At 74.7% G+C, this 57,671-nt stretch carries 28 protein-coding genes (1 of these 28 only partly in view); 7 read left to right on the top strand and 21 right to left on the bottom strand.

All coding sequences use genetic code 11. From position 1 onward, the window contains the following. From ABGB11_RS28590 to ABGB11_RS28505, 18 genes are all read right to left on the bottom strand, one after another. Nucleotides 1-1,118, bottom strand: partial view of a tryptophan halogenase family protein gene (locus ABGB11_RS28590; RefSeq protein WP_347637668.1) — the 5' portion only. Its footprint begins 475 nt before the window's first position; the window shows 1,118 of its 1,593 coding nt (coding positions 1-1,118); it begins with the start codon at nt 1,116-1,118; its stop codon lies off the left edge, out of view. Between the two features lie 10 nt (nt 1,119-1,128). Further along, complete coding sequence (locus ABGB11_RS28585; protein ID WP_347637666.1) at nt 1,129-1,467, bottom strand: acyl carrier protein; 339 nt, start codon at nt 1,465-1,467, stop codon at nt 1,129-1,131. A gap of 52 nt (nt 1,468-1,519) precedes the next feature. Further along, entirely contained in the window at nt 1,520-3,229 is a 1,710-nt protein-coding gene (locus ABGB11_RS28580) for an acyl-CoA dehydrogenase (protein ID WP_347637664.1), read from the bottom strand. Further along, complete coding sequence (locus ABGB11_RS28575; RefSeq protein WP_347637662.1) at nt 3,226-4,944, bottom strand: acyl-CoA dehydrogenase; 1,719 nt, start codon at nt 4,942-4,944, stop codon at nt 3,226-3,228. The genes ABGB11_RS28580 and ABGB11_RS28575 overlap by 4 nt, the downstream gene beginning before the upstream one ends. Beyond that, nucleotides 4,941-6,671 carry a fatty acyl-AMP ligase gene (locus ABGB11_RS28570; protein WP_347637660.1) on the bottom strand — a complete coding sequence of 577 codons (1,731 nt, stop codon included), beginning with the start codon at nt 6,669-6,671 and terminating at the stop codon, nt 4,941-4,943. The genes ABGB11_RS28575 and ABGB11_RS28570 overlap by 4 nt, the downstream gene beginning before the upstream one ends. Further along, nucleotides 6,668-7,327 carry an NAD(P)H-dependent oxidoreductase gene (locus ABGB11_RS28565; protein WP_347637658.1) on the bottom strand — a complete coding sequence of 220 codons (660 nt, stop codon included), beginning with the start codon at nt 7,325-7,327 and terminating at the stop codon, nt 6,668-6,670. Before ABGB11_RS28565 ends, ABGB11_RS28570 begins: the two co-directional genes overlap by 4 nt. Before the next feature lie 25 nt (nt 7,328-7,352). Further along, nucleotides 7,353-8,678 (bottom strand): cation:proton antiporter, encoded by a 1,326-nt coding sequence (locus ABGB11_RS28560; protein ID WP_347637656.1) that lies wholly within the window; start codon nt 8,676-8,678, stop codon nt 7,353-7,355. Nucleotides 8,679-8,720: 42 nt separating this feature from the next. Beyond that, nucleotides 8,721-14,663: an amino acid adenylation domain-containing protein gene (locus ABGB11_RS28555; RefSeq protein ID WP_347637654.1), complete on the bottom strand. Its 5,943-nt coding sequence runs from the start codon at nt 14,661-14,663 to the stop codon at nt 8,721-8,723. Further along, nucleotides 14,656-15,426, bottom strand: a complete 771-nt coding sequence (locus ABGB11_RS28550; protein ID WP_347637652.1) for an alpha/beta fold hydrolase — start codon at nt 15,424-15,426, stop codon at nt 14,656-14,658. Before ABGB11_RS28550 ends, ABGB11_RS28555 begins: the two co-directional genes overlap by 8 nt. A 2-nt stretch (nt 15,427-15,428) precedes the next feature. Continuing rightward, a complete protein-coding gene (locus ABGB11_RS28545; protein WP_347637650.1) occupies nt 15,429-16,385 on the bottom strand; it encodes a TauD/TfdA family dioxygenase in 957 nt (318 codons plus the stop codon). 60 nt (nt 16,386-16,445) lie between these two features. Then, nucleotides 16,446-17,387 carry a TauD/TfdA family dioxygenase gene (locus ABGB11_RS28540; protein ID WP_347637648.1) on the bottom strand — a complete coding sequence of 314 codons (942 nt, stop codon included), beginning with the start codon at nt 17,385-17,387 and terminating at the stop codon, nt 16,446-16,448. Nucleotides 17,388-17,438: 51 nt separating this feature from the next. After that, complete coding sequence (locus ABGB11_RS28535) at nt 17,439-18,785, bottom strand: MFS transporter (protein ID WP_347637646.1); 1,347 nt, start codon at nt 18,783-18,785, stop codon at nt 17,439-17,441. Between the two features lie 73 nt (nt 18,786-18,858). Beyond that, nucleotides 18,859-39,111 (bottom strand): amino acid adenylation domain-containing protein, encoded by a 20,253-nt coding sequence (locus ABGB11_RS28530; RefSeq protein ID WP_347637644.1) that lies wholly within the window; start codon nt 39,109-39,111, stop codon nt 18,859-18,861. After that, entirely contained in the window at nt 39,108-44,054 is a 4,947-nt protein-coding gene (locus ABGB11_RS28525; RefSeq protein WP_347637642.1) for an amino acid adenylation domain-containing protein, read from the bottom strand. Before ABGB11_RS28525 ends, ABGB11_RS28530 begins: the two co-directional genes overlap by 4 nt. Nucleotides 44,055-44,151: 97 nt before the next feature. Next, a complete protein-coding gene (locus ABGB11_RS28520) occupies nt 44,152-44,370 on the bottom strand; it encodes an MbtH family NRPS accessory protein (protein WP_347637641.1) in 219 nt (72 codons plus the stop codon). A gap of 51 nt (nt 44,371-44,421) precedes the next feature. After that, entirely contained in the window at nt 44,422-45,432 is a 1,011-nt protein-coding gene (gene sbnA / locus ABGB11_RS28515; protein WP_347637640.1) for a 2,3-diaminopropionate biosynthesis protein SbnA, read from the bottom strand. A 147-nt stretch (nt 45,433-45,579) separates the two neighbouring features. Next, nucleotides 45,580-47,388 (bottom strand): AMP-binding protein, encoded by a 1,809-nt coding sequence (locus ABGB11_RS28510; RefSeq protein ID WP_347637638.1) that lies wholly within the window; start codon nt 47,386-47,388, stop codon nt 45,580-45,582. Between the two features lie 203 nt (nt 47,389-47,591). Beyond that, entirely contained in the window at nt 47,592-48,584 is a 993-nt protein-coding gene (locus ABGB11_RS28505) for a LuxR C-terminal-related transcriptional regulator (protein ID WP_347637636.1), read from the bottom strand. Between the two features lie 257 nt (nt 48,585-48,841). On the opposite strand from ABGB11_RS28505, the gene ABGB11_RS28500 reads away from it, so the two are divergent. From ABGB11_RS28500 to ABGB11_RS28480, 5 genes are all read left to right on the top strand, one after another. Beyond that, nucleotides 48,842-50,659, top strand: a complete 1,818-nt coding sequence (locus ABGB11_RS28500) for a BTAD domain-containing putative transcriptional regulator (RefSeq protein WP_347637634.1) — start codon at nt 48,842-48,844, stop codon at nt 50,657-50,659. A gap of 78 nt (nt 50,660-50,737) precedes the next feature. Then, on the top strand, nt 50,738-51,568 hold the full coding sequence (locus tag ABGB11_RS28495; protein WP_347637632.1) for an NAD(P)-dependent oxidoreductase: 831 nt from the start codon (nt 50,738-50,740) through the stop codon (nt 51,566-51,568). A 292-nt stretch (nt 51,569-51,860) separates the two neighbouring features. Then, a complete protein-coding gene (locus ABGB11_RS28490; RefSeq protein WP_347637630.1) occupies nt 51,861-52,481 on the top strand; it encodes a hypothetical protein in 621 nt (206 codons plus the stop codon). Between the two features lie 21 nt (nt 52,482-52,502). Continuing rightward, nucleotides 52,503-53,045: a GMC oxidoreductase gene (locus tag ABGB11_RS28485; RefSeq protein ID WP_347637628.1), complete on the top strand. Its 543-nt coding sequence runs from the start codon at nt 52,503-52,505 to the stop codon at nt 53,043-53,045. 27 nt (nt 53,046-53,072) lie between these two features. Beyond that, nucleotides 53,073-53,642: a DUF4240 domain-containing protein gene (locus ABGB11_RS28480; protein ID WP_347637626.1), complete on the top strand. Its 570-nt coding sequence runs from the start codon at nt 53,073-53,075 to the stop codon at nt 53,640-53,642. On the opposite strand, the gene ABGB11_RS28475 is transcribed toward ABGB11_RS28480, so the two are convergent. Beyond that, nucleotides 53,623-54,243, bottom strand: a complete 621-nt coding sequence (locus ABGB11_RS28475; protein WP_347637624.1) for an alpha/beta hydrolase — start codon at nt 54,241-54,243, stop codon at nt 53,623-53,625. The two genes, ABGB11_RS28480 and ABGB11_RS28475, sit on opposite strands and share 20 nt — an antisense overlap. A gap of 13 nt (nt 54,244-54,256) precedes the next feature. Beyond that, a complete protein-coding gene (locus ABGB11_RS28470) occupies nt 54,257-54,709 on the bottom strand; it encodes a MarR family winged helix-turn-helix transcriptional regulator (protein WP_347637747.1) in 453 nt (150 codons plus the stop codon). Nucleotides 54,710-54,798: 89 nt separating this feature from the next. Between ABGB11_RS28470 and ABGB11_RS28465 the strand changes: the two genes are divergently transcribed. Continuing rightward, a complete protein-coding gene (locus ABGB11_RS28465) occupies nt 54,799-55,440 on the top strand; it encodes an NAD(P)H-dependent oxidoreductase (protein ID WP_347637622.1) in 642 nt (213 codons plus the stop codon). 77 nt (nt 55,441-55,517) lie between these two features. Further along, complete coding sequence (locus ABGB11_RS28460) at nt 55,518-56,666, top strand: OmpA family protein (RefSeq protein ID WP_347637620.1); 1,149 nt, start codon at nt 55,518-55,520, stop codon at nt 56,664-56,666. 24 nt (nt 56,667-56,690) lie between these two features. Here ABGB11_RS28460 and ABGB11_RS28455 read toward each other — a convergent pair whose 3' ends face one another. Beyond that, nucleotides 56,691-57,626: an NADP-dependent oxidoreductase gene (locus tag ABGB11_RS28455; protein ID WP_347637745.1), complete on the bottom strand. Its 936-nt coding sequence runs from the start codon at nt 57,624-57,626 to the stop codon at nt 56,691-56,693. Between the last annotated feature and the right edge of the window lie 45 nt (nt 57,627-57,671).

Genomic DNA, 57,671 nt, shown 5'->3' with positions numbered 1-57,671 from the left:
ACCAGCTGGTGGATCGCCGCGGTGATGAAGTAGATCCCCGTGGACTCCAGCGGCTCCAGGAAGAACGAGGACAGGCCGATGCCCACGCAGTTCTTGACCCAGGTGCGCTCGTTCCGGCCGACCCGGAAGCTCACCTGGTTCAGCGAGGCGGTGTCCGGGTCCAGTTTCCACATCTCGCAGAACTCGGCGGTCGCGTCCTCACGGGACTGGAACTTGCTGGAGAAGACGTAGCCGGTACCGAAGCGGCCCAGCATCGGGATCTTCCAGGTCCAGCCGCTGCTCATCGCGATGGCCGAGGTGTAGGGCTCCACGCCGTGCGCCTCGTCGTCGTGCGGAATCTGGGTCGCCACCGCGCTGTCGCACGGCAGGTGGTCGCCCATGTCGATGAACGGCTCGCCCATCGCCTTGTTCATCAGCAGGCTGCGGAAGCCCGAGCAGTCAATGAACAGCTGTCCCTCCAGCCGCTCGCCGCCCTCGGTGGTCAGCGCGGTGACGAAGCCGCGCTCGTCCTTCTCGACGCCGGCGAGCTTGTCCTGGACGTGGACCACGCCCTGCTTGCCGGTGGCGAACCGGCGCAGGAAGTCGGCCACCAGGTGGGCGTCGAAGTGCCAGGCGTACCGGGTCGCCGGACGGCCTTCCAGGTCGCGCGGGGCACGCTTGGCGTCCATGATCGCCGGTTCCCGGAAGCAGGCGTAGTCGAACGGCTCGTCGGTCCGGCCGTGGTGGCGCTCGTGGTACCAGTAGTGCGACAGCGGGATCCGGTCGTGGTCGGGCAGCAGCCCGAACGGGTGGTAGAAGTGGTCGCTGCCGTGCTCGTCCTCGCGGGAGACCGGGCTGGACTCGCCCGGCGTGCGCCAGTTGATGAACTTCACCGCCATCTTGAACGCGGCGTTGCACTCGGGCATCCACTCCTCCTCCGAAAGCCCGAGGTAGTCGAAGAAGGTCTTCTGCAGGTTCGGCACGGTGGCCTCGCCCACGCCGATCCTGGGAATGCCCGGGGCCTCCAGCACGGTGATCCGCGCGGTGCCCTGCAGGGCCTTGCCGAGGTAGGACGCGGTCATCCAGCCGGCCGTGCCGCCGCCGAGGATGACCACGCTGTCGATCTTGGTGTCGTGCATGAGGTGCCCCCTAGTGAGAGTGCGATCGCGGGTACGGCCCCGCCGCCCCGGCGTCCCGGGCGGCCCCGGCCAGATGCGCGGCGAGCGCCGCGACGCTGTCGTGGTCCCACACCAGCGTGGGATCGACCAGGAGCCCGAAGGTGTCCTCGATGTCGCCGCAGATGGAGAAGGCGTAGACCGAGTCCAGGCCGTAGGACGTCAGCGGGGCGTCGTCGTCGATCTCCGCCGGCTCCCGCTCCAGGTAGTAGGCGACCCGGCCCGCGAGCCAGGTCCGCAGCCGGTCGGCCGACGGCGCTCCCGGTGCGCCGGCGTCCCCGGGCGGGACGGTGTCGATGGTCGGTTCGGTCATGGGCCTTCCTCCGGTTGGGGTGGGGTGCGGAACGGGTGCTGACGCGGCCCGGCTAGCCGGGGACCCCGCGGCCGGTCAGGTCGAGCAGGCGCCGCTCGTCGTGACGGCGGCGGGCCAGGCGGAACATGGCCTCCTCCAACTCCCGCCGCTCGGGTTCGGTGAGGACGAAGGGACCGCCGAGCCGGCGGTCGAGCCGGTCGAGGGCGGCCGGCAGCCAGCGCTCGTCGATGTCGCCGAGCCCGTCGCCGCCGTGCCGCCAGACGCCGAGGCAGGCGGCGGCCGCGAGGACGATGGTGTAGCGGCCCGCCAGCGCGTACGCCTCAGGGCGGGCGTCGATGGTGAGGTCGCGCGGCCGCAGCGCGGCGCAGTCGCGGCGGAGCCGGTCCAGCTCGTCGCGGAAGCGGGCGGCGAAACGGCCGGGCAGGCCGCCCGCGCCGCTCTCGGCGATCTCCACCAGCGTGCCGGCGAGCCCGTCCGTGCGCGGCGCCCCCGGCACCAGCGCACCGAAGTCCAGCGGTTCGAGGTCACCGCCGACCCGGTACAGCGCGGCGGGCGCCGCCCCGCCCTCGAACCAGGCGCGACGCGCGAGCCGGGGCAGCTGCGGCAGGATCGTCACCTGGCAGGCGGCCCGGGACACGTGCGCGAACCCGGCGGGGGCGAGGTCGCGGGCCAGCTTCTGGAAGACGCCGTACGGGCCCTCGCGCAGGTACGACTGGGCGCCGAGCACCGTCCCCAGCCCGTCCATGGCGTCGATCAGCAGCCGCGAGACCAGGTACTTCACGGCCGGCGCCGACACCCCGGTCTCGCCGGGCAGCACGTGCAGCGCCCGGGTCACCACCGTGCCGAACGCGTCGGCGGCGAGCAGGTCGGCCTGGGCCCGCCCGATCACGGCCCGGACGTAGGGCAGGTCGGCGACGGCACCGCCGTAGAGCCGCCGGTCGAGCGCGCAGTCCAGGGCCGCGCGCAGTCCGGTGTCCGCGATCCCGACGCACATGGCGGGCAGCGCGCTGCGGGTGAGCTGGAACGAGCTGAGCGCGGTCTCGATCCCCCGGCCCGGCTCACCCAGCAGCGCGCCGGCGGAGACCGGGCAGGCGCGGAACTCGGCGCCGCCGAGCTGCACGCCGCGCATGCCGGAGCTCGGGAACCGCGGCAGATGGCGCAGGGCGCCGTCCGGCACCGCCGAGGCGGGCACCAGGAACTGCGAGTGGCTGCGGCTGCCGGGGTCCGGCCGGGTCCTGGCGAAGATCACCATGGCGTCCGCGCGGCGCAGGTTGGTGACCACCTCCTTGCGGCCGTCCAGCCGCCAGCCCGAGCCCGCGCGGACGGCGGCGAACTCGGCGCGGGAGAAGTCGTTGCCGTGCGCCAGCTCGTGGTAGACCGACGCGATCTTCCCGTTGGCCAGCAGCAGGTCGGCGGCCTCGCGCCGCTGCCGCCCGTCGCCCGCGCTCCAGACGTTGACCGACGCGATGAACGAGCTGGCGCCGTAGCCGAGCCCGAGGCAGGGGTCGCGGCGCCAGACGGTCCGCATCACCTCGACGAGCCGGTCGAGCCGCCGGAAACGGCCGCCGAGCGCCACGGGGACGAACTCGGCGTTCAGTCCGTAGCCGTCCAGGACCCGCTCGGACTCGGTGTGCATCTCCTCCCGCTCGTCGGCCTCCAGCAGCGCGCCGAAGCCGGTGGGACTGCCGGCCTCCCAGGGGTCGCCGAGCAGCTTGTCGAGCAGGTCCGCGTCCGTCGCGGGACCGGCGGTCGAAGGGGTCACGTCCGTTCTCCGTCCTGGTCGCCGCGGAAGGGCGACAGCGGCCGCCCCTCCGCGACCGCCCGGGCGAGCAGCCCGGCGATCCGTTCGTCGTCCGCCGGGTCGGAGCCCGCCCGGCGGCCCAGCCCGTCCAGCAGGGTCCGGAGGGCGACCCGCAGCCACAATGCGGCGTCCGCGGACCCGCCCGCGGCGCCACCGGCCCACAGATGCAGGCAGGACGCGGCGGCGAAGCACAGCTCGTAGGCGGCGGCGACCTCGAAGGCCTCGATGTCGGGGCGGGCGGACGGGCGGATCGCCGCCATGCGCCCGTGCACCGCGTCGACGGCGGCGAGCACGTCGCGCACCAGCGGCTCCGCGCCCTCCGCCGCCGCGCCGTCCAGCGCTCCGGCCTCCACCGCCGGGCGCAGCCCCTGGACGACGCTGCAGCCCGTCCGCGACACCAGCGACAGCCGCGCCCACTCCAGGTCCCCGGGCGGGGTACCAACGCGGGCCGTCGCGGCCAGGCCCGCGGCGTCGCGGGTCCCGGCCGCGTGACCGCGCACCAGCCGGGGGAACTGGTTGATCAGCGCGTTGCGGGCCACGACGGTGCTGCCGTCGAAGATGCCGACCACCCGGTGGTCGCGCTGGAGCTTCTGGAACGCGCCGGCGGCGTACTCGCGGGTGAGGAAGGCTCGCGAGCCGAGCAGCTCGGCCAGGTCGCCCAGCATCCGGTCGGTCAGCGTGGGCGCCAACGCCTTCACCGCGGCTGAGACCACGCTCATCTCCCCGGTGAGCCCGTGCACGGCCCGCGCGCCCACGATGCCGGCGGCCTCGACGGCGGCCAGCGTGCCCGCGGCGCGGGCGAGGACGGCGCGGACGTGCGGGCGCTCGATCAGGGGGCGGCCCTGGATGACCCGCTCGCCCGCGAAGCGGACCGCCAGCCGCAGGGCGTGCTCGGCCGCGCCGGCCGACAGCGACGCGCAGACGGTCCGGGTGAGCTGGAGCCCGAGCAGCGCCGTCTCGGCTCCGCCGCCCACCCGCCCCACGAGCGCGGACGCGGGGATGCGGGCGCCCTCGAAGGCGATGCCGCTGATGTCGGCGCCGCGGATCCCGTGCGTGCGCGCCTTGGGCAGCAGCCGGCAGGAGGCGGTGGGCAGCTCGGCCTTGTCCACGAGGAAGAAGCTGTGCCCGCGCGGCCCGCCCGCGTCGTCCGTGCGGGCCAGGACGCACAGGTGGCCGCCGGCCGTGGCGTTGTTGATCGGCCACTTGACGCCGTCGAGCCGGTACCCGCCGCCGGACTCCCGGGCCGACACCTCGCCCGCGAGCAGGTCGGCTCCGTGGCCGGGCTCGGTCAGCGCCCAGCTCACCCGCGCCCCGTCCCTGATCCGGGCGCCGAGCCGCCGCGCCTGCGCGGGGTCGCCGGCGATCCAGACCGGGATCGCGCCGAGGTAGGTCTTGCCGTGCGCCACCGCGACCGTCAGGTCGCGGGCGGCCACGGTGCGCAGCAGGTGGAACAGCACCTCGTGGTCGTCGAGGCGCCCGCCGGCCTCGGCCGGGACGTAGTAGGCGGGCAGGCCGAACGCGTCGAGCAGCGCGCAGGCGTCGGCGGGCAGCTCTTCGGCCCGGTCCAGCTCCGCCGACCGTTCCGCGGAGAACACGTCGGGCCGGGCGTCGAGGAGGGTCTCCAGCCCGGCGGCGGGACCGGTCCCCGCCCGGGCCGCCGCGGTCGCGCCGGTCATGACGCGCCGCCGGCGCGGAGGAGGGGGCGTTCCGGCAGCCGCCGCACGGCCGGTTCCAGCTCGGCGTGCAGCACCGCCACGTCGCCGTTCAGGAACCGCGCCCGCATCTCACCCCGCCGGATCTTGCCGCTGGTGGTCCGGCGCACCGCGCCGCGGCGGACGAGCACGACGTTCCCCGCGGGGATGCCCAGCGTGGCGGCCAGCCGACGGGACACCGCCCGTGCTATCCCTGGCAGGTCGGCGGCCGCGGTCCGCGGGGCCACCTCGTGCAGCAGCACCACCCGCTCGTCCGGGGCCCGCACCGCGAACGCCGCGCCGACCAGCCCGGACAGGGCCGGGTGGGCGTCCCGGGCGATCTGCTCCAGGTCCTGCGGGAACAGGTTGCGGCCGTGCACGATGAGGATCTCGCGGAGCCGGCCGGTGATGAAGAGCTCCCCGTCCAGCAGGAAGCCGAGATCGCCGGTGCGCAGCCACCGGCCGCCCTCGCCGTCGATCTCGGCCGCGAAGACGCCGGCGCTCTCCGTCGGGCGCCGCCAGTACCCGCGCCCGACGCTGGCGCCGCTCAGCCAGATCTCGCCGACCTCGCCGCCGGGCAGCGCGTGCCGCGTCTCCGGGTCGACGACGCGCACGTCCAGTCCGGCGACCGTCCCGCAGCCGACGACCTCCCGCCCGTCCACGGTGCGCACGACCGGCTCCGCGGTCCGCAGCGACACGAACACCGTCGCCTCGGCGAGGCCGTACCCGGGGCTCATCGCCTCGGGCCGGAAACCGGCCCGGGCGAAGCGCTCGGTGAACGCCCGCATGGCGGGCGCGTGGATCGGCTCCGAGCCGTTCCACATGTAGCGCAGCCGGGACAGGTCCAGCTCCGCCAGGTGCTCGTCGGTGACCAGGCGGGCGCAGCGTTCGAAGGCGAAGCTGGGCGCGGCGGTGGCGGTGACGCCGTGCCGGTCGATCATGCGGAGCCACTCGACGGGGCGCTTGAGGAAGCCCATCGGCGACATCAGCACGCACGTGCCGCCGATCGCCAGGGCGTTGCTCAGCAGCACGAACAGGCCCATGTCGTGGTGCAGCGGGATCCAGCCGCCGAGCCGGTCGGCGGCCCCGAGGCCGCCCGCGACCCGCAGGGCCTCGATGTTGGCGAGGATGTTGCCGTGCGTCAGAATGACGCCCTTGGGATCGCCCGTGGACCCGGAGGTGTACTGCAGGACCGCCAGATCGTCGCGGGCCGGCCCGGTTCCGGGCTCGGCCCCCTCCCCTTCGGCCCCGTTTCCTTCCATAAGGTCCGCGACGGTGACGCCGGCGAGGCCGTCCGCACCGCTCTCGCCGATCCACGCGCGCGTGGCGTCGGCGTCCCGCTCGTCGGTCAGGATCAGCGACGCGCCGCAGTCGCGCGCGACGCCCGCCACGCGCTCGCGCGACTCCCGCCGGCCGTCCAGCGCGGGGACCGGCACCGCGACCATCCCGGCCATGAGGCAGCCGAGATAGCACTCGACGAACTCCGCGCCGGTGGGCAGGGCGAGCATCACCCGCGCGCCCGGGGCGAGCCGGGCGCGCAGCCCCCGCGCGCAGGACAGGGCCCGCGTCCGCAGATCGCGGTAGGTCAGCACGACGTCCGGACCCTGGCCCGGTTCGCGGACGAACACGAAGGCGGGTTTGCCGGGCGTCGCCGCGGCGCGTTCGCCGAACGCCTCCGCGACGTTGCGGCGGTCGGGCAGTCGCGTGGTCATCGTCGGCTCTCCCTGGTGTCGGTGCCGGCCGGAGTCACCCGGCGGGGCGCGCTCTCGGGTCCGAGCGCGTCACGGGCCTGCGCCCGCCGGCGCGCCTCGGCGTTGCGCCGCGCTATCGCGAGGACCTGGCCGAGCATGAGGTCGAGGCGGTCGCGGGTCTCCGGCCGGGCGGGCTCGCCGTCCGGCCGCAGCGCCGCGGTCGCGCTGGTGAGCGTCACGCCGAGCGGCGTCGGCCAGCCGCGCAGCGCGTGCGCGACGGTGCGGAGCGTCGCGAGCGTCGAGGCGGCCCCCTGGTCGCCGAGCGCCAGGGCGACGCAGCCGACGGACCTGTCCTGCAGGAACGGCTGGCGCTCCTGCGACAGGTCGTTGACGTAGTCGAGCGCGTTCTTCAGCAGCCCCGAAACGGTGCCGTGGTACGCCGGGGAGATCAGCACGATCCCGTCGGCCCACGCCAGCTCGTACAGGTAGCGGGTCAGCTGGGCGTGCCGGCCGCTGAGCCCCGGCCGGTAGTGCGGGAACTCCAGGTCCTCGCCGGTGAAGACCGTCGTGGTGGCCCCGCGGCACCGCCGCGCGCACCAGGCCGCGATCCGGTCCGCCTTGGATCCCGCGTGCAGCGTCCCGCTGAGGAACACCAGATGGGGCGCCGTCGCCGCCATCGCCGTCTCCCTTCGCCTCATTCCCTCACCCGACCCGCTCTCCGGTCCCGGGTCCTAGCAGGTCGATCTCGCGGAGCCGCTCCTCCGCGGTGTGCTCGACGCGCCCCATCGCGAGGCGCAGGATCGGCGGCGCCATGAGCGAGGTGACGACCGCGACGAGGACCACGACCGTGAACATCTCGCCGCTCAGCACGCCGAGGCTGAGCCCGGCCGTGGCGACGACCACCTCGATGACGCCGCGGGCGTTCATGCCGGCGCCGAGCGCGAGCGCCTCCCACCGGCTGAGCCGCCCGAGCCGCGCGCCGAGGTAGGCCCCGGCGAACTTGCCGAGCACCGCGACCGCCAGCACCGCCGTCCCGGTGGCCAGCACCTGCGGCCGCGCCAGCGCGGTGAGGTCGACCCGCAGCCCGGCGGTGGCGAAGAACACCGGGGCCAGCACGCCCAGCACCACCGTCCGCAGCGGCGCGAGGGCGACGGGTCCGACCGCGCCGCAGGCGCCGATGACGATGCCCGCGACGAACGCCCCGAAGATCGCCTCCAGGCCCATCGCCTGGGTCGCCGCCGCCCCGCCGAGCATCAGCACCGTGGCCACCGCGGCGGTCCCGCCGGGCCCCGCGGAGGCGGCCCGGCTCATCACCCACCGCACGAGCGGCCGGCCGGGCAGCGCGGCGAAGGCCACGACCGCGACGAGGTAGAGCAGCGAGAGCCCGAGCCGGCCGCCGTCCAGGTGCGACACCGCGAGCGCGGAGACGATCGACAGCATCAGCCAGCCGGCGATGTCGTCCACGATCCCGGCGGCCAGGGTGAGCTGCCCGATGTTGCGGTGCAGCAGGTTCATGTCGGTCAGCGTCTTGGCGATGACCGGGATGGCGCTGACGCACATGGCGACGCCCAGGAACAGCGCGAAGACCGTCCGGTCGGCGTGCGCGGGCAGCAGCGCGGCCGGGACCAGGTATCCGGTGCCGATGCCGAGCGCCAGCGGGACGGCCAGACCGGTGACGCTGATCTGCGCGGCGGTGCGCCCGCGCCGCCGCACCATGCCGAGATCCAGGCGGCTGCCGGTGATGCCGACCAGGAGCAGCACGCCGATCTGGCCGAACGCGTCCAGCATGTGCATCTGGTCGGCGCTCCGCGGCAGCAGCCACCCGGACAGCTCCGGGGCGATGTGGCCGAGCAGCGACGGTCCGAGCAGCAGGCCGACCAGCAGTTCCCCGACGAGCGCCGGCATGCCGATCCGGGCCGCGCCGCGCCCCAGCAGCACCGCGAGTCCGAGCAGGAGGGAGACCTGCAGCAGGAAGACCAGGAGCTGGTGCGAGGGCACCGGCGGGGCGGGACTGGCGGCAAGAGGCATGGAGGTCTCCACGAAGGGGCCGATCGGAGGGGACGCGGGCACCTACTGTCCGTAACCACCCCACTCGACCAGGAGGCGCTGCCGCTCCTGCGGGGTGAGCACGTCGACCTCCCGGACCGGACGGTCCGGTTCGGCGGCGATGGCCTCCAGCAGGCGGGTCAGCCGCGCCATCAGCCGCTCGATCTCGGGCCGGCCGAACGCGTCGGGGCGGTAGCCCAGCCACAGCCGGAGCCGGGGACCGGGGATGGCGATGAGCCGCAGCGGGTAGTGGGTGCCCTCGTCGACCTCCAGGCCGGCGAGCCGCACCTCGCGCAGCGGCGTGTCGAGGGCCGCGACGTCGAGCGGGTAGTTGACGCACACCATCGTGCTGTCGAACCGCGCGCCCTCGCCCGCCCGCCGCTGGATCTCGGCGAGCCCGAGATGGTGGTGCGGGATGAGGTGAACCTGCTCGTCCTGCAGGCGGGCCAGGAAGCCGTGCACGGTCTCGCCGTCGCGCGGCGCGACACGGACCGGCACCAGGTTGGTGAACAGCCCGACCATCCGCTCGACGCCGGGCAGCTCCGGTGGACGGCCGGACACCGAGCCGCCGAACACCACGTCGGACCGGCCGGTCGCGTGCGAGAGGAGCAGCCCCCAGGCGCCCTGGAGGACGGTGTTGAGGGTGAGCCCGCTGCGGCGCGCCCAGGCGGTCAGCCGCTCGGTGGGCTCCTCTTCCAGGCCGTCCTGGATCTGCTCCTGCGGCGCGGAGGGGAGGTCCTCGACGGCGGGGGCGACGAGCGTCGGCCCGGCGACGCCCTCCAGCGCCCGCGCCCATGCGGCCCGCGCGCCGTCCAGGTCCCGGGCGGCGAGCCAGTCCTGGTAGCGCCCGTAAGGGGTGACGCGGGGCAGGCCGGCGTCGTCGCCGTCCTGCTCGTACAGCGTGAACAGCTCCTCCAGCAGCACCGGGGTGGACCAGCCGTCCCACAGGATGTGGTGGATGGTGAGCACGAGCCGGTGCCGCCCCGGCGCCAGTTTGAGCAGCAGGAAGCGCAGCAGCGGGGGACGCGCCATGTCGAAGCGGCGGGCCCGCTCCTCCCCGGCCAGCCGGAGCGCCTCGTCCGCCGCGGCGGCCTCGCCCAGCGCGGTGAGGTCGACGTCGGTCCAAGGCGGCGCCATCTCGCCGCACAGCACCTGGACGGGGCGCGGCAGGCCGTCATAGCGGAAGGCCGCGCGCAGATTGGCGTGCCGGGCCAGGACGGCCCCGGCCGCCCGCCGCAGGGCCGCCGCGTCGAGCGGGCCGTCGAGATCGAAGCGCAGCTGGGCGGTGTAGACGTCCACCTCGCGCTCGGTGATGAGGGCGTGCGACAGCAGCCCCTCCTGCATCGGTGCCAGCGGCAGGAGGTCCACCAGCCCGGGATGCGCGGCTTCGAGCTCCTCGATCCGGGCCTGGTCCAGGCCGGTCGCGGGCACGTCCGACGGCGTCCGCCCGCCGCCGCGGTGGACGGCGAGACTGCGCAGCGCCTCCTGCCACAGCGCGGCGAGGCCCGCCACGTCGTCCTCCTGGAGCAGGCCCGGGGCCCAGGTCACGGTGGCCTCCAGCTCGGGGCCTCCCGCGTCCGGCCGGTCGACGGCCATGACGTCGAACCCGAGGACGTGGGTGAGCGGCATTCGCGGATCGGCGCCGCCCGCCACCGCGACGGGGCTCCAGTCGCCGTCCTGCGCGAGGTCGAAGCGGCCGAGGTAGTTGAACGCGATCTGCGGCGCGCCGTACTTGGCGAGGCGGGGACCGGTCTCGGCGTTGAGATGGCGCAGCAGGCCGTAGCCCAGGCCGTGGTCGGGTGCGGCGCGCATCTGCTCCTTGACCCGCTTCAGCGCGGCTCCGGCCGCGGGGCCTCCCGCGACGGCCTCGTCCCAGCCGACGCCGGGATCGAGGTGCACCGGGCGGCTGCTGGTGAACCAGCCGACCGTGCGGGACAGGTCCGCGCCGGGCACCGCGCCCTCCTCCCGCCCGTGGCCCTCCACCTCCACCAGCAGGCCGGGCGCGGCGGCGCGGCCGCTGCGGTCGCGCCACTCGCGGACCGCCACCGCCAGTGCGACCAGCAGCACGTCCGCCGTCCCGGCCCGGTACGCCGCGGGGACCTCCGCCAGCAGCGGCGCGCTCACGTCGGCGGGCAGCCGCAGGCGGAGCCGTCCGGCGTCGCCGGCGCGGTCGGCGGCCGGGTCGAGCGGGCGGCCGGCTAGGGGCGGGTCGGGCCGGTCCAGGACCCGCGTCCAGAAGTCCAGCTCGGCCACCCGGCCGGGCTCCGCGGCGGCTTCGGCCAGCCCGCGCGCCCAGCGCCGCGGCGAGGTCGTGACCGGCTGCGGTTCGCCGCCGTCGAACACCGTGGCCAGGTCCGGCAGCAGGATGCGCCAGGAGACCCCGTCCACGGCCAGGTGGTGGACGAGCAGCAGGACCTGTCCGGGGCTCCGGGCACCCGCGTCGAACCACACGGCCTGGAGCACCGCGCCCTCGCGCGGTGCGAGGCGGTCCCGCGCGGCGAGCGACTCCGCGGCGATGACCGCGTCGGTCTCCTCACCGGTCAGCCCGGCGACGTCGACGCGGGTGAGGGGGACGTCGGTGTCCGGTCCGGACGGCGGCCGGATCACCAGTCCCCCGTCCGGGCCCAGTTCCATGCGGAGCGCGTCGTGGTGGTCGATCAGCGTCCGCAGCGCCGCCGCGAGCCTCTCGCGGCCGAGGCCCGCGGGCGCGCGGACCAGGACCGACTGGTGGAACCCGTCGATCTCGTCCGCCGTCTCCAGCAGCCACCGCGCGACCGGGGTGGGCGCGACGGGCCCGAGGCGCTCCTCCGGCGGCTCGGCCTCCGCGGCGGCGCCGGTGCGGGCCGCCGCCGCGAGGGCCGCGGCGGTCCGGTGCTCGAACACCTCCCGCGAGGAGATCCGCAGCCCGGCGGCATGGGCCCGCGACACCAGCTGCAGCGCCACGATGCTGTCCCCGCCGAGGTCGAAGAACGAGTCCTCGGCCCCGACCGCCTCCAGCCCGAGCACCTCGGCGAACAGTCCGCACAGCAGCCGCTCCGCGGGGGTGCGCGGCGCCCGGCTCGACGCCGGCGCGGCGAAGTCGGGTTTGGGCAGGGCCCGGCGGTCCACCTTGCCGTTGGGCGTGAGGGGCAGCTCGTCGAGGACGACGACGGCGGCGGGGACCATGAAGTCCGGCAACGCGCGGGCGGCGAACTCGCGCAGCTCCGCGGGCCGCACGTCCCGTCCCGGCTCGGGCACGGCGTAGGCGGCCAGCCGCTTGTCGCCCGGCCGGTCCTCGCGGGCCACGACCGCGGCGGCGCGGACGGCGGGGTGCCCGGTCAGCACCGCCTCGATCTCGCTCGGCTCGATCCGGAACCCGCGGACCTTGACCTGGTCGTCGGTGCGGCCCAGGTATTCCAGGCTCCCGTCGGGCCGCCAGCGCACCAGGTCCCCGGTCCGGTACATGCGCCCGCCCGGCGCTCCGAACGGGCACGGCAGGAAGCGGTCCGCGGTCAGCGCCGGCTTGCGCAGGTAGCCGCGGGCCAGACCGTCCCCGGTGATGTACAGCTCTCCCGGCACGCCCGGCGGCAGCAGCCGCAGGCCCGGGTCGAGGACGTACACCCGCGTGTTGGCGACCGGGCGGCCGATCGGGGGCCGCTCGCGGCCGGTGAGCGGGTCGCTCGCGGTCGCGGCGACCGTCGTCTCGGTCGGGCCGTACACGTTGATCATCCGGCGTCCGGCCGCCCAGCGCGCGACCACCTCCGGCTCGGCGACCTCGCCGCCGGTCGCCAGCGTCACCAGGCCGGGCAGGTCCGGTTCGGGCAGCGCCGCCAGCACCACCGGCGGCAGCGCCGCGTGCGTGATCCGCTGCTCGGCGAGCCGCCGCAGCAGCGCCTCGCCGAGCGCCGGCCGACCGGCCGGCGCGAGCACGAGGGTCGCGCCGGACAGCAGCGCGGGCCAGATGTCGGCGATCGAGGCGTCGAAGCTCGGCGAGACGAGCTGCAGCATCCGGGAGCCGGGGCCGAGCCCGAACCGCTCGATGTGGTCGGCGGCGATGTTCACCACTCCGGCGTGCGTGGCCACCACGCCCTTGGGCAGGCCCGTCGAGCCGGACGTGTAGATCACGTAGGCCGGGTGGGCGGTGCCGGGCTCCGCGGCGGCCCGGCCCGGTCCGGCCGGGACCCGGCCCGGCACGAACGAGCGCACCCGGGCGTGGGCGTCCAACTCGACACGCGCGGGACCCGGCACGGGCGGCGCCGCCGACCCCGCCCCCGTGATCACGCAGATCGGGGCGGAGTCCTCCAGCATGTGGCGGATCCGCTCCACCGGGTAGTCCGGGTCGACCGGCACGTATCCGCCGCCCGCCTTCAGCACGGCCAGCATCGCCACGACGAACTCCGGCGACCTGGGCAGCACCAGCGCCGCGAACCGCTCCGGCCCCACCCCGGCGGCCCGCAGCTCGGCCGCCAGCGCGGACGAGCGGGCGTCGAGCTCGGCGTAGGTCAGCGCCACGCCCTCGGCCTCCAGGGCGACCGCGTCGGGCGCCGCGGCGGCCCGCGCGGCGAACCCGCCGTCCAGGGTCGTCCCGTCGCGGCCGACGGAGCGGCCGGAGTCGTTCCAGCGGTGCAGCAGGGTGTCCCGCTCGGCGGGCGTCAGCAGGTCGATGCCGCCCAGCGGGCTCTCCGGGTCCGCCAGCGCCGCGGCGAGGAACCGGGGGAACCGGTCCCGGTGGTCGGCGGCGTCTTCCTCGCCGTAGAAGTCGGGATTGGCGTCGAACGCGAGCGCCGCGCCCGCGCCCTCGGCGCCCTCGTACACGCCCACCGTCAGGTCGATCGCGGGGCCCGACGACAGGTTGTGCGCGGTCGCCCGCGCCGTCCCGAAGGCCAGGTCGCGCGGGAACGACAGGATGTTGACCATCGCGCCGAGGAAGCCCCGGTCGTCCCCGGTGAGCCCGAGGTCGCGGCAGAGGTCCTCGTGCCGGTACCGCTGGTGGGCCAGCGCCGCGCCGAACTCCGCCGCGACGGCCGTCAGCAGCCCGGCCAGGCCCGCGTGCGGCGGGACCTCGATCCGCAGCGGGACGGTGTTGGCCAGCATCCCGGGCGTGCGGCGGGCGGCCGGCGACGTGCGCCCGGTCACCGGCAGGCCGAGGACGACCTCGCGGCGCCCCGTCATCCGTGCCAGGTAGGCCGCCACGGCGGCGACGAAGACCACGGGCCAGCCCGTCCGCGCGTCCCGGGCCACCGCGCGCAGCCGGGCGGTCGTCCCGGCGGGCAGCGACGCGGTGCGGCGCAGCCGCGGCCGGGCGGCGCGGCCGCCCGCCTCCACGGCGCCGCGGATCAGGCGGGTCGGCGCGGGCATGTCGGCGAAGCGCTCCGTCCAGTACGCGCGGTCGCGGACGAAGTCGTCGGAGGCGCGGTAGGCGGTCTCCTCCTCGACCAGGCCGCGCAGCGTCCCGAAGCCCGCCGGCGCCGGCTCCTCCCCGCGCCCGAGCGCCGAGTAGACCGCCGCGAGCCGCCGCGGCAGCAGCGAGTAGCCGAAGCCGTCCGCCACCACATGGTGGTAGCGGTGGTAGAAGCTGTAGCGGTCATCGGACCGCTTGAGCAGGGCGAACGCGCAGAGCGGCCCGGCGGCCAGGTCGAACGGCCGGTCCATGTCCGCCCGCATCCAGGCCTGCGCCGCCGCGTCCGGGTCGGCCTCCCCGGTGAGGTCGGCGTAGCGCAGGCCGGGGCCGCCCTCACCGTCCGGAGCCCCGAGGACCTGCCAGAGCCCGTCGCTCTCCTCGATCGAGCGGACCCGCAGGACGTCGGCCTCGGCGCGCAGCCGCCGCCACGCCGCCTCCATCAGCGCCCGGTCCACGGGCCCGTCGATCTCCAGGTACTCGCCCACCGCGTAGCGGCGGCCGGACGGGTCGCGCTGGTGCGCCAGCCATACGGCGGTCTGCGCGGCCGACAGCCGCAGCCGCTCACCGGGTCCGCGGGACTCAGCCATGGCGGGCCTCCACCCGGCCGGAGCCGTCCAGGTCGCCGTCCAGCCTGTCCAGCAGAAGTGCCACCAGTTCCCCCGGAACTTCCTCGTTGTAGAAATGGCCGCCCGGCAGGGACCGCGCCTCGAACCCGGCGACGGTGTGCGCCGCCCACCGCCGCGCGTCGGCGGCGGTGAAGGTCGCGTCGCGCTCGCCCGAGATGGCCGTGATCGGGCAGGTCAGCGGGGCGCCGGGGGTGTAGCGGTACGCGTCGGCCATCAGGAAGTCGCTGCGCAGCATCGGCAACGTGAGCCTCCACAGCTCCTCGTCCTCCAGCGGCGCGGCGCCCGAGCCGCCGAGCCGGCGGATGAACGCCCGGACCTCGTCGTCGTCGAACTCGAGCCCCGTGGGCTCGCAGGCGTCGGGCGCCTTGCGCGCGGAGGCGAACAGGTGCACCAGCGGCGACGGGTAGCGCGGCCGGACGCGGCGAGCCACCTCGAACGCCACGAGGGCGCCCATGCTGTGCCCGAAGAGCGCCGCGGGCCGGTCCAGGACCGCCATGACCTCCTCGGTGACCGCGTCGGCCATCGCGGTCAGGTCCCGGACGAGCGGCTCGCCGTAGCGGTCCTGCCTGCCGGGGTACTGCACGGCGACCACCTCGACGGCCGGCGGCAGCAGGCCGGGCCAGTCGCGGAAGGCCGAGGCCGCACCGCCCGCGTTGGGGAAGCAGATCAGCCGCAGCCGCGCCGCGGGCCGCGGGCGGAAGGCGCGGAGCCAGCCGGAGCCCACGGTCAGGCTCTCCCGGCCGGATCGTACGACTCGGCCATGGCGACGGCGATGCTGCGCGGTCCGGTGAACGGCTCGCGGCCGTGCGAGGTGAGCATGTTGTCGATGACCAGCACGTCGTCCCGCCGCCAGTCCTCGCGGACGAGGTTGTCCCGGTAGCAGGCGCGCAGGTGGTCCATGACGTCGTCGGGGATCCGGCCGCCGTCGCCGTAGTAGGTGTTGGTCGGCAGCCCCTCCTCGCCGAGGATCGCCAGCAGCCCCTCCTGCACGTCCTTGGGCAGCGTCGTGTAGTGGAAGAACGTGGCGTGGTTGAACCACACCGTCTCGCCGGTCTCGGGGTGGACGTGCGCGGTTTCGCGGACGGCCCTGGTGCGCAGGCCGTCTGAGCCGCGCCACTCGAACTCCAGGCCGCGGCTGCGGCAGTACGCCTCGACCTCGGCCCGGTCCTCGGTGTTGAACGTCTCGCGCCACGTCACGCCGAACCGCTCGTGGAAGTTGCGGACCAGCATCCAGCCGCGCCGGGCGAACTCCTCGCGCACCGCGGGGTCGATGGACGCGTGGACGCGGCGGGAGTCGGCCAGCGGGGTGGCGCCCTGCGTCTCCGGCGGCCGGTCGCAGTAGAAGTACAGGAACCTCGGCCAGGTGACCTGGTAGGAGCTCTCGTTGTGGAGGAAGATCTCCTCGTCCGGCGGGTAGTCGGTCGAGGTGTAGACGTGCCCCTTGATGCTCGACCGGGGCGAGGACCGCTCGGCGTACTTCAGCGGCGGCTCCCCCGACAGGGCGCGCACGACGGCCTCGAAACCCTCGACGCCGCCGATGGGGAAGCCTCGCAGCAGGATGGCGCCGTGCTCGGACAGCAGCGCGCGCAGCCGCGGCCGGTGGGCCGCGATGTAGTCGGTGGCGTCCGCGCCGCCCGGTTCGGCCGGCACGGTGTACGGGAGCACCCGCCCTTGGTCGGTCATCGGTGTCGAGGTCCTTTGCTCGTTGCGCGCCCGGCTCCGGGCGCGGTCAGTCCGACGCGGTCAGTCCGACATCGCGACGAGCACCCGGCGCGGCCCGGTGAAGGGGCGGCGGCCGTGCCCGACGAGCACGTTGTCGATCAGCAGGAGGTCGCCGGTCCGCCAGTCGACGTCCACCGCGGCCGCCAGGCCCCGGTCGCGCACCTGGACGACGTGCTCGGGCGGGATCGGGGAGCCGTCGGCGTAGGTCACCGACTGCGGCAGGTCCTCGGGCGGCATGATCTTGGCAAGCGCCGCGGCCGTCTCGTCGCCGAGTCCGGCGGCGTGCCACTGGTCGGCCTGGTTGAACCACACCTCGTCGCCGGTGACCGGGTGCTCGATCGTGGCGGGGCGCAGCTGGCTCACCCGCAGCCCGCCGTCCGGCCGCCACTCCCACTCGGCCCCCGACTCCTTCAGGTAGGCCTCGACGTCGGCGCGGTCCCCGGTCTCGAAGGTGTCCTGCCAGCTCTTGCCGAGCCCGAGGCCGTCGTGCAGGTTCTGGTTGTAGCGGACGCCCGCGGCGAAGGCGTCCCGGACCTCCGGGTCCAGCGCCTCCAGCCAGCGGGTCCCGTCGACGACGGGGGTGGCGCCGCCGGTCTCCGGCGCCCGCTCGCAGTAGAACGCCAGCCGGGCCGGCCACCGGTGCGCGTACGACATCTCGTTGTGCATCGAGATGGTGTACTTCGGCGGGTACTCGGTCGAGGTGTAGACGTTCTCGCCGACCTTCGTGCGCGGCGAGTTCCCGTGCACGTACGCCAGCCGGTTGGGGAGCAAGAGGTCCAGGATCGGGTCGAGCTCGCCCGGGCCGATGCCGAATCCGCGGAAGACCAGTGCCTTCTCGCGCGTGAGCAGGCCGCCCAGGTCGGCGAGCCCGCGCAGATGGCGGGCCAGTCCCTCCGGCGTCGCCTCGGCTCCGGCGCCCGCCGGGTCGATCTCCAGGGGCGCCCACTGCGGGCCGTTGCCCATCTGCCTCTCCCTCGCCGTCCGTGGTCGTGGTCTCCAGGGTGCGCCGGGCGCCTATATTTCTTCGCTATCCCGTCTACCGCCGAGGGTCCCGGCGCCGGGTACGTCATCGGGCTCCCGGTCGGCGCCGCCCGCCTCACCGGTGAGGCGGATCGCGTTGCCGCTGCGGATGGCCGGGCTCACGGCCGCTCCGAGCGTGATGAGGAGCATCACGACGCCGACCCCCGCGAGCGTCGGGGTGGAGCCGAAGCCGCTGAGCAGGAATCCCGCCCCCATGACCCCGAACGAGTTGGCGCCGGAGGTGACCAGGAGGATGACGCTGCTGATCCGGCCCTGCATCTCGTCCGGGGTGATCTGCACCTGGTACACCCCGGCGGTCACGTTCATCACCGCGCCGCAGAACGTCATCCCGGCGAACAGCCCGCCGAGCGCGAAGACGTCGGACGTCAGCGCGACCGCCGGCATCAGGACGGTCCAGGCCGCGAAGGACAGGATGATCACCGTCGCCAATGGAAGCCTCTTCACCCACCACGAGCCGGACAACGCGCCGAGGACCCCGCCGACGCCCGACACGACGCTGATGACGCCGACCGCGGCCGGCGAGCCGCCGCTGTCCTTGATGATGACCACCAGCGCCAGGCTCATCACCTGGAAGAGGATGTTGGTGGCGGCGACCAGGACGACGGCCGCGCGCAGGAACCGCTGCCGCAGCAGCCAGCCGATGCCCTCGCGGACCTCGGTCCGCAGGCTGCGCGGCTCGTCCCGCCGCTCGCTCTGGAAGTCGCGCCTGATCAGCAGCAGCGTGACCAGCGCCAGCACGTGGCCGGCCGCGGTGACGACGAACGGCGACCACCGGACCAGCGCGAACAGCGAGCTGCCCGCGGGCCCGCCGATCAGCCCGAAGGCCCGCCCGCGCGCCTCGTTCTGCGCCAGCGCGGCGGGCAGGTGCGCGGGATGCACGACGTTGCGCACGGCCGCGCGTTCGGCCAGCCGGTAGAAGATCGTCGCGCCGCCCTCGACGAACGCGGCGACCATCAGGTGCGGCAGCCAGACGTGCCCGAACAGCAGGGCGACGCCGACGCTGCCCATGGCCGCGAACCCGGCCGCGTCGCACCAGATCATCAGCCGCCGCCGGTCCCAGCGGTCCACCAGCACGCCCGCGGGCAGCTGCACCAGCAGCGTCGGCAGCAGCGCCGCGAAGCCCACCAGGCCGGCGCCGACCGTCGAGCCGCCCTGCCAGACCATGACCAGCGGGTAGGCCACGACGCTCAGCCGCCCGCCGAGCATGGACAGCCCCGCGCCGAACCACAGCATGAAGAAGTCGCGGTTGCGGCGCAGCGGAGCGGGCGGTTCGCCGCGCGGCTCGCCGGGCGCGGCGACCTCCTCCGCGACGCCGCTCACGCGATGTCCTGGCGATGGTGTCGGGCAGGACGTCGCATGGTGGACCTCTCCCAGGGCGTTTCGGCGGGACCGATCAGTAGTCGAGCGGGGCGGTGCCCGGGTCGGCGCGGGACATCAGCTCCCGTACCGCCTCCCGGCCGCCCGAGCCGTTGGTGAGCACGACCGCGCCGGTGCCCGCGCCGAGCCGCAGCACGGTGAGGCCGTGGTAGCCGACCGGTTCGCCGCCGTGCCCGAACTGCGGGTCGGCGCCGGTGGGATCCACGACGGTGCCGAGGCCGTAGAACGCGCCTTCGTGCTGGACCGTGAGCATCTCCCGGGCGGTCTCCGGCGACAGCGGCGCCAGCGGCCGGCCGAGATGGGAGCGGCGGATCTCCAGCGCGAGCCGGGCCAGGTCGGCCGCCGTCGTCCACAGCCCGGCGGCCGCCGCGTCCGGGCGGACCAGCCAGCCGCCGTCGACGGGCTCTCCGGCCGCGCCGTGTCCGCGGGCGGCCCGGCGTCCCGGCTCCTCGGGGAACGAGTGCTCGAAGCCGCTCCCGGTCATGCCGACCGGTTCCAGCACGAGCTCGCGCATCAGGTCCGGGAACGGCCGTCCGGTCACGTCGGTCATGACCTGCTGCAGCACCGAGTAGTGCACGTTGGCCTTGCGGAAGACCGCTCCCGGCTCCGCGTCCACCGTCACCGGCGGGTTGGCCGCGGGCGGCCGCCCGTTCAGCACGTCCAGGAGGGTGGGGACCGGCCCCCCGCGCGGGTACCCCTTGCCGGGGTTGGGCGCGAGCCCCGACAGGTGCGCGAGAAGATGCCGGACGGTGACGCGCGCGCCGCCGGGCAACCGCCAGCCGGTGAGGTAGGCCGCGACGTCCTCGTCGAGGTCCAGCACGCCCTGGTCGACCAGCCGCAGCGCGCCGAACGCCGTGACGTGCTTGCTCATCGAGCCGCCCTGGAAGCAGGCGTCCGCGGTGACGGGGTCGTTCCCGCCCGCCGCGAGGACGCCGCGCGTCTCCAGGGCGACCAGTTCGCCGTTCTGGAGGATCGCGGCGCTCAGACCCGGCACGTTGCCCGGCAGCGGCCCCCGCTCCACCGCGGCGGGTGCCGGTGCCGCCCGCCGGGACCCGTGCCGGGGCTCGGGCTCGGGCCTCGGCAGGGCGTCGATCGCGGCGGCCAGTTCGCGCAGGGTCTCGTGCTGGTAGAACATCAGCAGCGTCACCGGCAGCCCGGCCTGCACCGCCTCCAGCACGACCTGGATCAGCAGGATCGAGTGCCCGCCGAGGTCGAAGAACCCGTCGTCGCGGCCGACCCGCTCCACCTTGAGCGCGCCGGCCCAGATCTCCGCCAGGCGCCGCTCCGTCGCCGTCGCCGGCTCGACGTGCGGCCGGTCCGGCCGCGCCTCGGCCGGCGGCAGGGCCGCCCGGTCGAGCTTGCCGTTGGCGTTCAGCGGCAGGGCGTCCAGCGGCACGATGACCGCGGGGGCCATGGGGGCGGGGAGTTCGGCCGCGCAGTACGCGGCGAGGTCCGCTCCGCCGGCGGGGTCCGCGTCGCCGCCGGTGACCACGTAGGCCACCAGCCGGGCGTCGCCCGCCCCGGTCCGGTCGGCGACCACGGCGGCCTCCCGGACGGCGGGATGGGCGGTCAGCAGCGCGGCGACCGCGCCGGGCTCGACCCGGTGGCCGCGGATCTTGACCTGGTGGTCGAGCCGGCCGAGGAACTCGGCGGCGCCGTCCGGACGGAGCCGCACCAGGTCGCCGGTCCGGTAGAGCCGCGAGCCCGCCGGGCCGAACGGGTCGGGCACGAACCGTTCGGCGGTGAGCGCGGGCCGGTCCAGGTAGCCGCGCGCGACGCCCGCGCCGCCGACGAGCAACTCGCCCGCGACACCGATCGGGACCTCCCGCAGGTCTTCGTCGAGCACGTGCGTGCGGACGCCCGGCAGCGGCAGGCCGATCGGCACCACCTCGCCGTCCGCGGGCCCGGCCACCGGGTGGACGGTGGCGCCGACGGAGGTCTCGGTCGGCCCGTACTCGTTCACCAGCCGTCCCGGCCCGACCCGGTCGAGCCACTCCCCGGCGAGCCCGGCGGGCAGCGCCTCGCCCGCGACGACGATCACCTCGGCCAGCCCCGTCGCCTGCTCGGGCGTCAGCTGCCTGGAAAGGATCTCCAGGTGCCCGGGGGTCAGCTTCAGGAAGCCGAACGGAGCGTGCCGCAGGAGCTCCTCCCCCAGCCGCGTCAGCTCGAGGTCCGGCGGCAGCAGCCGCACCTCCCCGCCGGTGAGCAGCGGCGCCCACAGGTTCGGGACGACCAGGTCGAAGGCCACCGAGGAGAAGACCGCGGAGCCGCCCCGCCCGCGCCCGGCCAGCTCCGCCGCGGCCCAGCCGAGGTGATTGGCGAGCCCGCCGTGCGTCACCTGGACGCCCTTGGGCCGTCCGGTCGACCCCGAGGTGTAGATCACGTAGGCCGTCTCGTCCGGGTGCGGGCGGGAGGCCGCCGCCCGGGCGGGGGCGGCGTCGATCCGGTCGACGGCGAGGACCGCGCCCGCGAAGTCCGCGCCGATCGGCCCGGCGAGGGCGTCACTGCTCAGCAGTGCCACCGCGCCCGCGTCGGTGAGCGCCTCGCCCAGCCGTGCGGCGGGATGCGACGGGTCGAGCGGCAGGTAGGCGGCGCCCGCCCGCCAGACGCCGAGCAGGCCCGCGATCAGGTCCGTATCCCGGTCGAGCAGGACGCCCACCACGGTGCCCGGGCCCGCGCCGGCGGTCCGCAGCGCGGCCGCGAAGGCGTCGGCCCGTTCGATGAGGCCGGCGTAGGTGAGGGCGTCGCCGCCGCGGACGACGGCCCGCGCCCCAGGGGTGCGCGCCGCCTGCTCGGCGATCCGCTCGGGCACGCTGAGCGTGCCGTGGTCGGCCACCCGGCCCGTCGCGGCGCGGTGGAGGATCTCGTCCTCACCCTGGGGCAGGTGGATCCGCCGGGCGTCACCGTCCGGATCGGCGGCCATCGCCGCGAGCACGGCCCGGTACATCCCGGCGAGCCGCTCGGCGTTCTCCGGCGAGAGCACCCGCGAGTTGGTGTGGAAGGTGAGCCGGGCCGCCTGCACGGCGACCGTCAGCGGGAACTCGTTGGAGCTGAAGCAGAAGTCGAGCCTGCGGTCGACCGGCCCCTCCTCGGGCTGGTCGAAGTCGATGTAGCTGAAGTAGACGTCGATGAGCCGCTCTCCGCCGGCCAGGTCGTGCTGGATGGCCGACATCGGGAAGTGCCGGTGCTCCCACATCCGGGCCTCGGCCGCGAACACGCCGGTGACCAGGTCGCGCCAGGTCGCCGCGGTGCGGTCCATGACGAACGGGAGGGCGTTGAGGCTCATCCCGGCCACCCGGTCGGCGCCGATCACCTGGGCGCGCGAGTGGCACATCAGGCCCGTGACGAACCTGTGCTCGCGGGTGAGCTGGCTCATGACCTTCAGGTGCGCCGCCAGCAGCACGCTCTTCACCGGCACGCCGGCGCCGTGGGCGAGGTGCTCGATGCCGTCCATCAGGTCGCCGAAACGGACCTGGTGCAGGTGGACCTCGCCCGGTCCGGCCGAGGCCGATCCCCAGCCGTCGGGGAAGGTGAACTTGGCGGCCCCGTCGAGCGCCGCCCGCCAGTACCCGCGGTCGCGGTCGCCGGCGAGCGCCGCCCGCTCGGCGGCGACGAAGTCGGCGAAGCGCACGTCCGGGGCCGTGTAGGGCTCCGGCTCGCGGCCGTCGCGGTAGGCGCGGTACAGCTCGAGCGCCTGGACGCGCAGCAGGTAGAAGCTCCAGCCGTCCAGGATGGCGTGGGACTGGGCGAAGGTCAGCTGCCAGCGCCCGCCGGCCAGCCGGTGGACGGTCAGCCGCATCAGCGGTGCGCTCTCGTGGTCCAGCGGCTCACCGGCCTCGGCCTCGACGTGCGCGGCGAGCACCGCGCGCTCGGCGTCCTCGCCGAGGTCGCGGCCGTCCACCACTCGCAGCCTCATCCGCGCCTCCCGGTGGACGAGCTGGAGCGGCTCGGAGTAGCGCTCCAGGTCGATGGAGGTGCGCAGGATCTCGTGCCGGGACACCAGCTCGTCCATCGCCCGGCGCAGGGCGTCCTCGTCGAACGGCTCGGCCGCGGAGAAGCCCACGGTCTTGACGATGTGGTAGTTCGGCTGACCGGTGTTGGAGAGCATCTCCACGAGCATCCCGGCCTGCCCCTGGGTGAGCGGGTAGGCGTCGGCGACGCCGGCGGGGAGCCGGTCGCGGTCGCGGTCGGCGATCAGCTCGAACGGGGCGACCCTGGTCGCGGACTCGTGGATCTCCGCCCGGCCCTCCAGCGCCTGCGCGAGCCCCGCGACGGTCCGCCGGGCGAAGACGTCGGGGACGCCGACGTCCAGCCCCTCCGCCCGCAGGGCGCCGACCAGCGACACCGCGCGGATCGAGTCGCCGCCGAGGTCGAAGAAGCCGTCCTCGACGCCGACGCCGGCGACGCCGAGGACCGCCGACCACACCGACGCGATCCGCTGCTCCAGCGCGGTGCGCGGGGCGACGTAGGCCCGGCGGGCGCGCAGCGCGGCGGCGCCGGGGGCCGGGAGCGCGCGCTTGTCGAGCTTGCCGTTCGGCGTGAGCGGGAGGTCGTCCAGCGCGACGAACACCGCGGGCACCATGTACTCGGGCAGCGTCTCGGCGAGCCGGTCCCGCAGGTCGGCGGCGTCGGGCCTCTCCTCGCCCGCGGGGACGACGTACCCCACCAGCGCGGGCTCGCCGCGCTCGTCGTCGCGCAGCAGCACCACGGCGTGCTCGACCGCCGGATGGGCGGCCAGCGCCGCCTCGATCTCGCCGAGCTCGACCCGGAAGCCGCGGATCTTGACCTGGTCGTCGATCCGGCCGGCGAACTCCAGCGTGCCGTCGTCCTTGCGGACGGCGGTGTCGCCGCTGCGGTACATCCGCGATCCCGGCGCGCCGAACGGGTCGGGCACGAAGCGCTGCGCGGTGAGGTCCGGGCGGCCGAGGTAGCCGCGGGCCACGCCCGGTCCGGCCACGTGGATCTCGCCGGCGACCCCGTTGGGAACCCGGTTGCCCTCCGCGTCCAGCAGATGGACCCGCAGGTCGCTGAGCGGGCGGCCGACGCCGTTGCCCGCCGCCGGGTCCAGATCGCGCTTGGTGATCCGGTAATAGGTGGTGTGCACGGTCGTCTCGGTGATGCCGTACATGTTGACCAGCGCCGTGCGGGCGAGGCTGCGCCGCTCCACCCACGGCCGCAGCTCGGGGATGTCGAGCCTCTCCCCCGCGAACACGACGGCGCGCAGCGCGAGCGCCCTGATCCGGGGGTCTCCGGCGGCGGCCGCGGCCACCAGCGAGCGGAACGCCGTCGGGGTCTGCGACAGCACGGTGACCTCCTCGTCGACCAGCAGGTCGAGGAAGTCCTCCGGCGAGCGGGCCACGTCCGCCGGCACCAGCACCAGCCGGGCGCCGTGCAGCAGCGCCGCCCACATCTCGAACACCGACACGTCGAAGGCGTAGGAGTGGGACATGCTGACCACGTCGGAGTCGTCGAAGGCGTAGTGCTCCTGGGCCGTCGTCATGAGCCGGACGACGTTGGCGTGCGTGACGGCGACCCCCTTCGGGCGGCCCGTCGACCCGGAGGTGTAGATGGTGTATGCCAGGTTGCCGGGCACGGCCGCGGTCCCGGCGGCGACGGGCCCGTCCTGGTCGGCAGGGTCGGCGGAGCCGGCCGAGGCCGCCGGGCCGCCGAGGACCACGAGCCGCCCCCCGTGGATCGCCTGCGCGAGGCCCGTCCGCGCTTCGTCGGTGACCAGCAGGTCCACGCCCGCGTCCGCGACGATGTACCGGAGCCGGTCGGCCGGGTTGGCGGGGTCGAGCGGAAGGTAGCCGGCGCCGGATCTGAGCACGCCGAGCAGCGCCGGCAGCAGGTCGGCCCCGCGGCCGAGGCACACGCCGACGAGCCGTTCCGGCCCCGCGCCGAGGGATCGCAGGCGGCGGGCGAGCCGGTCGGCGCGCGCGTCCACCTCGGCGTAGGTCAGCGTGACGCCGCCCGCGGTGACCGCCGGCGCGTCCGGGGTGCGCGCCGCCTGCTCGGCGAACAGCTCGTGCAGGCATCCCGCGACGGCGCCCTCGGGCGCGCCCTCCGCGATGTCCTCGGCGGCCCGCTCCGGCAGGTACATGGCGCGGGCGTCGCCGTCCACCCCGGCCGCCATGGCCTCCAAGACCGCGCGGTACATCCCGGCGAGCCGCTCGGCGGCGGCATGGCCGATCGCCCCGGTGTGCGTGCTCAGGTAGAGGCGGTCGCCGCGGTTGTGCACGGTCAGCCCGATGCCCGGCTCGACCGGGGCGTTGCTGATCCGGCGGCCGGTGTCGACGGCGTCGGTGTCGACCTGGTGGAAGTCCAGGTAGTTGAAGTAGACGTTGATGAGCCGGCCGCCGCCCCACTCCCGCTGGATGTCGGGCATCGGGTAGCGCCGGTGCGGCCACAGCTCCACCTCGCGGTCGAAGGTCCGCCGGACCAGGTCGCCCCACGTCCGGGCGCCGCGGTCCACCGCGAACGGGACCGTGTTCAGGTACATGCCGTAGACGCGGTCGGCGCCGAGCTCCTCGGGCCTGGTGTCGCAGACCAGGCCGGTGTGGAACGCCGGTGCGCCGGTGATCTGGCTCATCACCTTCAGATGGGCGGACAGCAGCACCGCCTTCAGCGAGACGCCCGCCGCGGTGGCGAGAGCGCGCAGCCCGTCGCCGAGATCCTCGAACGGCACCTGCGCGTACACCGGTTCCACGTCCGCGGTCCCCGGACCGGCGGCGGGGCCCGCCGCGGCGGTCGCCCAGTCGGCGGGGAGGGCCAGCGGGGCGTACTCGGCGGTGATCCGCCGCCAGTAGCCGCGGTCCTCGGCCGAGTCCAGCGACGCCAGCTCGGCGGCGACCGAGTCGGCGAAGCGCACGCCGGGCGCCTCGAAGGGCTCCGGTTCGAGACCGTCCCTGATCCGGTGGTAGACCTCCAGCAGCTCCATCAGCAGCAGGTGGTAGCTCCACCCCTCGGTGATCACGTGCGCCTGGGTGAAGGTCAGCCACCAGGCCTCGTCGCTCTCCTGGTGGGCGAACATCCGGATCAGCGGGGCGGTCTCCAGGTCGAACGCGTCGGCCCGTTCGGCGGCGACGAACTCGCGCAGGATCCGCTCGCCCGCCGCACCGGTCACGTCGGGCACGCCGCGCAGGTCCTGGACGCCGACCCGGATGCCCGCCGCGTCGCGCGGGTCGTGGACGAGCTGCATCGGCACCGAGTAGCCCGTCAGGTGGATCGACGTGCGCAGGATGTCGTGCCGGGCGGCGAGCGTGCGGGCCGCCGCCGCGAGGGCGTCCGCGTCCACCGGCCGCTCGTCGCGGATCCGGAAGGTGTTGATGATGTGGTAGGCCCGGTGCCCGTCGTCGGCGAGCATCTCGACCAGCATGCCGATCTGGTTGCGGGTCAGCGGGTAGGCGTCGGCGACGCCGTCCGGGAGCGCGGCGCGGTCCTGCTCGGAGATCAGCTGGAACGGCGCGACCGCCGCCCGCTCGTCCCCGGTGAGCCGGTCCCGGCCCCGCAGCGCCTCGCACAGCCTGGCGACCGTCCGGTACTCGAAGACGTCGCGTACGGCGACGTCCAGTCCCTCGGCGCGCAGCGCGCCCACCAGCGCCACCGCGCGGATCGAGTCGCCGCCGAGGTCGAAGAAGCCGTCGTCGACACCGACCCGGTCGGCGTCCAGGGCGCGCCGCCAGGCGTCGGCCACGCGGCGCTCCAGCCCGGTGCGCGGCGCCACGTGCTCGCCGCGGGCGAAGTCGCCCTCCCCGGGCGCGGGCAGGGCGCGCCGGTCGAGCTTGCCGTTGGGGGTCAGCGGCAGCCGGTCCATCGCCACGAACGCGGCGGGGACCATGTAGTCCGGCAGGGTGCGGGCCAGCTCCGAGCGCAGCCCGGCCGGATCGGGGCCCGCGCCCTCCTCCGCGACCAGGTAGGCGATCAGGCGCTCGTCGCGCACGACCACCACGCACTGCCTCACCCGCGGGTCGGCCGCGAGCGCCGCCTCGATCTCGCCGAGCTCGATCCGGTGGCCGCGGACCTTCACCTGGTCGTCCAGCCGGCCCAGGAAGTCGAGCGACCCGTCCGGCAGCCGGCGCGCCAGGTCGCCGGTGCGGTACAGGCGCGCTCCGGCGGGGCCGTACGGGTCGGGGACGAACGACGCGGCGGTGAGGTCCGGACGGTCCAGGTAGCCGCGCCCCACCCCGGCGCCGCCGACGTGCAGCTCGCCGGGCACGCCGGCCGGGACGGGCTGCAGCCATTCGTCCAGCACGTACAGCCGGGTGTTGCGGACCGCGCGGCCGATCGGCACCCGCACCTCGGCGGACGTGTCGTCCTCGGCCGTGATGACGGCGTGCGTGACGTCGTCGGAGCACTCGGTGGGCCCGTAGGCGTTCATCACCGGAACGCCGCGGTAGCGGGCGGACCACCGCGCGCACAGCTCCGGCGGCAGCGCCTCGCCCGTCACGACCAGCCACCGCAGGTCCGGCAGCGCGGGGGCCGGGGCCCCGGCGTCCCAGGTGTCCAGGGCCGCGCGCAGCAGCGACGGGACGACTTCGAGGACGGTGACGCGGTCGTCCGCGACCAGCCCGAACAGGCGCTCCGGATCGAGCGCGGTCGCCGCGTCCACCACCCTGACCCGGCCACCCGTGACCAGGGGGGCGAGCATCTGCCACACCGAGATATCGAAGGCGGGCGAGGCGTTCAGCACGACGGTGTCGGCGGCGGTCAGCCCGAGGTCCTCGATCTTGGCGAGCAGGTGGTTGCCCATCCCGCGCCGGTGCACCATCGCGCCCTTCGGCCTCCCGGTGGATCCCGAGGTGTAGATGACGTAGCCGAGATGGGCGCCGTCGGCGACCGGGACGGGGGCATCCGCGGCCGGGCGCGGCCACTGGTCCGGCTCGTCCAGCAGGACCACGGTCCGCCCGTCGCGCGGCGCGGCCGCGGCGAGAAGGTCACCGCGAGTGAGCAGCAGTTCCAGACCTGCGTCGGCCGCGATGCCCGCGAGGCGCTCCGGCGGCAGCTCCGGGTCGAGCGGCAGGTAGGCGCCGCCCGCCTTGAGCACCGCCAGCACCCCCAGGACCAGTTCGGCCGACCGGTCGGCGCAGATGCCGACCAGCGTCTCGGGACCGGCGCCGAGCTCGCGGAGCCGGTGCGCGAGCCGGTCGGCCCGGTCGTTCAGCTCGGCATAGCCGAGCGAGACCCCGGCGGCGTGCACCGCCACGGCGTCGGGGGTCGCGGCGGCGTGCCGCTCGAACTCGGCCGGCGCGCGGATGGCGACGGGCTCGCGGACGGTCGCGGCCCCCTCGTCCTGCGGCGGCTCCGGCTCGTCCGGCCCCAGGTACGCGGCGCGGGCGTCCCCGTCGGCGTCGGCGGCCATCGCCGCCAGCACCGCCCGGTACATCCCGGCCAGCCGCTCGCCGTTCGCGCGGCTCAGCACGCCGGTGTCGGTACTCAGGCTGAGGCGGTCCGGCCGGCAGTGCACGGTCAGGCCGAACTCGGTCCGCGAGTCGCCGAGCCTCAGGTCGGCGCCGCCGGCCTGCCCGCCCGCCTCGTCCGGCGCCGTCCGGGGGAAGTCGAAGTAGTTGAAGACCACGTTCACCAGGCGTCCGCCGCCCCAGGCGCGCTGCATGGCGGGCATCGGGTAGCGCCGGTGCGGCCACAGCTCGGCCTCGCGGTCGAAGACCCGCCGGACCAGCTCGTACCAGGTGCCGGCGGTGCGGTCCATGGCGAACGGCACCGTGTTGAGGTGCATCCCGTACACGCGGTCGGCGCCGAGGACCTCGGGGCGCGCGTCGCAGATCAGCCCGACGTGGAACGCCCTCGCGTCGGTCAGCTGGCTCATCACCTTCACGTGCGCGGCGAGCAGCACGCTCTTGATCGACACGCGCGCCCGCGCGGCGAGGGCGTTGAGCGGTCCCTCCAGCGCGCCCAGCTCCACGCGCACGTCGAAGGGCTCCCCCGGGCCGGTCTCCGGCCCGGGGCCCCAGCCGTCGGGCAGGGCGACGGGCGCGTGACCGTCGACGATCGCCTGCCAGTAGGCACGGTCCTCGCCGGAGTCGAGCGCGGCCAGTTCGGCGGCGATGAAGTCCGCGAACCGCACGGGCGGCGCCTCGTAGGGCGCGGGTTCGCGCCCGTCCCTGACGCGCCGGTAGCAGTCCAGCAGCTCGGCCAGCAGCGCGTTGTGGCTCCAGCCCTCGGTGACCGCGTGCGGGCGGGCGACGGCCAGCCACCAGCCCTCGCCGTCGGCCACGTAGGCGCCGAGGCGCAGCAGCGGCGCCGCGCCGAGGTCGATCGGCTCGTTCCGCGCCGCGGTGAACAGGTCCATCAGCGCGGCCTCGCGCTCGTCCTCGGGCAGGCCGCGCAGGTCGCGGGCGGTCACCGGGACCTCGACGGCCTCATGGACGACCTGCATCGGGACCGAGTACGAGGCGAGGTCGAGGGAGGAGCGCAGCACCTCGTGGCGGTCCACGACGACCTGGGCAGCGGCGCGCAGCGCGTCCTCGTCGAACGGCCGCGGGTCGGGGATCCGGTAGGCGGCGAAGCTCAGGTAGTGGCCCTCGCCGCCCATCATCTCGACGAGCATGCCGACCTGGGCCTGCGACATCGGGTAGGCGTCGCGGACCCCGGCGGGCAGTGCCGCCCGGTCGTCCGGGCCGAGCAGCTCGAACGGTTCGACGGGGCGTTCGGCGCCCGCCGCGGCGCCGCGTCCCGCCGCGGCCTCGGCCAGCCCCGCGACGGTGCGGGACACGAAGAGGTCGCGCACCGAGACGTCGTAGCCCTCGTCGCGCAGGGTGCCCACCACGACGATGGCGCTGATCGAGTCGCCGCCGCTCTCGAAGAAGCCGTCGTGCAGGCCGACGCGGGGTCGGCCGAGCACCTCGGCGAAGACCGCCGCGATGCGTTCCTCGGCCGGCGTGCGCGGCGCGATGACGGCCTCGTCCTCCGGTGCGCCGTCGGGTTCGGGGAGGGCGTGCCGGTCGACCTTGCCGTTGGCGTTCAGCGGGATCGCGGCCAGCTCCACGAACACCGCCGGGACCATGTAGTCCGGCAGGCTCTCCGCGCAATGCCCACGAAGGTCGGCGATGTCTCCTCCTGCGACCACATAGGCCACCAGCCGGTCGTCCCGGGCGACCACCACCGCTTCGGCCACACCCGGATGCTCGGTCACCACCGCCCGGACCTCGCCCGGTTCGATCCGGTGTCCTCGGATCTTCACCTGATCGTCCAGACGGCCCAGGAACTCCACGCTTCCGTCTGGCAGCATCCGCACCAGATCACCGGTCCGGTACAGGCGGGCTCCCGCCGCGAACGGATCCGGGACGAACCGCTCGGCCGTCAGATCCGCGCGCCCCGCGTATCCCCGCGCGACGCCCACACCGCCCACGAAGAGCTCCCCGACCACACCGACCGGAACCAGGCGCATGTCGGCGTCCAGGACGCGCATCGTCATCCCCGGCAGCGGCCGCCCGATCGGCACGACCTCGCCCGCCACATCGCCCTCGACCGGGAACACGCACGTCCCCACCGACGCCTCCGTCGGCCCGTACTCGTTCAGGACCCGGACGTCCGGCGCGAGTTCCCGCCAGGACTCCAGCGTCCGCCGCCCGAACGCCTCGCCCGCGACGACCAGCGTGTCCGTGAGCTCGCGGGCCTGGTCAGCGCCGAGTTGGTGGCAGAGCAGCTCCAGATGGGACGGCGTGAGCTTGATGAACCCGAACGGTCCCTGCTCCGCCAGCCACTTCCCGAGATCGGCGAGGTCGGCGTCCTGCGGGAACAGATGCACCGCCCGACCCGACACCAGCGGCGCCCACAAACTCGGCACCTGCAGATCGAACGCCACCGACGAGAACACCGGCGCACCACCCGCCGCACCACCCGGCAACTCCGACGCCGCCCAACCCACATGATTGACCAGCCCCCGATGCGTCACCTGCACACCCTTCGGCCGCCCCGTCGACCCCGACGTGAACACCACATAGGCGGTGCGGTCGGGATCCGAGCCGCGGTCGGGCCGGGTGGGCGGCATGGCCGCGACCCGCTCGGCCTCCGCGTCCAGGAAGGACGCGTCCACGAGGAGGGAGGCGCCCGCGTCCTCCAGCATCGCGGCGACCCGGTTCGCCGGGTAGGCGGGATCCAGCGGCACGAACGCACCGCCCGCCTTCCACACCGCCAGCAGCGCCACCACCAGGTCGACGCTTCGGCCCAGGAGGACGCCCACCACGGACTCGGGTCCGACGCCGCGTCCGATGAGGTGCCGGGCGAGGCGGTTCGCGCGCTCGTCGACCTCCGCATAGGTGAACGACTCGCCGCCGGACGCCACCGCCGGTGCCTCCGGTGACGCGGCCGCGCGCTCCTCGAACAGCTCCGGCACCGAACGCGCCCCCACCGCCGCGGCGCCCTCGCCGGACGTCAGCAGGCGGTCGAGTTCGTCCGCAGGCAGCAGCTCGGCGTGCGGGTCCCCGTCGAGGCCGCGGGCGACCGACTCCAGGGCGGCCCGGTACATGCCCGCCAGCCGGTCGGCGTCCTCCTGGGCCATGGTGTGCGTGCCGGTGCGCAGCGTGAGGATGCCGCCGAGCACGGTGACGCCGAGCGGGAACTCGGTCGCGCTGGCGTTGATGCCGTTGCCCTCGTCCTCGGCCTGCTCCGATCCGACGCCGTCGAAGTCCATGTAGCTGAAGAACACGTCGGTGATGCGGCCGCCGCCCTGCTCGCGCTGGATCGCGGGAAGCGGGAAGTGCCGGTGCGGCCACAGCTCGGCCTCCCGGTCGAAGACCCGCCGGACGAGGTCGCGCCACGTGCGGGCCGTCCGGTCCATCGGGAACGGCAGCGTGTTCAGCAGCATGCCGAGGATCCGCTCGGCGCCGGCCGCCTCGGGCCGCACGTGCGTGACGAGCCCGGTGTGGAACTCCGCCTCGGGCGTGATCCAGCTCATCACGGCCAGGTGCGCGGCGAGCAGGACGCTCTTGAGCGACACCCCGGCCTCGGCCGCGCGGGCGCGCAGCCGCGGTTCCAGGTCGCGGAACGACAGGCCCGAGCGGACGTCGGCCGGCGGCAGGGCGGGGTCGCCGCGCCACGCCTCGGGCAGGGCGAGCCTGCTCCTCCCGCCGACGATGTCCCGCCAGTAGGCGCGGTCCTCCGCCGAGTCCAGCGCCGCCAGCTCGGCCGCGATCGCGTCGGCGAAGCGCACCTCCGGCCGCGCCTCCGTCTCCGCCTCCGGCCCTGCGTGTCCGGACAGGATCCGCTCGTAGGCGTCCACCAGCTCGCCGAGGAGCAGGTGATAGCTCCACCCGTCCAGGAGGGCGTGGCTCTTGACGAACGTGCAGCGCCAGGTGCCGTCGTCGTGGAGGTGCACGAAGACGCGCAGCAGCGGCCCGTCCGCGGCCTCGCCGAACGCGCGCGCCCGCTCCTGCGCGACGAAGGCGGCCAGCGCCGCCTTCTGCTCCGGCTCGCCGAGCCCGCGCAGGTCGCGCACCTCGCAGGGGATGTCGGCGGCGGGGTGGACGAGCTGCATCGGCGTCGAGTAGCCGTCCAGATGCAGGGACGAGCGCAGGACGTCGTGCCTGCCGGCGACGGCGGCGACGGCCCGCCGGAACGCCTCGGGCGAGAACGGGCCTCCGCTGCGGATGCGGAACGAGGTGACGTCCACGTAGCTGTTGCGGGTGCCGTCGGCGAGCATCTCGACGAGCATCCCGGCCTGGTTCTGCGACAGCGGGTAGGCGTCGACGACGTCCCGCGGCAGCCGGGTGCGGTCGGCGTCGGAGACCAGCTCGAACGGGGCGACGGCGGGCCTCGGTGCGGCCGGTGCGGCACCGTCCCGCCGGGCGAGCCGCGCGCACAGCCCGGCGACGGTCCGGTGCTCCATGACGTCGCGCACCCCGACCTCGAAGCCCTCGGCGCGCAGCGCGGCCGCGAGGACGACGGCGCGGATGGAGTCGCCGCCGAGGTCGAAGAAGGCGTCGTCGACACCGACGCGGCCGACGCCGAGGACGTCGCCCCACAGGGCGGCGACGCGCTCCTCGACCGGCGTGCGCGGCGCGGTGTACGGACGGTCCACGGCGGTGTCGCGATCTGGGGCGGGCAGGGCCCGCTCGTCGAGCTTGCCCGCCGTGGTCAGCGGGATGCGGTCGAGGCTCACGAACGTCCGCGGCACCATGTGCTCGGGCAGCAGGGCGGCGCAGTGCTCGCGCAGTCCGCCGAAGGCGGCGTCGGTGGCGGCGCCGTCGGTCACGACGTAGGCGACGAGGCGGACCGTCTCCGTCCCGTCGGCGCCCGCGACGACGACCGCGTCCCGGACGTCCGGGGCCTCCCGCAGGACGGCGGCGACCTCCCCCGGCTCGACGCGGTGGCCGCGGATCTTCACCTGGCCGTCGCGGCGGCCGAGCACCTCGGCGTCTCCGTCGGAACGCCAGCGGGCGAGGTCGCCGGTGGCGTACAGGCGCCCGCCGGCGCGCCCGAACGGATCGGGGACGAACCGTTCCGCGGTCATGGCGGGATCGCCGGAGTAGCCGCGCGCGAGGCCCGCGCCGCCCACGTACAGCTCCCCGACGACGCCGACGGGAACGGGTTCCATCAGCTCGTCCAGGACGTAGAGGGTCGTGCCCGGGATCGGGCGTCCGACGGGCACGACGCCCTCGGGACGCGGATCCTCGACGGTGAACGCGGCATCGGCGACGGTGGCCTCGGTCGGCCCGTACTCGTTCACGACCCGTCCGCCGCCGAGTCGCCGCGACCACAGCCCGGCGACCGGGCCGTGCAGCGGCTCGCCGCCGGCCACCAGCGTCCCGGCGAGCCCGGCGGCACGGTCGGGGCCGAGCTGGTGGGCGAGCATCTCCAGGTGGGACGGGGTCAGCTTGACGAAGTCGAACGGGCCGTTCGCGGCCAGCCAGTCGCCGAGGTCGGCGAGGTCGCCGTCCTGCGGGAACATGTGGACCGGCCGTCCGGCGACGAGCGGCGCGTACAGCATCGTGACGGCCAGGTCGAAGGCCACCGAGGAGAACAGCGGCGCCCCGCCCGCCCCTCCGGCATGCCCGCCCTCTCCGGGGTCGGCGATGTACTCGGCGGCCGCCCAGTCCAGGTAGCCCGCGAGGCCGCGGTGGGTGACCCGCACCCCCTTCGGCCGGCCGGTCGACCCCGAGGTGTAGATCACGTAGGCGGTGGAGTCGGGATCCCGCACGACGGGTCCGGGCGCCGTGCTCTCCCGCGCCGCCTCGGCCGCCCTCAGCCGGGTGCCGTCGAAGGCCCCTTCGAGCAGTCCCTCGTACGCCTCTTCGGTCAGCACGACCCGCGCGCCGGAGTCGGCCAGCACGTGGTGGAGCCGCCCGGGCGGGTCGGACGGGTCCATCGGCGCGTAGGCCGCGCCGGCCCGCCACACGCCGAGCATGCTCGCCGGCAGGTCGGGGCCGCGTCCGAGGAGCACGCCGACGACCGTCTCGGGGCCCGCGCCGAGGCCGCGCAGCCGGCCGGCGATCCGCCCGGCCCGGTCCCACAGCTCGGCGTAGGTGACGGTGCCGGCCGCGCCCGTCACGGCGACCGCGTGCGGCGTCCGGGCGGCCCGTTCCCCGATCATGGCGCAGGCGTCGGCTGCGGCCGCGGCCGCCGGGCCCGCCGCCCACTCCCGCAGGGTGCGGTCGCGCTCGCCGGGCGGCAGCAGGATCTCCCGGGCGTCGCCGTCCGGGCCGGCGGCCATCGCCTCCAGCACGGCCCGGAACATCGCGCCGAGGCGGTCGGTGTCCTCGAGCGTGAGGTGGTGCGAGTCGGCGGTGAGGATGACGTGCCCCACCCGTGAGGAGATGGTGAGCGGGAACTCGGTCGGCGCGTCGTCGCTGCCCGCGCGGTCGTCCACCAGGGCCGTGTCGACCTGGTGGAAGTCCTGGTAGTTGAAGTAGACGTCGATCAGCCGGCGCCGCCCGCCCGCGCGGCGCTGGATCTCGGGGAACGGGTGGCGGCGGTGCGGCCAGAGCTCGACCTCTCGCTCGAACGTGCGCCGGACCAGCTCCCGCCACGTCCGGGCGCCGCGGTCCACGGGGAACGGCAGCGTGTTGAGGTACATGCCGTAGACGCGGTCCGCGCCGAGGATCTCGGGGCGGGCGTCGCAGACGAGCCCGACGTGGAAGGCGGGTTCCTCGGTGAGCTGGCTCATCACCTTCGTGTAGGCGGCGACGAGGACGCTCTTCAGCGACGCCCCCGCGTCGGTGGCGAGCGCGCGGAGGCCGTCCTCGAGATCGTGCCAGGGGACGCCGACCAGGTGCTTCTCGCTCGGCTTGGGGCCGGGTCCGTCGGGCGCGGGCCGCTCGCCGGACCAGGCGGCGGGCAGGGTGAACCTGGCGTGGCCGCCGACGACGCCGTCCCAGTACTCCCGGTCCTCGGCGGACTCCAGGGAGGCGCGCTCGGCGGCGATGAAGTCGGCGAAGCGGACCGCGGGCGCCTCGTACGGTTCCGGGTCGCGCCCGTCGCGGATCGCCCGGTAGCAGTCGAGCAGCTCCATCAGCAGGGAGTGGTGGCTCCAGCCTTCGAGGATGGGGTGGCATTCGGTCACCGCCATCCAGAATCCGCCGTCGCCGGTCAGATGCGCGTGGAAGCGCATCAGCGCCGGCGTGCCGAGGTCGAACAGCGCGGCGCGCTCCCTGGCGGAGAACTCCGCCAGGGCCCGGTCGGCCTCCTCGCCGGTGAGCGCGGTGAGGTCGTGCACGCCCATCGGCAGCTCGGCGGCGGCGTGCACGAGCTGCATCGGCACCGAGTAGCCGGTGAGGTGGATCGAGGTGCGCAGCGCCTCGTGCCGGGCGACGACGAGCTCGCCCGCGGCGCGGAAGGCCGCCTCGTCGAACGGCGCGCCGTCATTGATCCGGAAGAGGGTCACGTTGTGGTAGGCGTTGCGGCCGTCCTCGGCGAGCATCTCGACGAGCATGCCGATCTGGTTCTGCGACAGCGGGTAGGCGTCGGCGACCCCGTCCGGCAGCGCGGCCCGGTCGCGGTCGGAGATCAGCTCGAACGGCCGGACCAGCGCGGTGTCCGCGGCGGGCAGCGCGGGGCGGCCCCCGGCGAGTTCGGCCAGCGCGGCCACCGTGCGATGCGCGAAGACGTCGCGGACCGAGACGTCCAGCCCGCGGGCGCGCAGCTCGCCGACCAGCGCGACCGCGCTGATCGAGTCGCCGCCCAGCTCGAAGAACCCGTCCAGGATTCCGACCCGCTCGACGCCGAGGACGTCCGCCCACACGGCCGCGACCTGCGCCTCGCCGGGCGTGCGCGGGGCGGCGTAGGCGCCGCGGGCCCGGACCGCCGCGTCGCCCGGGTCGGGCAGCGCCCGCTTGTCGAGCTTGCCGTTGGGCGTCAGCGGGATCCGGGCGAGCGGCACGTACACCGCGGGGATCATGTAGTCGGGCAGCGTGCGGGCCAGCAGCGCGCGCAGTCCGGGCGCGTCCGGCGGTCCGTCCGGTGCGCCCTCGGCCGGGACGAGGTAGCCGACCAGCCGCTCGTCGCGGACGACCACGACGGCCTGCCGCACCGCGGGATGCGCGGTCAGCGCCGCCTCGATCTCGCCGGGCTCGACCCGGTAGCCGCGCACCTTCACCTGGTCGTCGGCGCGTCCCAGGAACTCCAGGCCGCCGTCGGGGGTGCGGCGCGCGAGGTCGCCGCTGCGGTACATCCGCGATCCCGGCGGGCCGAACGGATCGGGCACGAACCGCTCGGCCGTCAGGTCGGGCCGGTTCAGGTAGCCGCGGGCGACGCCGGGCCCGGCCACGTGGATCTCCCCGGGGACGCCGACCGGGACCGGGTGGCCGTGCGGGTCGAGGAGGCGGATCGCCAGGTCGGCGAGGGGCCTCCCGATCCGGTTGCCGGCCGCGGGGTCCAGGTCCGCTCCGGTCAGCCGGTGGTAGGTCGAGTGGACGGTCGTCTCGGTGATCCCGTACATGTTGACCAGGGCCGGGGCGTCCAGGCCGCGCCGGTCGGCCCAGGGCCGCAGTTCGGCGGTCTCCAGCTTCTCGCCCGCGAACACCACGGCGCGCAGCGCGAGCCGCTCCACGCGCTCGTCGCCGTCGGCCGCGGCGGCGACCAGCCCGCGGAACGCGGTCGGCGTCTGGCTGAGGACGGTCACGCGCTCGTCCGCCAGCAGGTCGAGGAAGTCCTCCGGCGAGCGGGTGACCTCGCGGGGCACCACCACCAGCGTCCCGCCGAACAGCAGCGCGCCCCACATCTCGAACACCGACACGTCGAAGGCGTAGGAGTGGAACAGCGACCACACGTCCGCGGCGCCGAACCCGTAGTGCTCGTGGGCGGTCGTCATCAACCGCACGACGTTGGCGTGCGTGAGCGCCACGCCCTTGGGCCGGCCGGTGGACCCGGAGGTGTAGATCACGTAGATGGCGTTGTCCGGGACGGAGCGGTTCGCCGGGTCGCCGTCCGGCGCGTCCGCCTCGTCGCGGCCGACCACGACGGTGGTGCCGCCGTGCACCTCGCCGACCAGGTCCAGCAGCTCGGGCCGGGTCACGATGACCGCCACCCCCGCGTCGGCCGCCACGTGGGCGAGCCGCTCGGCGGGGTTGACCGGGTCGAGCGGCACGTAGCCCGCGCCCGACTTCAGCACGCCGAGCAGGGTCGGGATGAGCTCGGGGCCGCGCTCCAGGCAGACGCCGACCAGCGACTCGGGGCCCATGCCGAGCGAGCGCAGATGGTGGGCGAGCCGGTTGGCGCGGGCGTTGACCTGCGCGTAGGTCAGCCTCTCGGCCCCGGCGACCACGGCGATCGCGTCCGGCGCCGCGGCGGCGCGCTCCTCGAAGAGCTCGTGGACGCAGCGCTCGACCGGCGGGCGGGCGGCCGGGCCGGCGAGGACGGCGGCCCGTTCGGTGCCGTCGAGCATCTCCAGCCGGGACACGGGCGTCGCCGGTTCGGCGAGCGCCGCCTCCAGCAGGGCGCGGAAGTGCGCGGACATCCGCTGCACCGTGGACGCCTCGAACAGCGCCGAGGCGTAGCGCATCCGTGCGGAGAAGCCGCCGCCGGCGTGTTCCTGGATCTGCAGTTCGAGGTCGCACTTGGCCGGTCCGGAGCCGGAGCCGAACTCCTCCACCCGCACGCCCGGCAGGTCGACGCCCTCGTTGCGCTCGCCGTGCAGGGTGAAGGCGACCTGGTACAGCGGGGTGCGCGACATGTCGCGCTCGGGCTGCAGCTCGTCCACCAGGCGGGCGAACGGCACCTCCTGGTGGTCGTAGGCGTCCAGCACCATGGCGCGCCCCCGGTCCAGCAGGTCGGCGAAGGCGGGGTCACCCGTCCAGGCCGCCCGCATCACCAGGCTGTTGATGCCGTAGCCGATGAGGCCCTGTAGCTCGGGCCGCGTCCGGCCGGACACGACGGTGCCCACGGGGACGTCCTGCCGCCCGGTGTAGCGGGCGAGCAGCACCTGGAACGCGGTGAGGAAGACGACGAACGGCGTGGTGTCGTGGCGCGCCGCCAGGTCCCGCACCCGCTCCCCCAGCCCGGCGGGGAGGTCGAACGGGACCTCGGCGCCGGCGTGGTCGCGGACGGCGGGCCGCGGGCGGTCCGTGGGCAGGTCGAGCGGCGCGATCCCGGCGAGGCGTTCGCGCCAGTGCGCCAGCCGGTCCTCCAGGGCGTCGCCCGCCAGTTCCCGGCGCTGCCAGGCGGCGAAGTCCGCGTACTGCACGGGCAGCGGCGGCAGCGGCGCGGGGCCGTCCGCCGCGAAGGCCCGGTAGAGGGCCGCGAGCTCGCTGCCGAACACCGTGCAGGACCAGGCGTCGCAGGCGATGTGGTGGAACACCACGACGAGGACGTGGTCGTCCTCGGACAGCCTCACCAGCGTCCCGCGGACCGGCCACTGGCGTTCGAGGTCGAACGGGGTCGCGGTCTCGCGGGCGAGGAACCCGTCCGCCCGTTCCTCGCGCTCGCCCGCGGGGTGGCCGCTCAGGTCGGCCTCCCGCAGCGGCGGCAGGTCGCGGGGCTCGTCGATGATCTGGACGGGCGCGCCGCCGGACATCGCGTAGCGGGTGCGGAGGATCTCATGCCGGACGATCAGCTCCCGCCAGGCGCGTTCCAGCGGCTCCCGCTCGATCGGGCCGCGCATCCGCAGCACCAGCGGCACGAGGTACTCGGCGCTGTCGGGTTCCAGCCGGTGCAGGAACCACATCTGCTGCTGCCCGTAGGACAGCGGAAGGGGACGGGCCCGGTCGGCGCGGCCGATCCCCGCGGTGCGCCGCCCGGTGCGACCGCCGCCCCGGAGGCGGCGGCGGAGCAGGTCTTCGCGCAGCGCCGCGGCGTCGCGCACGTTCTCGTCGATGCTCATCGGTCCTGGCCCTCCAGGGGAAGCGAACCGGCCAGCAGCTCGGCGTCCGACAGCCGGTCGATCTCCGCGCGGACGCGGGCCTCGACCTCCAGCGCCAGCGCCGCGATGGTCGGGTTCTCGAAGACGGTCCGCACCTGCAGATCGATGTCGAAGGCCTCCTGGATCTCCGCGATCACCCGGATGGCGACGATGGAGTTCCCGCCGGCCTGGAAGAAGTTGGCGTGCACGCTCACGGTGGTGCCGAGCAGCCCGGTCCAGATCTCCGCGATGCGCTCCTCGACGACGGTGCGGGGCCCGGCGTCCTCGTCGCCGGGTCCGGTGTCGGGTTCGGGGAGGGCGTGCCGGTCGACCTTGCCGTTGGCGTTCAGCGGGATAGCGGCCAGCTCCACGAACACCGCCGGGACCATGTAGTCCGGCAGGCTCTCCGCGCAATGCCCACGTAGGCCGGCGATGTCGCCCGCCGCGACCACATAGGCCACCAGCCGGCCGTCCCGGGCGACCACCACCGCCTCGGCCACACCCGGATGCGCCGCCACCACCGCCCGGACCTCACCCGGCTCGACCCGGTACCCCCGGATCTTCACCTGATCGTCCACACGGCCCACGAACTCCACCGTTCCGTCCGGCGACACCCGCACCAGGTCACCCGTCCGATACAGCCGCGCGCCGACCCTGAACGGATCCGGCACAAACCGCTCCGCCGTCAACTCCGCGCGCCCCACATAACCCCGCGCCACGCCCACACCACCCACGAACAACTCACCGACGACACCCACCGGGACGAGGCGCATGTCGGCGTCCAAAACGCGCATCGTCATCCCCGGCAGCGGCCGCCCGATCGGGACCACCTCGCCCGCCACATCACCCTCGACCGGGAACACGCACGTCCCCACCGACGCCTCCGTCGGCCCGTACTCGTTCAGGACCCGGCCCTGCGCGGCCTCCCGCGCGAGCGGAACGGCCAGTGCCGCCGGCAGCGCCTCACCGGCGACCACGAACGTCTCCGCGAGGGCGGCGACCTCGTCCATCGGGAGCTGCCCCGCGACGATCTCCAGGTGGGACGGGGTCAGCTTGACGAAGCCGAAGGGCCCCTCCGACGCCAGCCACTTCCCGAGATCGGCGAGGTCGGCGTCCTGCGGGAACAGATGCACCGCCCGACCCGACACCAGCGGCGCCCACAAGCTCGGCACCTGCAGATCGAACGCCACCGACGAGAACACCGGCGCACCACCCGCCGCACCACCCGGCAACTCCGACGCCGCCCAACCCACATGATTGACCAGCCCCCGATGCGTCACCTGCACACCCTTCGGCCGCCCCGTCGACCCCGACGTGAACACCACATAGGCGGTGCGGTCCGGGTCACGGGGCACGTCCGGGCGGGTGACGGGCATCCGCGCGATCTCGTCGGAGTCGGCGTTGAGCACCGCCGCGGTCAGGGTCAGCACGGCGCCCGCGTCCGCCAGCATCGACGCCGTCCGCTCGTCCGGCGCGGACGGGTCCAGCGGGACGAACGCCGCGCCCGCCTTCCACACCGCCAGCAGCGCGACGACCAGGTCCGCGCCGCGGTCGAGCCACACGCCGACCACCGACTCGGGGCCCACGCCCCATCCGGCCAGGTACCAGGCGAGCCGGTTGGCGCGCTTCTCCACCTCGCCGTAGGCGAGCCGCTCGGTCCCGGCGACCACCGCGACCGCCTGGGGCGACGCGGCCGCCCGCTCCTCGAACAGGTCCAGCACCGACCGCGGGCCCGCGGCGGGCGCGGCGCCCTCGCCCCAAGCCAGCAACCGGCCCCGTTCGTCGGCGGACAGCAGCCCGAGGGCGCCCACCGGAGCGCCGGGGTCGGTCGCGACGGCCTCCAGCAGCAGGCCGAAGTGACCGGCCATCCGCTCGACGGTCTCCCGCTCGAACAGGGACGCGGCGTACTCCAGACCGCCGACCATCGTGCCGTCGGGCTCGCGGCGCATGAACAGGGTCAGGTCCGTCTTGGCGACCCGCCACGCCTCGATGTAGGCGTCCAGGTCGTCCCCGCCGGCCACCGACGCGGTGAGCTCCTCGTCGTGCAGGTCGAACGCCGCCTGGTAGAGGGGCGTGCGGGACAGGTCGCGGTCGGGCGCCAGGTCCTCCACGAGCCGCTCGAACGGCAGTTCCTGGTGTGCGAAGGCGTCCCGGCAGGCGTCCCGGACCCGGACCAGCGCCTCCTCGAAGGCCAGCTCCGGGCCGAGGCCGCACCGCACGACCAGGCTGTTCAGGAAGAACCCGACGACGCCCTCCACCTCGGGGCGGTGCCGGCCGGCCACCGGCGTTCCGACCGGCACGTCCCACTGGCCGGTGTGCCGCGCCAGCAGCACCGCGAACGCGGTGAGCAGCGTCATGAACGGCGTGGCGTCGTGGCGCCGTCCGAGGCGGGTGAGCCCGTCGACGACGTCCTGCCGGACGGTGAACGGCACGAGCGCGCCGCGCGGGTCCCGTACGGGCGGCCGGGCCCGGTCCGTGCGCAGGCCCAGCGGGGCGAGACCGTCCAGGGCGCGGCGCCAGTGGGCCAGCTCGGCCTCGATCACCTCCTCGTCCAGCCGTTCGCGCTGCCAGACCGCGTAGTCGGCGTACTGCACCGGCAGGGGCGGGAGCGCCGCCGTGCCCGTGCCCTCCCGGTCGCCCGCCAGCAGCAGCCCGAACTCGCGCTGGAGGATCGCGGCCGACCAGCCGTCGCAGGCGATGTGGTGCATCGTCAGGACGAGCACCCGCTCGCCGGGGAGGCTCGCCAGCACCGCCCGCACGACCGGTCCGTTCTCCAGGTCGAACCCGCGGCCGAACTCCTCGTCGAGCACGGCCGCGAACCCCTCGCGGGCGACCTCCACCGTGCGCAGTTCCGCGGGGCGCGGCGGGTCGACGAACTGGAGGGGCTCGCCGTCCACGACGCCGTACCTGGTGCGCAGCGCCTCGTGCCGGGCGGCCAGCGCGTCGAGCGCGCGGCGTACGGAGTCCGGCGAGGTTCCGGCGGGGACGGGGAGGAGCAGCGGCGACACCCATTCGAAGGCGCGCGGGTTCATCCGGTCCAGCACCCACAGGCGGCGCTGGCCGGACGACAGCGGCAGCCCGCCCTCGCGCGGCACGGCCACCGGCCCGGCCGCCTGCGCCTCCGCATCGGCGGCCCGCGGTGCCGCGATCAGCCCGGCCTGCTCCTCGACCGTCGCCGCCGCCAGCAGCCCGGGCAGGTGGATCTCCCGGCCCGAGGCCGACCGGAGCCGGTTGGCCAGCCGGGTGAGCTGGAGCGACGTGCCGCCCAGGCGGAAGAAGTCGTCCCGGACGCGCACGCCCTCGACCTTGAGCAGGTCCTCCCAGACGCCGGCGACGAGCCGCTCCTCCCGCGTGCGCGGGGGCGCGTCGGGAGCCCACGGCCTGCCGCCGGCCGCGGCGGGCTCGGGCAGCGCCGCGCGGTCGACCTTCCCGCTGGAGGTGCGCGGGAACGACTCGATCTCGACGAAGACCGCGGGGACGTGCGTGCCCGGCAGCCGCTCGCCCAGGAAGTCCCGCAGGTCGCCGGGGAGGCCGCCGCCGTCGGCGGGCCGCACGTAGCCGGCGAGCCGCAGGCCGAGGCCGCCGGCCTCGTACGGGGCGACCACCGCCTGGGCGACGCCGGAATGGGCCGCCAGCACCGCCTCCACCTCGCCGGGCTCGATGCGGACGCCGTTGACCTTGACCTGGTGGTCGAGGCGGCCGACGAACTCCAGCGTGCCGTCCTCGCGCCAGAAGACCAGGTCGCCGGTGCGGAACAGGCGCGAACCGGGCGGCCCGAGCGGGTCGGGCACGTAGCGCTCGGCGGTCAGGCCGGGGCGGTTCAGGTAGCCCGGCCCCACCCCGACCCCGCCGATGTGCAGTTCGCCGCGCATGCCCGGTGGCACGGGCCGGCCCGCCGCGTCCAGGACGATCACCCGCATGCCGGTGACGGGGCGGCCGATGGCGACCGGCCCCGACGCCTGTGCCGGGTCGTGCCGGTGCGCGGTCGCGTCCACCGAGCACTCGCTCGGCCCGTAGGTGTTGACGATCTCGACCGCCACCCGGTCCAGCAGACGGCGGGCGAGCTCGGCGTGCAGTTGCTCGCCGCCCGACAGCACGAGCCGGAGCGATCCGCAGCCGTCCCAGCCCGGCTCGTCCACCAGGGCGCGCAGCAGCGACGGCACGACCTGGACGACGGTGATCCGGTGCGCGGCGATCTCGCGGATCAGCGCGGCCGGGTCGCGTTCCGCCCCGTCCGGCGCCGCGACCAGCGCGCCACCGGCCACCAGCGGCGCGAAGACTTCGAGCTGGGCGGCGTCGAACGTCATCGCCGTCTTGTGCAGCAGCCGGTCCCGGTTCGAGAACCCGTGGGCACGGGCCAGCCAGGCGACGGCGTTGGCGAACCCGGCGTGGTCGATGACGACGCCCTTCGGCTCCCCGGTCGAGCCGGAGGTGTAGAGCACGTATGCGACGTCGAGTCCCGTCACCTCGACCGGTTCCGCCGGGTGGGGCGCCTCTTCGCCGCCGGAACGCGGCTCTTCCATCAGGAGGGCGCGAGCCCCCGCCTCCCGCGCCGCCTCGCGGCCGCCGGCCGCCGCCGTCGTCAGCACCAGGCCGGCGCCGGTGTCACGGATCATCCAGGCGAGCCTGCCGCGCGGATGCCCGGGGTCGAGGGGCACGTACGCGGCGCCCGCCCGCCACACCCCGAGCAGCGCGACGACCAGGTCGGCACCGCGGTGCAGGCACACGGCCACCCGCGAGCCCCGGCCCGTGCCGAGCGCCCGCAGGCGGCGCGCGAGCCGGTCGCTGCGCGCGTCCAGCTCGGCGTAGGTCAGCTCGCCGTCTCCGGCCACGACGGCGACCGCGTTGGGCGACTCGCCCGCCTTGCGGGCGATGAGGGCGGGAACGGTGACGGCCTCGGCGGGCGGGCTCGGCACGAAGGACATGGTGGCTCCCGGTCGGACGGCGGGCACGGCGGAACGGGCGCCCGGGGTCGGGCGCCGAGCGGACAGGGCTACGGGGCGGCGCGGAAGGGGCGGGCGGTCAGCCCGCGGCCTCCTGTTCCATGCGGCGGCGCAGGCTCAGGGGGCGCATGTCGGTCCAGACGGTGCCGATATGCTCCAGGCACTCCTCGCGGGTGCCCTCGGTTCCCTCGGCCCGCCACCCCGCGGGGAGCTCGCGGTCCGCCCACCAGATCGAGTACTGCTCCTCGTCGTTGAGGACGACGCGGTACGGGCGCGTGTCGGTCTGCTCTTCGGCCATGTGCACGTTCCCTTCACGGATAAAGCTGGGCCGCCGTTTTCCCGGCGGCACTCAGATAGCGGTCCCGGAGCTGTCCCCCGCCATTTCGGGTGTGGTCTCTCCGGGCTCCTTCCACAGATGTGAAACCTCGCCGAAATGCTCGAGGACCCACGCGTCGGAATAGATGCTGTCGAGGTAGCGGTCGCCGCCGTCCGGAAAGATCAGGACGCAGCGCGCCCCGCGCGGGACGGTGCCCGCCAGCTTCTCCAGGGCGGCGACTGCGGCGCCGGACGAGCCGCCCGCCAGCACCGCCTCCCGGCGGACCAGCCGGCGGCAGGCGGCCACGCATTCCAGGTCGGTGACGTGCACGACGTCGTCGGCCGCGGCGGGGTCGGCCAGCGCCGGGCGGACCGAGGCGCCGTGCCCCGGGATGAGGCGGGGCGCGGGGGTGCCGCCGAAGATGGCGCTGCCCACGGCGTCGACGGCCACGACCGTGGTGCCCAGCCCGCGCTCGCGCACGTAGTCGGCGCAACCGCGCAGCGTCCCGAACGTGCTGACCGGGCAGAAGAGGTAGTCGACCCGGCCGTCCAAGGCCTGGTCGATCTCCCGCATGGTCTGCTCGTGCGCGCCCGGGTTCAGCGGGTTGGCGTACTGGTTCGGCCAGTAGGCGTGCGGCAGCGTCTCGGCCAGTTCCCGGACGCGGCGCAACCGCACCGGCAGGAACTCCCCGGTCTCGGGGTCGGGCCGGGTCACGACCTCCACCTCGGCGCCGAGCGCCCGCATCGCGGCGTGGTTGCGGGCGGTGGTCCGGACGTCCACCACGCAGATCAGGCGCAGGCCGTGGTAGAGGCAGACCTGCGCGAGCCCGACGCCGAGGTTGCCCGACGTCGACTCCACGACCACCGACCGGCCGGCCTGCAGCCCGCCGTCGCGGATCCTGTCGCGGAGCATCGCCAGCGCGGTCCGGTCCTTGATGCTCCCGCCCGGGTTGAACCGCTCCATCTTGCCGAACACCCGGATGGGGAGATCCGGAAGAAGCCTTTCCAGCTCGACGAGTGGCGTGTCACCGATGCTCTCGAGCACACCCCTTACGAGCTTTCCCGGCACAGTCTCCCCTTTTCCCCGATGCGCGCCGCCGGGCGGCGCCCGGATTCGGCGTTTCCGGAGCCGTCGCTTCGCCCCGGATGAATCCACTGTCGCGGAGGTGCCAATATTTGGGCTATACCGCCACTACGTCGCGGCCCCGGCCGGCCGGGGCGCGCGGGACCGGATCAGCCGGACCGGACGGATCGGGGGCTCGCGCCGGTAGCGCCGCCGGACCTCCTGATCGAGCTCCTCGTGCAGCGACTGCAGCGCGTCCGCCATGAACAGGTCGCGCAGCAGGGCGCGGTCGACCCCGCCGCCCGCCCTGCGCGGCGCCTCCCCCGCCGGGAGCAGCACCACGCTGCCGGCGCGCACACCGGAGCGGCGCCCCAGGGCGTCCCGGATGGTCCGGGCGAGCGAGGACAGGCAGAACTTTTCGTCGCCGTCCTGCCGGATCTCGTGCGCGACGACGAGTTCGTCGCGCAGCGCCGGCACCGTGAAGACGCCGCCGATCGCGCCGTCGAACGCGCGGTGCAGCCCCCGCATCCAGCGCTCGACGAAGCCGGGGTACACGGTGCGCCCGTAGGCGGCCAGGGTCTCGTCGCGGCGGCCGACGAGGTACACCCGGCCGCCGTGACGGACGCCGAGGTCGCCGGTGCGCTCGCGGGTGCGGCCGCCCGCGCCCGACATCTCGACCTCCCCGACGCGCAGGTCCGGGACCGCCTCGCCGGTACCGGGGTCGACGACGCCCACCGGCACGTCCGGCGGCACCTCCAGCCCGACCAGGGGCACCGCGTCGGGACCCGCCGGGGCCCCGGTCCCGGTGCCGAGCGCGCGGGAGCGCAGCGGCTTGAGGACGCCGCGCTCCAGCGATCGGACGTCGGCGTCGGTGATGGCCGGAGAGGCCGAGACGAGGGTCGTCCACGACTCGGGCGAGTAGCAGGCCGTGAACGCCTCGGGCCGGAAGCCGGCGTCGGCGAACCGGGCGGCGAACCGTGCCGGGGCTCCCTCGGCCGCATGGTCGGCTTCGATCAGCGCCCGCCGCCAGTGCGACAGGTCGAGCCGGCGGACGGACTCCGGCGGCACGCCGCGCACGCACTCGTCGTAGAAGCGCGCGGGCGCCCCGGTCACCTCGATGCGGTGCCGGTCGACGAGCTCCAGCCAGCGGCGCGGGGGAAGCGGCTCCCCCGGCGGCAAGGTGATCGCGGTTCCGCCGGCGTACAGCGCGGCAAGGACCTGCTTCAGGTCTTCCGTGCCCGGCCGGGGCGGCGGCCAGGCACCCGACCGCACTCCCTCGGCCAGGCCCAGGGCCCGGCCGGTGAGCTCGAGATGGCGGGCGACGTCGCCATGGGTGTGGGTGAGGCGCTCCGCGCCCGCCACGGGCCGCGGGACGTACCTGAGCAGCGCGACCGAGTCCGGTGCGGGCGGCTCGACCGGCGGCGCCCCGAGCGCGGCCGGGACGTCCGGGTCGGCGAGGTCGGTGGTGAGCAGGGACATGCGGGGCAGGCCGTCCTGTCCCATCCAGTCCGCCACCGCCATGAGGTCGCGGATGTCGGTCAGCACCACGCGCGGCTCGGCGTCCAGCGCCCTGCCGGTCGCGCTCGCCCGGTGCCACGGCGGACCGGGCACCGGCGCGGTCACCGCGGTCATCCCCGCGTACAGGCAGCCCAGCAGGCTCTTCAGCAGCTCGCTTCCGGCCGAGTAGACGAGCAGCACCCGGTCGCCGGGGGAGCAGTGGCCGCTCAGCCAGGCGGCTCTGGCCGTGGCGACGGCGTGGAGCTCCGCGTAGGTGAGCCCGCGGGCGCCGCCCGCCTCCAGGACCGCGACGCGCGACGGCGCCCGGGCCGCGTGTTCGCCGATCCGCTCCGCCAGTCCCCCGGGCGGCCGCGGCGGCGCCGGATGGTCCGCGTCGTGCTTCGTCCCGTCTTTCCCGTCCTCGGTCCCCGTTCCAGACACGCGTCAGCTCACCCCGTGGTTCGACCTGCGCGGCAAAGGCCCCCATTGCCGCAGTCCAGTGAATTATCGCAATTGTCCGTTAAATCCCGGTCCAATCGGAGCCCGTCCCCGGTGCATGACCCTGCGGCGGCAACATGCTGCCACCGCCGCCGGACCCGCGGGCCGTGCGGGCCACCGGCACGTCCCGGTCGCCCCGGGCCTGCTCACAGCGCCTTCAGCCAACCCCGCTCGACAGCCTTGACACCGGCCTCGAACCGGCTGCGCGCCTCGAGCCGGCGCATCACGCCGGCCGTGATGCGGCGGCCGGTCCGCACCGACACGCCGAGCCTGCGCGCGACCGCCTCGTCGGTGTAGCCCCGCGCCAGGAGCCGCAGCACCGCGCGCTCCTGCGCCAGCAGCCCGTCGTCGTCGCGGTTGCGCTCCTCGCCGAGCGGGGAAGCGCTCTCCCATACGCGGTCGAACAGCGCACACAGCGCGGTCAGCACCCCGGCGCCGCGCAGCAGAACCGCCCCGGCACCGCTGTCGTCGGGGTCGATCGGGACCAGGGCGGTGTGCCGGTCGTACAGGGCCAGGCGCAGCGGCAGGGCCGCCACGGTCCGCACCTCGGCCCCCGCGCTCACGAGCCGGTGCGCGTAGGCCATGCTCGGCGGATCGGCGGCGATGCTGTCCAGGTACACCGTGCGCATCCGCACCCGCCGGTCCAGGACCGCCCGGTCCAGCGGCCAGCTCGCCATCCTGTTGTCGCTCGTCTGCGGCCCGCCGGCCGCGAACCCCAGGACCTCCGACTCGCAGCGGTGGGCCAGTTCCTCGATGCGCGACCGGACGGCGTCGAGCCCGACCAGCCGCTCGGCCTCCAGCCCCTCACCGCGCCCGCGCAGCTCACCGTACTCGTCCAGCAGGCTCGCCACCGCGGCGCGGCTGTCGGCGATGCGCCGCTGGTACTCGCGCACCTCGGCCTCCTGGCGGGTGAGCAGCGCCTCGAGGCCCAGCTCGGGACTGACGACGCGGTACTCCCCCGGCTCCTCCCAGGAGTGGCGCACCAGCGCGAGTGCGACGAGCTGGCCGCGCGCCTCGCTCACCCGCGGCTCCGGCCACGCCAGCCGCCGCGCCAGTTCCCCGGTCGGAGCCCGCGGATACCTGATCATCATTCGGTACAGCGCCTCGGCGTCGGAGCCAAGCCCGAGCCCATGGAGCATCCAGACTCCCCCAGTCTTGATCAAGTCTCCGTTTCGGATTATGCATCGGAGTTCGACGGCCGCGAAGCGGCGCGGGGTCCGTGACCGCAGTAGGACAGACCCTGCCACTGCATGAAGCTGCCAGTAGCGCACAGTGACGGCACGGGGGAGCTTCCCGCACGCTTTTATCCGAGCGGTCCGACCCCCGTCCCGCAGCCGACCGCGAGCACGCTCGCTTTCACGCTCCGTAATCAACGACGATGCTGAGGGAGGGGTTCATGCGGGTGCGGATTCTCGGCCCTGTCGAACTCTGGGACAATGCCGACCGGGTCGAGCTGCGCGGATCGAAGCTGCGCACCTTCCTCACCGCGCTGGTCCTCGCGCGCGGCCGGGTGGTCTCCGACCAGACGCTCGTCGAGCTGTTGTGGGAGGACGCGCCGCCGGCCACCGCCCAGGCCCAGATCCAGACCTACGCCTCCCGGCTTCGCGGCCTGCTCGGCGACGGCGCGGTCGTGGACCGGCACCGGCCCGGGTACCGGCTGCACATCGAGCACGCCGACGTGGACCTGGCCAGGTTCGAGGGGCTCGCGGCCGAGGGCCGCGCGGCCCTCGCCGAGCGGCGCGTCGAGGCGGCCGCCCGGTCGCTGTCGGGCGCGCTGGCGCTGTGGCGGGGCGAGGCCCTGACCGGCGTCACCGACGTTCTCGCCGACCTGGAGCGCCCCAGGCTCGAGGAGGCGCGGCTGGCCGTCCTGGAGGACCGGGTCGAGGCCGACCTCGCCCTCGGCCGGCACGCGGGCCTCGTACCGGAGCTGACCGCGGCGGTGACCGCCCACCCCCTGCGGGAGCGGCCCCGCGCCCAGCTGATGCTCGCCCTCTACCGGTGCGGCCGCAACGCCGACGCCCTCGGCTCCTTCCAGGACTACCGGCGGTTCCTCGCCGAGGAGCTGGGCATCGACCCCTCTGCCGAGCTCCAGGACCTGCATCAGGCGATCCTGTCCGACCGGCACACCCTGCTGGCGCCGAGCGCGAGTACGTCGCGGCCGGCTCCGGCGCCCCAGGTCGCCCGGCTGCCGGCACCGCCCGCGGACTTCACCGGGCGGGACGCGGCGGTCGACCGCGCCCGGGCCCTGCTCGGCGACGCGGGCGAGCCCCGGGTGTGCGCGATCACCGGGATGGGAGGCGTCGGGAAGACCGCGCTCGCACTGCGCGTCGCGCACCGGGTCGCCGACGCCTATCCGGACGGGCAGATCCACGTCGACCTCCAGGGCAGCTCGCGGCCCCTCGAGGCCGCGGAGGCGCTGACCCGGCTGCTGCGCACGCTCGGCGCGCCCGCCGCGGACCTCCCGCGCGGCGCCGAGGAGCTGACCCGGTGCTACCGCGACCGGCTCACCGGCCGCCGGGTCCTCATCGTGCTGGACGACGCGGCCGGCGAGCGGCAGATCAGGCCGCTGCTGCCCGGCGTCCCCGGCTGCGGCGTGCTGCTGACCGGCCGCACCCGGCTGGCGGCGCTGGAGGGCGCCGACCGCATCTCGCTGCAGCCGTTCGATCCCGCCGAGGGGGTCGAGCTGCTCACCCGACACACCTCCCCGGAGCGCGCGGCGGCCGAACCGCGGGCACTGGCCCAGATCGCCGAGCGCTGCGGGTACCTGCCGCTGGCGGTCCGCGCGTGCGGCGCGCGCCTCGTCGGGCACCCGCACTGGCCCCTGTCGCGGCTGGCCGACCGGCTCGCCGACCCGCACCGGCTGCTCGACGAGCTGCGGGTCGCCGACCTCGACGTCCAGGCCACGCTGACGCTCGGCTACCGGCGGCTGCCCGCCGACCTGCGGCGGGCGCTGCGGCTGCTGTCGCTGCTGAGCGCGCCGGAGTTCTCCTTCTGGATCGCGGCGGTGCTGCTGGACCGCCCCCTCACCGAGACACGGGCGCAGGTCGAGGAACTGGTCGGCGCCTACCTGCTGGAGGTGCCCGCCGAGCGGCCCGACACCTACCGCTTCCATCCGCTGGTGCGCGCCGTCGCCAGGGAGCGGGCCCTCACCGAGGAGACACCGCGCCTGCGGGCCGCGGCGATCCGGCGCGTCGACCTCGCCCTCACGGCCTGACGCGACGGCGGGAGCCACGGCGCCAGCATGGCGGCCGTTGAAGGAAAAATATAGCCGCGCCCATCATTCTGGGCTCCTGTGAGACTCCCCTCGCCAAGACCCGCCTCCGCGCGCCCGGTCGTCCTGGTCGCCGAGGAGATCTCCCCCGCCGCCATCGAGGTGCTCTCCGCAGGCCTCGACGTCAGGCGCTGCGACGGCACCGACCGCGGCGCGCTGGTGGCCGCCGTCGCCGAGGCCAGCGCGCTGGTCGTGCACCGCGAGACCCGGGTGGACGCCGGCGTCGTCGCGGCCGGCGGGCGGCTGAAGGTCGTCGCCAACGTCGGGCCGGGCCTCGGCGGCGTGGACGTGACGGCGACCGCCCGCGCCGGCGTCATGGTCGTCAGCACCCGCACCGCGCGCACCGTCAGCCTCACCGAGCTCACCGTGGACCTGCTGGTGTCGGCGGCCCGGCACGCCCCGCCGGACGTGCGGCTGGAGGGCGGGGTGCTCGGGGTCGTCGGCCTCGGCGCCTGCGGGGCGATGGTCGCCGAGCGCATGCGCGCGTTCGGGATGCGGATCCTCGGCTGGGACCCCGATCCGGAGCACCATCGCACCGCCCGGCCGCACATCACGCTGCTGCCGCTGGAGGACCTGCTGGAATCCGCGGACTTCATCAGCGTCCACTCCCGGGCTCCCGGCCTCATCGGCCGCGTGGCGCTGAACCGGGTCCGCCCCACGGCTCGGATGGTCTATCCGGCCGCCGGCGGCGTCGTGGACGCGGAGGCCCTCCGCGCCGCCGTCGAGGACGGCCGGGTGGCCATCGGTGTCGGCGTGCACACCGGCGAGCCCCGCGGCGAGGAGGTCGCGGTCGCCGAGTCCGTCCGGCACCTGCTCGCCGACGAGATCACTCCCTGCGACCGGTGGGATTGACCACCGTGCCCCGAACCCTCCCCCGCGTCCCGCCATCCGAGAGAACGAGGAGGAAAAATGATCGACTGCCCCCCGCCATGCGGCCGGAACACAGGCTGGCAGTGAATTCCGCTCGATCCGCGCCCCAGGATCACTGATCACGACACCGGAGGGCGTCTGGTGAGCAAGGAAGACCTCCGCTGTGGTGGAGGTGTCGAGGCTCCACACCACAGCGGAGGTCTTCGCGCCCCCGGCGATGACAATACGATCACCAGTTACGCTCTTGCGTTCGGTATGGCCTGGTGGAGGAAGTATGTCTGTCGTCGGTTCCGCCGTGCTGCGCGGTGGCCTGGTGCTCGGCGTGGCCGCGTTCGGGTTCGTGTGCGCCGTGGCCGGCTACCTGTGGTGGAACGCGACGGCCGGGGCTCTGATCGCCGTCATCGGGATGATCTCGACGGTGGTCGCGCTGGGATGGCTGTACCAGACGCGGCGGCCACTCCGGTTCAGCGGTGTGCCGCTGACCTTCGGCGTCCTGTCGTTGCTCGCTCTCTACATCGTCGGCGTCGTGGCTGCGCGAGACATCGCGATGACCCTTGTCGGCGTCGATGCCGAAGCGGTGGTGGAACGGACCTGGACGACGGAGAGCCGCGGCTCCGAAAGCCACCACTGCACGCTGCGCCGTACCGACGGCGCCCCGATCCCGGGTGAGCTCGCCACCAGCTGCGAGGGCTACGGGCGCGGCGACACCATGCCGGTCGTCCTCGATCCGCGAGACCGCTTCGCGCCGGTCGGCGGCCCCAAGTCGGACCTGCCCGCGGTGGGAGAAAGCCAGGTGGTGGGAGCCGCCGCGCTCGTGCTGCTGGTCTCCATCGCGATCGGCAGCGTGCCCGAACATCCCAGGCGCGCCGGATCCTCCGCGCGCTCTCGCGCGTAGGACACCGGAACGCCCGCCTCGATGACGCGCCTCAGGCGCGTCCACTGTTCACGCTGGACCCGCGAGCTGCGCGATGTCCTCGCTGGCCACACCGTGCAGCCGGTCGGCCAGATCCGCCAGTGCGGGCGACGGCCAGTTCCTCGCCGATCTCGGGGACCTCGCGCCGCTGAGATCGACGCCAACTACCTCGCCACCGAGCACGACCGCACCGTGACGGTCGACGTCTTCCGCGCCATCCGCCGCCTGTTCGCCACCGAGCCCCTCGCAAGCCGCATCGAACACGAGACGGTGCCCGGGCCGAGCGTCCAGGGCGATGACGAGATCATCGCCGCCGGCCTGGAGCAGGGCACCTGCGGTTACCACGCCATCGGAACCTGCGCGATGGGCCCGAACGACGACGGCGTCGTCGACCCCCAACTGCGGGTCCGCGGCGTGACCGGCCTGCGCGTCGTGGACGCCTCGGTGCTGCCCACGATGGTCGGCGGCAACCTCAACGGCCCCGTCTCCACTCTGGCCTGGCGAGCAGCCGACCTCATCAACCGCAGCCGTCCCGGAGCGAAATGACGTACTCCTCGGCCACACTGAGGCGCCATGAAGATCGAAGAGTTCTGGAACCTGATCGAGCAGTCCGGACGAGACACCCCCGATCAAAGGTCGCGAACAGCCTGGCTGGAAGCTCGCCTGACGGAGAGACGGCCAGCAGAGATCGCCGACTTCCAGGTCTTCCTGGACAGGGCTCGCGAGCGGATCGACACCCACGACATGTGGGTCGCCGCCGACCAGATCTTCGGCGGAGCATGCTCCAGTGACAGCTTCTGGTACTTCCAGGTGTGGCTGATCGGCCTGGGACGGCAGGCCTTCGAGCACGCGGCCGCCGATCCCGACAACCTCGCCGACCTTCCGCAGGTGACACGCCTGGCCGGACGACCGATGCGGGACTGGTCAGAGGAGGACGAGTGGCCCTGGTGGGAGGAGCTCGGCTACGTCGCCAGACACGCCTTCGATCAGGTCACCGGGAAAGACGAAGGCATCTACGACACCTTGCGGTTCCGCGGCCACCACAGCCGATCCGCCCCCGAGCCCACCGGCAAGAGGTGGGATTCCACAGACCCCGCTGAACTCAGCAAGCGGCTACCTCGTCTCAGCAGGCTGCTCTCGTAGACCAAGGCGACATAGTCACACTGACCGGCCGCGGACTTGGCGACAGCGTTCGCGCGCCGGTCCTTCCCAGTGGTTCAGGATCCAGCAGGTCGTCCAGGAACCGTTCGCCCTCGGGCCAGGGGCCGTACCCGCCTCTGACGGTCATGTGCCCGACCTCGCCCGCGTCGACGACACGCGCACCCCATGACGTCGCGAACGACAGCGCCCGCTCAGGCGACATCCAGCGGTCGTTCTGACTGGCGACGACGATCGTCTTGAAGGGGAACGCCCTCCTGGGGATCGGATCGAATCCCACGATCTCCGCGGTGGGGTTGCGCTCCACGTCCGCGGGAGTGACCATGAGCGCGGCACGCACCGGCCGCTCGGGACCTTTGGCGGCCCAATGGGCCACAGCGAGGCAGCCGAGGCTGTGCGCCACCAGCACGGGCGGTTCCGCGCAGCTCGCGATCGCTTCGTCGAGGCGAGCGATCCACGGGTCACGCTCGGCGAACCGCCAGTCGTCCTGTTCCACCCGGACCGATCCGGGCAGCTTGCGCGCCCACAGCTCCTGCCAGTCACCGGCTTCCGGGCCGAGCCACCCGTCGACGAACAAGATTGTCATGGCTGCCAGTCTCCTACTCGGCGGTACGGGCGGGCGGACGGCCGTTGACCGCCTGCTGGAGCAGTTGGTACAGGGTCTCGCGCTGGTCGCTGTCGAGGGCGCCCAGCACGTCTTCTTCGGCCGCCGTGAGCGCGAATTCGGCTTTCGCGAGCCGCTGGAGGCCTTCGTCGGTCATCTGCACGATGTGGCGGCGGCGGTCCTCGGGTGAGCGCCGCCGCTCGATGAGGTTCTCGGCTTCGAGGTCGTTGAGCAGGCCGACGACGTTCGTCCCGTCCATCTCCAACTTGGCGGTGAGGGTCTGCTGGGTGCAGCCGTCGCACTCGCGCAGGACCGTGAGGGCGACGAAGTGACGCGGACGCATGCCGAACCGTTCCAGCACCGACTCCGCGCGAAGCCGCATGCGCCGTGCCAGCTGGTCGAGCAGCGCGGCCGACCGATGGGGCGGCTGGTTGACGACGGGCAGCATGCTCACGCGTCCAAGTCTACTTGGACGGTCATGAATCCATGTGGTACCAATAGTTTGCGTAACACAAACTATCTACTTAAGGATCATCCATGTCGCACCTACTCCACGTGGACTCGAGCATCCGAAGCGACCAGTCCGTCAGTCGTCGGCTCAGCGCCCGGGCCGCGGACGCCTGGCGTGCCGCGCACCCGGACGGCACCGTCACCTACCGCGACCTCGGCGGCGACCCTCTGCCGCACATCGACACGGCGGGCGGCCTTGCCCGCACGACGCCGGTCGACGAGCACACCCCGGCCCAGGCGGAGTCGTGGGAACTGAGCAGGCGCCTTATCGAGGAGGTGCGGCGTGCCGACACGATCGTGCTGGGCCTGCCGCTCTACAACTTCGGCGTGCCCAGCAGCGTCAAGGCTTGGGTCGACCACCTGATCGCGCCCGGGCTCTCCTACGACCCCGAGACGTTCACCGGGCTCCTCGGCGGCCGGATGTTCATCGCGGTCGCCAGCCGCGGCGGCGGATACGGCGCGGGCACGCCGCGCGAAGGGTGGGACCACGCGGAGGCGTGGCTGCCGCACGGCCTGGCGATGACCGGCCTGGAGCCCCACTTCATTACCGCCGAACTCACCCTCGCCGACGAGGCACCAGCGATGCGCGACCTGAGGCCACTCGCCGCCGAAAGCCTCACATCAGCGGAGAACGCCATCGACCAGCTGTGGGCCCCGGTCTCTGCCTGACGCCGTCAGCGGATGCGCAGTCGGCCGGGGCAGGCGGTACCCCGCACACCCCTCGCCTACGAGAAGAGATGAAGACCGTGAAGCACGCACCACTCATCCTCGCCGCATCCTGCGCGGCGTTCCTGCTCATCGGCGGCTGCGGCGGCACCGGAGACGGCGGACAGCGGAAGAACGAGACCGGCGGCACGAGCGGGTCCTCCGATCCCGCCCCGCCGGCGGCGGGTCCGGAACCGGCGAGCTGCCCGGACGGCCGCAAGCTGATCAAGGCCGTCGATGTGCCGGCCGTCCACGCCGATCCGGTGCATGTCCCGGAGGCGACGATCAGCGGCGAGAAGGTCCCTGCGGTGACCATCCCGGGGGTGGACGTCCCGGCCCAGCACATCCCGGCGCAGTGCGTGCAGCACGAACCTGCCCCCGGCGGCTGTCTCGGCGCGGTCACCATCCCGGGGGTCACGATCCCCGGGGTGAGGCTTCCGGAGGTCACGATCCCGGGTGCCGCGGCTCCGGGAATCGACGTCGAGCCCGTGACGCAATCGGCGGTCTCCAGCGCACCCGCCACCCGCCTGCCCGTCACGGGTGAAGAGGTGTGCCAGAGCGAGCCGGCCACTGGGGGAGAGGTCGTCGGTGCGGTCGTGCGCCCGACCCTGCTCCGGGCGACGCTCGTCAGGCCGGCGCTGAACCGCCCGGCCGTGACCCGCGACGCCGCCTGCAACGACGACGGCGAATGCCTCCCCGCAGTCAGTGTCCCCGCCGTGAGCGTGCCGGCGGTCGAGATCCCGCCCGTGGAGGTTCCCGCGGCCGAGCTCAAGCCCTACGCCGCCGGCCCCGGCGAGGCCCTCAAGGGCGACGGCAAGATCGCCTACAGCCTCGGGGCGGACGTCCTCTTCGACTTCGGCGAGGCCCGCATCAAGGCCGCCGCCGCCAAAGAACTGGCCGAGCTCGTCAAGTCGATCCGGCGGGAGATCCCGTCCGGCGCTCCGATCCAGGTGGACGGCCATACCGACTCCAAGGGCGACCCGGCGTCCAACCAGACCCTCTCCGAGCGCCGGGCGCAGACGATCGTCGACTGGCTGGCGACCGAAGGCGGCATCGAGCGCTCCCGGCTCAAGGCCATGGGCTACGGCGAGACCAAGCCTGCGGCGTCCAATACCAAGAAGGACGGTTCCGATGACCCCAGAGGCCGCACGCGAAACCGCCGCGTGGTCATCTCGGCTGCCCGGTCCTGACCACGTCACACCCCTCGCTGGTGATCACGTGGTCACCGGCGAGGGGTGTGCGGGATACCGCCCGCCGTCGAGCGTGACGACGACCTTTCCTCTCCCGTGGCCGGTCTCGACCTCGCGATGCGCGTCGGCGACCGCTTCGAGCGGGTACGTCGCGCGGATGTGGACGCGCAGCATACCCCTGTCATAGAGCGTGACGAGCTGCTGCAGTTGTTCGGCGGCACGCCGCGCCCGGATGCCGCGGACGCCCAGCTCCACGGCCAGGTCATGATCGACCAGCGTGCCGATGCGGCTCCTGTCCCGGACGAGGGCGAGCGAGTCCCGCAGGGCCTGCCCGCCGACCGCGTCCAGGACCGCGTCCACACCGTTCGGCGCAGCGGCGCGCACCCTGTCGACGAGCCCGTCGCCGTAGGTGATCGGTGTGGCGCCCAACTCGATCAGGTACTCGTGATTGGCCTCGCCGGCAGTGCCGATGACCTCGGCACCGTAGGCCCGAGCGATCTGCACCGCCATCGTTCCCGCTCCCCCCGCGGCGGCGTGGACCAGCACAGTGTCCCCAGAGCCCACGCCGAGCTCCCGCAGCGCGGTCAGCGCCGTCTGGCCTGAGGCCGACAGGCAGCCCGCCACCTCCCAGGGCATGCCCGCGGGCTTGCCCACGATCGCGTCCACCCCCGCGACGGCGTACTCCGCCAGCGATGACATGTGCGACCAGCCGAACACCTCATCGCCCTCAGACCAGGCGTCCACCCCCGCACCGACCTGGTCCACGACCCCGGCGAACTCGTTGCCGATCTGCTGCGGGAAGCTGACGGGCACCCCCATCACCCCCCGCCGCACAGCGGTATCGAAAGGCTGCACACCACCGGCCAGCACCCGGACCCGCACCTGTCCGGGCCCTGGATCGGGCACCGCAAGTTCGACGATGTCCAGAACCTCAGGCGGCCCGAACCCGCCGAAGACCACCGCCCTCACCGGGCACCGTCGATCCCGGCGGCGCCCGGTGCGCGA

The organism is Actinomadura sp. B10D3 (assembly GCF_039871695.1).
In the GTDB taxonomy this organism is placed as follows: Bacteria; Actinomycetota; Actinomycetes; order Streptosporangiales; family Streptosporangiaceae; genus Spirillospora; species Spirillospora madurae.
This window is presented reverse-complemented; position numbering and strand designations above follow the sequence as displayed.

Excerpts from the sequence above, each read along its gene's own strand:
- ABGB11_RS28585 (WP_347637666.1), bottom strand. The coding sequence starts at position 1,467 with ATGACCGAACCGACCATCGACACCGTCCCGCCCGGGGACGCCGGCGCA.
- ABGB11_RS28575 (WP_347637662.1), bottom strand. The coding sequence starts at position 4,944 with ATGACCGGCGCGACCGCGGCGGCCCGGGCGGGGACCGGTCCCGCCGCC.
- ABGB11_RS28570 (WP_347637660.1), bottom strand. The coding sequence starts at position 6,671 with ATGACCACGCGACTGCCCGACCGCCGCAACGTCGCGGAGGCGTTCGGC.
- ABGB11_RS28565 (WP_347637658.1), bottom strand. The coding sequence starts at position 7,327 with ATGGCGGCGACGGCGCCCCATCTGGTGTTCCTCAGCGGGACGCTGCAC.
- ABGB11_RS28560 (WP_347637656.1), bottom strand. The coding sequence starts at position 8,678 with ATGCCTCTTGCCGCCAGTCCCGCCCCGCCGGTGCCCTCGCACCAGCTC.
- ABGB11_RS28555 (WP_347637654.1), bottom strand. The coding sequence starts at position 14,663 with ATGGCTGAGTCCCGCGGACCCGGTGAGCGGCTGCGGCTGTCGGCCGCG.
- ABGB11_RS28545 (WP_347637650.1), bottom strand. The coding sequence starts at position 16,385 with ATGACCGACCAAGGGCGGGTGCTCCCGTACACCGTGCCGGCCGAACCG.
- ABGB11_RS28540 (WP_347637648.1), bottom strand. The coding sequence starts at position 17,387 with ATGGGCAACGGCCCGCAGTGGGCGCCCCTGGAGATCGACCCGGCGGGC.
- ABGB11_RS28530 (WP_347637644.1), bottom strand. The coding sequence starts at position 39,111 with ATGAGCATCGACGAGAACGTGCGCGACGCCGCGGCGCTGCGCGAAGAC.
- ABGB11_RS28525 (WP_347637642.1), bottom strand. The coding sequence starts at position 44,054 with ATGTCCTTCGTGCCGAGCCCGCCCGCCGAGGCCGTCACCGTTCCCGCC.
- ABGB11_RS28520 (WP_347637641.1), bottom strand. The coding sequence starts at position 44,370 with ATGGCCGAAGAGCAGACCGACACGCGCCCGTACCGCGTCGTCCTCAAC.
- ABGB11_RS28505 (WP_347637636.1), bottom strand. The coding sequence starts at position 48,584 with ATGCTCCATGGGCTCGGGCTTGGCTCCGACGCCGAGGCGCTGTACCGA.
- ABGB11_RS28500 (WP_347637634.1), top strand. The coding sequence starts at position 48,842 with ATGCGGGTGCGGATTCTCGGCCCTGTCGAACTCTGGGACAATGCCGAC.
- ABGB11_RS28490 (WP_347637630.1), top strand. The coding sequence starts at position 51,861 with ATGTCTGTCGTCGGTTCCGCCGTGCTGCGCGGTGGCCTGGTGCTCGGC.
- ABGB11_RS28485 (WP_347637628.1), top strand. The coding sequence starts at position 52,503 with ATGACGCGCCTCAGGCGCGTCCACTGTTCACGCTGGACCCGCGAGCTG.
- ABGB11_RS28480 (WP_347637626.1), top strand. The coding sequence starts at position 53,073 with ATGAAGATCGAAGAGTTCTGGAACCTGATCGAGCAGTCCGGACGAGAC.
- ABGB11_RS28475 (WP_347637624.1), bottom strand. The coding sequence starts at position 54,243 with ATGACAATCTTGTTCGTCGACGGGTGGCTCGGCCCGGAAGCCGGTGAC.
- ABGB11_RS28470 (WP_347637747.1), bottom strand. The coding sequence starts at position 54,709 with ATGCTGCCCGTCGTCAACCAGCCGCCCCATCGGTCGGCCGCGCTGCTC.
- ABGB11_RS28465 (WP_347637622.1), top strand. The coding sequence starts at position 54,799 with ATGTCGCACCTACTCCACGTGGACTCGAGCATCCGAAGCGACCAGTCC.